The sequence below is a fragment of the Pseudomonas sp. JV241A genome (genome assembly GCF_900275665.1).
Classification (GTDB): domain Bacteria; phylum Pseudomonadota; class Gammaproteobacteria; order Pseudomonadales; family Pseudomonadaceae; genus Aquipseudomonas; species Aquipseudomonas wadenswilerensis.
The window spans coordinates 1-56,451 of the sequence record NZ_OPYO01000024.1 but is presented as its reverse complement, the minus strand read 5'-3'; the positions used below and the strand labels follow the sequence as shown (position 1 = coordinate 56,451).

The 56,451-nt window shown below is 62.4% G+C and carries 51 protein-coding genes and 1 rRNA gene (1 of these 52 only partly in view); 28 read left to right on the top strand and 24 right to left on the bottom strand.

Annotation, left to right across the window (positions count from 1 at the left end; all coding sequences use genetic code 11):
* From JV241A_RS15845 to gloB, 6 genes are all read right to left on the bottom strand, one after another.
* A protein-coding gene (locus tag JV241A_RS15845; protein WP_115087899.1) for an ABC transporter permease crosses the window boundary here: on the bottom strand, positions 1-718 show its 5' portion. The gene continues 302 nt to the left of window position 1, outside the view; the window shows 718 of its 1,020 coding nt (coding positions 1-718); it begins with the start codon at positions 716-718; the stop codon falls past the left edge of the window.
* A 1-nt stretch (position 719) separates the two neighbouring features.
* On the bottom strand, positions 720-1,793 hold the full coding sequence (locus tag JV241A_RS15840) for a microcin C ABC transporter permease YejB (RefSeq protein ID WP_134063464.1): 1,074 nt from the start codon (positions 1,791-1,793) through the stop codon (positions 720-722).
* A 1-nt stretch (position 1,794) separates the two neighbouring features.
* Positions 1,795-3,648, bottom strand: coding sequence for an extracellular solute-binding protein (locus JV241A_RS15835; protein ID WP_134063462.1), 1,854 nt, complete (start codon positions 3,646-3,648; stop codon positions 1,795-1,797).
* Complete coding sequence (locus JV241A_RS15830) at positions 3,645-5,477, bottom strand: extracellular solute-binding protein (RefSeq protein WP_205125915.1); 1,833 nt, start codon at positions 5,475-5,477, stop codon at positions 3,645-3,647. Before JV241A_RS15830 ends, JV241A_RS15835 begins: the two co-directional genes overlap by 4 nt.
* A 123-nt stretch (positions 5,478-5,600) precedes the next feature.
* The gene (locus JV241A_RS15825) at positions 5,601-7,022 is read right to left on the bottom strand and encodes a transglycosylase SLT domain-containing protein (RefSeq protein ID WP_115087896.1); all 1,422 of its coding nucleotides are present in this window, start codon (positions 7,020-7,022) and stop codon (positions 5,601-5,603) included.
* Between the two features lie 99 nt (positions 7,023-7,121).
* Positions 7,122-7,901 (bottom strand): hydroxyacylglutathione hydrolase, encoded by a 780-nt coding sequence (gene gloB, locus JV241A_RS15820; RefSeq protein ID WP_115087895.1) that lies wholly within the window; start codon positions 7,899-7,901, stop codon positions 7,122-7,124.
* Positions 7,902-7,980: 79 nt separating this feature from the next.
* Between gloB and JV241A_RS15815 the strand changes: the two genes are divergently transcribed.
* The 4 genes from JV241A_RS15815 (at position 7,981) to JV241A_RS15800 (ending at position 12,405) form a co-directional block, all read left to right on the top strand.
* The gene (locus tag JV241A_RS15815; protein ID WP_115087894.1) at positions 7,981-8,739 is read left to right on the top strand and encodes a methyltransferase domain-containing protein; all 759 of its coding nucleotides are present in this window, start codon (positions 7,981-7,983) and stop codon (positions 8,737-8,739) included.
* Positions 8,740-8,789: 50 nt separating this feature from the next.
* On the top strand, positions 8,790-9,236 hold the full coding sequence (rnhA, locus tag JV241A_RS15810; RefSeq protein WP_115087893.1) for a ribonuclease HI: 447 nt from the start codon (positions 8,790-8,792) through the stop codon (positions 9,234-9,236).
* 88 nt (positions 9,237-9,324) lie between these two features.
* Positions 9,325-10,071 carry a DNA polymerase III subunit epsilon gene (gene dnaQ, locus JV241A_RS15805; protein ID WP_275670887.1) on the top strand — a complete coding sequence of 249 codons (747 nt, stop codon included), beginning with the start codon at positions 9,325-9,327 and terminating at the stop codon, positions 10,069-10,071.
* Between the two features lie 78 nt (positions 10,072-10,149).
* Positions 10,150-12,405 (top strand): arginine/lysine/ornithine decarboxylase, encoded by a 2,256-nt coding sequence (locus JV241A_RS15800; RefSeq protein ID WP_134063458.1) that lies wholly within the window; start codon positions 10,150-10,152, stop codon positions 12,403-12,405.
* Positions 12,406-12,411: 6 nt separating this feature from the next.
* On the opposite strand, the gene JV241A_RS15795 is transcribed toward JV241A_RS15800, so the two are convergent.
* Positions 12,412-12,630: a hypothetical protein gene (locus tag JV241A_RS15795; protein WP_115087890.1), complete on the bottom strand. Its 219-nt coding sequence runs from the start codon at positions 12,628-12,630 to the stop codon at positions 12,412-12,414.
* A 150-nt stretch (positions 12,631-12,780) separates the two neighbouring features.
* Here JV241A_RS15795 and JV241A_RS15790 point away from each other — a divergent pair, with 150 nt between their 5' ends.
* Positions 12,781-13,335, top strand: a complete 555-nt coding sequence (locus JV241A_RS15790) for an NAD(P)H-dependent oxidoreductase (RefSeq protein WP_115087889.1) — start codon at positions 12,781-12,783, stop codon at positions 13,333-13,335.
* Between the two features lie 65 nt (positions 13,336-13,400).
* Here the strand turns inward: JV241A_RS15790 and phnX are convergent, their stop codons facing one another.
* Together phnX and JV241A_RS15780 are read right to left on the bottom strand one after the other, a co-directional pair.
* Positions 13,401-14,228: a phosphonoacetaldehyde hydrolase gene (gene phnX, locus JV241A_RS15785; RefSeq protein ID WP_134063456.1), complete on the bottom strand. Its 828-nt coding sequence runs from the start codon at positions 14,226-14,228 to the stop codon at positions 13,401-13,403.
* A gap of 56 nt (positions 14,229-14,284) precedes the next feature.
* A complete protein-coding gene (locus JV241A_RS15780; RefSeq protein WP_134063454.1) occupies positions 14,285-15,391 on the bottom strand; it encodes a 2-aminoethylphosphonate--pyruvate transaminase in 1,107 nt (368 codons plus the stop codon).
* Positions 15,392-15,503: 112 nt separating this feature from the next.
* Between JV241A_RS15780 and JV241A_RS15775 the strand changes: the two genes are divergently transcribed.
* The 7 genes from JV241A_RS15775 (at position 15,504) to JV241A_RS15745 (ending at position 23,142) form a co-directional block, all read left to right on the top strand.
* Positions 15,504-16,367: a LysR substrate-binding domain-containing protein gene (locus JV241A_RS15775; protein WP_134063452.1), complete on the top strand. Its 864-nt coding sequence runs from the start codon at positions 15,504-15,506 to the stop codon at positions 16,365-16,367.
* Positions 16,368-16,440: 73 nt separating this feature from the next.
* A complete protein-coding gene (locus tag JV241A_RS15770; protein WP_134063450.1) occupies positions 16,441-17,457 on the top strand; it encodes an AraC family transcriptional regulator in 1,017 nt (338 codons plus the stop codon).
* Positions 17,458-17,573: 116 nt separating this feature from the next.
* A complete protein-coding gene (locus JV241A_RS15765) occupies positions 17,574-19,226 on the top strand; it encodes an AMP-binding protein (protein WP_115087885.1) in 1,653 nt (550 codons plus the stop codon).
* Positions 19,227-19,238: 12 nt separating this feature from the next.
* Positions 19,239-20,006 carry an SDR family NAD(P)-dependent oxidoreductase gene (locus JV241A_RS15760; protein ID WP_134063448.1) on the top strand — a complete coding sequence of 256 codons (768 nt, stop codon included), beginning with the start codon at positions 19,239-19,241 and terminating at the stop codon, positions 20,004-20,006.
* A gap of 18 nt (positions 20,007-20,024) precedes the next feature.
* Positions 20,025-21,218 carry an acetyl-CoA C-acyltransferase gene (locus JV241A_RS15755; RefSeq protein ID WP_115087883.1) on the top strand — a complete coding sequence of 398 codons (1,194 nt, stop codon included), beginning with the start codon at positions 20,025-20,027 and terminating at the stop codon, positions 21,216-21,218.
* A gap of 8 nt (positions 21,219-21,226) precedes the next feature.
* Positions 21,227-22,354 carry an acyl-CoA dehydrogenase gene (locus JV241A_RS15750; RefSeq protein WP_115087882.1) on the top strand — a complete coding sequence of 376 codons (1,128 nt, stop codon included), beginning with the start codon at positions 21,227-21,229 and terminating at the stop codon, positions 22,352-22,354.
* 14 nt (positions 22,355-22,368) lie between these two features.
* Positions 22,369-23,142 (top strand): enoyl-CoA hydratase, encoded by a 774-nt coding sequence (locus JV241A_RS15745; protein ID WP_115087881.1) that lies wholly within the window; start codon positions 22,369-22,371, stop codon positions 23,140-23,142.
* A gap of 40 nt (positions 23,143-23,182) precedes the next feature.
* Here JV241A_RS15745 and JV241A_RS15740 read toward each other — a convergent pair whose 3' ends face one another.
* A complete protein-coding gene (locus JV241A_RS15740) occupies positions 23,183-27,694 on the bottom strand; it encodes a hypothetical protein (protein ID WP_134063446.1) in 4,512 nt (1,503 codons plus the stop codon).
* Positions 27,695-27,896: 202 nt separating this feature from the next.
* Between JV241A_RS15740 and JV241A_RS15735 the strand changes: the two genes are divergently transcribed.
* From JV241A_RS15735 to JV241A_RS15705, 7 genes are all read left to right on the top strand, one after another.
* Positions 27,897-29,417 carry an aldehyde dehydrogenase family protein gene (locus JV241A_RS15735; RefSeq protein WP_134063444.1) on the top strand — a complete coding sequence of 507 codons (1,521 nt, stop codon included), beginning with the start codon at positions 27,897-27,899 and terminating at the stop codon, positions 29,415-29,417.
* A gap of 110 nt (positions 29,418-29,527) precedes the next feature.
* Positions 29,528-29,599: a pyrroloquinoline quinone precursor peptide PqqA gene (pqqA, locus tag JV241A_RS15730; protein ID WP_009394664.1), complete on the top strand. Its 72-nt coding sequence runs from the start codon at positions 29,528-29,530 to the stop codon at positions 29,597-29,599.
* Positions 29,600-29,726: 127 nt separating this feature from the next.
* Positions 29,727-30,890, top strand: a complete 1,164-nt coding sequence (ercA, locus tag JV241A_RS15725; RefSeq protein ID WP_115087878.1) for an alcohol dehydrogenase-like regulatory protein ErcA — start codon at positions 29,727-29,729, stop codon at positions 30,888-30,890.
* Positions 30,874-32,541: a hybrid sensor histidine kinase/response regulator gene (locus JV241A_RS15720; RefSeq protein ID WP_115087877.1), complete on the top strand. Its 1,668-nt coding sequence runs from the start codon at positions 30,874-30,876 to the stop codon at positions 32,539-32,541. The genes ercA and JV241A_RS15720 overlap by 17 nt, the downstream gene beginning before the upstream one ends.
* A 283-nt stretch (positions 32,542-32,824) precedes the next feature.
* Entirely contained in the window at positions 32,825-33,229 is a 405-nt protein-coding gene (locus JV241A_RS15715) for a TraR/DksA C4-type zinc finger protein (RefSeq protein WP_115087876.1), read from the top strand.
* A 165-nt stretch (positions 33,230-33,394) separates the two neighbouring features.
* Positions 33,395-34,993 carry a methyl-accepting chemotaxis protein gene (locus tag JV241A_RS15710; protein WP_115087875.1) on the top strand — a complete coding sequence of 533 codons (1,599 nt, stop codon included), beginning with the start codon at positions 33,395-33,397 and terminating at the stop codon, positions 34,991-34,993.
* A gap of 115 nt (positions 34,994-35,108) precedes the next feature.
* A complete protein-coding gene (locus tag JV241A_RS15705; RefSeq protein ID WP_115087874.1) occupies positions 35,109-35,324 on the top strand; it encodes a hypothetical protein in 216 nt (71 codons plus the stop codon).
* Between the two features lie 13 nt (positions 35,325-35,337).
* Here JV241A_RS15705 and JV241A_RS15700 read toward each other — a convergent pair whose 3' ends face one another.
* Positions 35,338-35,547 carry a hypothetical protein gene (locus JV241A_RS15700; RefSeq protein WP_115087873.1) on the bottom strand — a complete coding sequence of 70 codons (210 nt, stop codon included), beginning with the start codon at positions 35,545-35,547 and terminating at the stop codon, positions 35,338-35,340.
* A gap of 319 nt (positions 35,548-35,866) precedes the next feature.
* On the opposite strand from JV241A_RS15700, the gene JV241A_RS15695 reads away from it, so the two are divergent.
* Positions 35,867-36,337 (top strand): hypothetical protein, encoded by a 471-nt coding sequence (locus JV241A_RS15695; protein WP_115087872.1) that lies wholly within the window; start codon positions 35,867-35,869, stop codon positions 36,335-36,337.
* Complete coding sequence (locus JV241A_RS15690; RefSeq protein WP_115087871.1) at positions 36,334-36,540, top strand: hypothetical protein; 207 nt, start codon at positions 36,334-36,336, stop codon at positions 36,538-36,540. Before JV241A_RS15695 ends, JV241A_RS15690 begins: the two co-directional genes overlap by 4 nt.
* 2 nt (positions 36,541-36,542) lie before the next feature.
* Here the strand turns inward: JV241A_RS15690 and JV241A_RS15685 are convergent, their stop codons facing one another.
* The 7 genes from JV241A_RS15685 to JV241A_RS15655 form a co-directional block, all read right to left on the bottom strand.
* Positions 36,543-36,908, bottom strand: a complete 366-nt coding sequence (locus tag JV241A_RS15685; RefSeq protein ID WP_115087870.1) for a Na+/H+ antiporter subunit G — start codon at positions 36,906-36,908, stop codon at positions 36,543-36,545.
* Positions 36,905-37,183: a K+/H+ antiporter subunit F gene (locus JV241A_RS15680; RefSeq protein ID WP_010224304.1), complete on the bottom strand. Its 279-nt coding sequence runs from the start codon at positions 37,181-37,183 to the stop codon at positions 36,905-36,907. Before JV241A_RS15680 ends, JV241A_RS15685 begins: the two co-directional genes overlap by 4 nt.
* Entirely contained in the window at positions 37,180-37,668 is a 489-nt protein-coding gene (locus JV241A_RS15675; RefSeq protein WP_134063442.1) for a Na+/H+ antiporter subunit E, read from the bottom strand. Before JV241A_RS15675 ends, JV241A_RS15680 begins: the two co-directional genes overlap by 4 nt.
* A complete protein-coding gene (locus JV241A_RS15670; RefSeq protein WP_134063440.1) occupies positions 37,665-39,350 on the bottom strand; it encodes a monovalent cation/H+ antiporter subunit D in 1,686 nt (561 codons plus the stop codon). The genes JV241A_RS15675 and JV241A_RS15670 overlap by 4 nt, the downstream gene beginning before the upstream one ends.
* Positions 39,347-39,691 (bottom strand): Na+/H+ antiporter subunit C, encoded by a 345-nt coding sequence (locus JV241A_RS15665; protein WP_010224297.1) that lies wholly within the window; start codon positions 39,689-39,691, stop codon positions 39,347-39,349. Before JV241A_RS15665 ends, JV241A_RS15670 begins: the two co-directional genes overlap by 4 nt.
* Positions 39,691-42,606, bottom strand: coding sequence for a monovalent cation/H+ antiporter subunit A (locus tag JV241A_RS15660; RefSeq protein ID WP_134063438.1), 2,916 nt, complete (start codon positions 42,604-42,606; stop codon positions 39,691-39,693). The genes JV241A_RS15665 and JV241A_RS15660 overlap by 1 nt, the downstream gene beginning before the upstream one ends.
* A gap of 149 nt (positions 42,607-42,755) precedes the next feature.
* Positions 42,756-43,703 carry a DMT family transporter gene (locus JV241A_RS15655; protein WP_115087866.1) on the bottom strand — a complete coding sequence of 316 codons (948 nt, stop codon included), beginning with the start codon at positions 43,701-43,703 and terminating at the stop codon, positions 42,756-42,758.
* A gap of 84 nt (positions 43,704-43,787) precedes the next feature.
* Between JV241A_RS15655 and JV241A_RS15650 the strand changes: the two genes are divergently transcribed.
* Positions 43,788-44,351 carry an XRE family transcriptional regulator gene (locus tag JV241A_RS15650; RefSeq protein ID WP_115087865.1) on the top strand — a complete coding sequence of 188 codons (564 nt, stop codon included), beginning with the start codon at positions 43,788-43,790 and terminating at the stop codon, positions 44,349-44,351.
* Between the two features lie 21 nt (positions 44,352-44,372).
* On the opposite strand, the gene JV241A_RS15645 is transcribed toward JV241A_RS15650, so the two are convergent.
* On the bottom strand, positions 44,373-44,930 hold the full coding sequence (locus tag JV241A_RS15645; RefSeq protein WP_134063436.1) for a cysteine hydrolase family protein: 558 nt from the start codon (positions 44,928-44,930) through the stop codon (positions 44,373-44,375).
* Positions 44,931-45,037: 107 nt separating this feature from the next.
* Here JV241A_RS15645 and JV241A_RS15640 point away from each other — a divergent pair, with 107 nt between their 5' ends.
* Positions 45,038-46,018: a GlxA family transcriptional regulator gene (locus JV241A_RS15640; protein WP_115087863.1), complete on the top strand. Its 981-nt coding sequence runs from the start codon at positions 45,038-45,040 to the stop codon at positions 46,016-46,018.
* A gap of 78 nt (positions 46,019-46,096) precedes the next feature.
* A complete protein-coding gene (locus JV241A_RS15635; RefSeq protein ID WP_134063434.1) occupies positions 46,097-47,521 on the top strand; it encodes an FAD/NAD(P)-binding protein in 1,425 nt (474 codons plus the stop codon).
* On the opposite strand, the gene soxR is transcribed toward JV241A_RS15635, so the two are convergent.
* Positions 47,518-47,982 carry a redox-sensitive transcriptional activator SoxR gene (soxR, locus tag JV241A_RS15630; RefSeq protein ID WP_134063432.1) on the bottom strand — a complete coding sequence of 155 codons (465 nt, stop codon included), beginning with the start codon at positions 47,980-47,982 and terminating at the stop codon, positions 47,518-47,520. The genes JV241A_RS15635 and soxR overlap by 4 nt on opposite strands.
* Positions 47,983-48,070: 88 nt before the next feature.
* Here soxR and JV241A_RS15625 point away from each other — a divergent pair, with 88 nt between their 5' ends.
* Positions 48,071-48,448 carry an antibiotic biosynthesis monooxygenase gene (locus JV241A_RS15625; RefSeq protein WP_115088493.1) on the top strand — a complete coding sequence of 126 codons (378 nt, stop codon included), beginning with the start codon at positions 48,071-48,073 and terminating at the stop codon, positions 48,446-48,448.
* Here the strand turns inward: JV241A_RS15625 and JV241A_RS15620 are convergent.
* Positions 48,431-49,201 carry an alpha/beta fold hydrolase gene (locus JV241A_RS15620; protein ID WP_115087860.1) on the bottom strand — a complete coding sequence of 257 codons (771 nt, stop codon included), beginning with the start codon at positions 49,199-49,201 and terminating at the stop codon, positions 48,431-48,433. The genes JV241A_RS15625 and JV241A_RS15620 overlap by 18 nt on opposite strands.
* Positions 49,188-50,297, bottom strand: a complete 1,110-nt coding sequence (locus tag JV241A_RS15615) for a DUF3182 family protein (RefSeq protein ID WP_177414886.1) — start codon at positions 50,295-50,297, stop codon at positions 49,188-49,190. The genes JV241A_RS15620 and JV241A_RS15615 overlap by 14 nt, the downstream gene beginning before the upstream one ends.
* A 343-nt stretch (positions 50,298-50,640) precedes the next feature.
* Here JV241A_RS15615 and JV241A_RS15610 point away from each other — a divergent pair, with 343 nt between their 5' ends.
* Together JV241A_RS15610 and JV241A_RS15605 are read left to right on the top strand one after the other, a co-directional pair.
* On the top strand, positions 50,641-51,801 hold the full coding sequence (locus JV241A_RS15610) for an aminotransferase class V-fold PLP-dependent enzyme (RefSeq protein WP_134063430.1): 1,161 nt from the start codon (positions 50,641-50,643) through the stop codon (positions 51,799-51,801).
* Between the two features lie 56 nt (positions 51,802-51,857).
* A complete protein-coding gene (locus JV241A_RS15605; protein WP_115087857.1) occupies positions 51,858-53,669 on the top strand; it encodes an aminopeptidase P family protein in 1,812 nt (603 codons plus the stop codon).
* Positions 53,670-53,732: 63 nt separating this feature from the next.
* On the opposite strand, the gene JV241A_RS15600 is transcribed toward JV241A_RS15605, so the two are convergent.
* Together JV241A_RS15600 and rhtA are read right to left on the bottom strand one after the other, a co-directional pair.
* A complete protein-coding gene (locus tag JV241A_RS15600) occupies positions 53,733-54,014 on the bottom strand; it encodes a hypothetical protein (RefSeq protein WP_115087856.1) in 282 nt (93 codons plus the stop codon).
* Between the two features lie 184 nt (positions 54,015-54,198).
* Entirely contained in the window at positions 54,199-55,086 is an 888-nt protein-coding gene (rhtA, locus tag JV241A_RS15595; protein ID WP_134063427.1) for a threonine/homoserine exporter RhtA, read from the bottom strand.
* A gap of 607 nt (positions 55,087-55,693) precedes the next feature.
* On the opposite strand from rhtA, the gene JV241A_RS15585 reads away from it, so the two are divergent.
* Positions 55,694-56,451: ribosomal RNA gene (locus JV241A_RS15585) — 16S ribosomal RNA — on the top strand; the annotation flags it as partial.

The following is a 56,451-nucleotide window of genomic DNA, read 5'->3' as shown; positions in this document are numbered from 1 at the left end:
CCCGCGCCGCACGCACGTATTCAAGGTTGCGTCCGCGCAGGAACTCGGCGCGTACCACATCCACCAGACTCATCCACGAGAACAGCAACATGATCCCCAGCAGCCACCAGAAGTTCGGTTGCACGAAACTGGCGAGGATGATCAACAGGTACAGCACCGGCAGTCCCGACCAGATTTCCAGGAAGCGCTGCCCGACCAGGTCCACCCAGCCGCCGTAAAAGCCCTGCAGGGCGCCGGCGATCACGCCGATGATCGAGCTGAGGATGGTCAGGGTCAGGGCAAACAGCACCGAGATACGGAAACCATAGATGACCCGTGCCAGCACGTCGCGGCCCTGGTCGTCGGTGCCCAGCCAGTTCTGCGCCGACGGCGGGGCAGGGGCCGGGACCTTGAGGTCGTAGTTGATGCTCTGGTAGCCGAACGGGATCGGCGCCCACAGCACGAAGCTGTCCTTGGCGGCGAGCAGCTCGCGGATGTACGGGCTCTTGTAGTTGGCTTCCAGCGGGAACTCGCCGCCGAACGTGGTTTCCGGGTAGCGCTTGAGCGCCGGGAAATACCATTCGCCGTCGTAGCGCACGGCCAGGGGCTTGTCGTTGGCGATCAGTTCGGCGCCCAGGCTCAGGCCGAACAGGATCAGGAACAGCCACAGCGACCACCAACCGCGGCGGTTGGCCTTGAAGCGCTCGAAGCGCCGGCGATTCAGAGGTGACAGGTTCATCTCAGTGCTCCCGGCTGTCGAAGTCGATGCGTGGGTCGACCAGGGTGTAGGTCAGGTCGCCGATCAGCTTCACCACCAGTCCGAGCAGGGTGAAGATGAACAGGGTGCCGAAGACCACCGGGTAGTCGCGGTTGATCGCCGCCTCGAAACTCATCAGGCCCAGGCCGTCGAGGGAGAAGATCACCTCGATCAGCAAGGAGCCGGTGAAGAAGATACCGATGAACGCTGAGGGAAAGCCGGCGATCACCAGCAGCATGGCATTGCGGAAGACATGACCGTAGAGCACGCGGTTGGGGCTCAGGCCCTTGGCCTTGGCGGTGACTACGTACTGCTTGTTGATTTCGTCGAGGAAGCTGTTCTTGGTCAGCAGGGTCATGGTTGCGAAGTTGCCGATCACCAGCGCGGTTACCGGCAGCACCAGGTGCCAGAAGTAGTCGAGCAACTTGCCGGTGGTGCTCAGCTCGTCGAAGTTGTTCGAGGTCAGGCCGCGCAACGGGAACCAGTCCAGGTAGCTGCCGCCGGCGAACAGCACGATCAGCAGGATGGCGAACAGGAAAGCGGGGATGGCGTAGCCGATGATGATCGCCGAGCTGGTCCAGACATCGAAGTGGCTGCCGTGACGGGTGGCCTTGGCGATTCCCAGGGGGATCGACACCAGGTACATGATCAGCGTGCTCCATAGCCCCAGGGAGATCGACACCGGCATCTTTTCGATGATCAGGTCGATGACCTTGGCATCGCGAAAGAAGCTGTCGCCAAAATCCAGCCGGGCGTAGTTCTTGATCATGATCCACAAGCGTTCCGGCGCCGACTTGTCGAAGCCGTACATCTGCTCGATTTCCTTGATCAGTGCCGGGTCCAGGCCCTGGGCGCCGCGGTAGTTGGAGCCGGCCACGGAGACTTCGGCGCCGCCACCGGCGATACGGCTGGTGGCGCCCTCGAAGCCTTCGAGCTTGGCGATCATCTGTTCCACCGGGCCGCCGGGGGCGGCCTGGATGATGATGAAGTTGATGATCAGGATGCCCAGCAGGGTCGGGATGATCAGCAGCAAACGGCGAAAGATATAGGCCAGCATGCTATTGCGCCCCTTCGGCCGGTTGCGCATCGGGTGCCGGGTTCAGCGGCACCACCGGCTCGACATCCGGCTTGATCCACCAGGTGTTGATGCCGATGTCGTACTTGGGCGAAACCTTGGGGTGGCCAATGTGGTTCCAGTAGGCCACGCGCCAGGTCTTGATGTGCCAGTTGGGGATCACGTAGTAGCCCCATTGCAGCACCCGGTCCAGGGCCCGTGAGTGCTCGATCAGGCTTTGCCGCGAGTCGGCGTTGATCAACTGCTCGACCAGGGTGTCGATGGCCGGGTCTTTCAGGCCGATGAAGTTGCGGCTGCCGGGATTGTCGGCGGCGGCGCTTTGCCAGAACTCGCGTTGCTCGTTGCCCGGGGAGTTGGACTGCGGGTAGCCGCCGACGATCATGTCGAAATCCCGCGAGCGCAGGCGGTTGATGTACTGGGAGACGTCCACGCGGCGAATGACCAGGTCGATGCCCAGGTCCGCCAGGTTGCGCTTGAACGGCAGCAGGATGCGTTCGAACTCGGTCTGCGCCAGGAGAAATTCAATGGACACCGGCTTGCCCTGGGCGTCGACCATCTTGTCGTCGACAATGCGCCAGCCAGCCTCCTGCAGCAGCTTGTAGGCCTTGCGCTGCTGTTCGCGGATCATGCCGCTGCCATCGGTAACCGGGTTGGCAAAGGCCCGGGTGAACACCGGGTCGGGGATCTTGCCGCGCAGCGGTTCGAGAATCTTCAGCTCGGCGGCGTCGGGCAGGTCGCGGGCGGCCATGTCGGAGTTCTCGAAGTAGCTGCGGGTGCGGGTGTAGGCACCGTTGAACAGCTGCTTGTTGGTCCATTCGAAGTCCAGCAGCAGGCTCAGTGCTTCACGTACCCGTACATCCTGGAACAGCGGGCGGCGAATGTTGTAGATAAAGCCCTGCATGCCGGTCGGGTTGCCGTTGGGCAACTCTTCGAGGATCAGGCGCTTCTGCCGCACTGCCGGCACGTCATAGGCGGTGGCCCAGCTCTTCGCTGCGGTTTCCAGGCGGTAGTCGAACTGGCCGGCCTTGAGCGCTTCGAGGGTGACTGCGCTGTCGCGGTAGTAGTCGGTGGTCATCTCGTCGAAGTTGTAGAAACCACGGTTGACCGCCAGGTCCTTGCCCCAGTAGTCCTTGACCCGCTCGTAGCGGATCGAGCGCCCCGGCTTGACCTCGGCGACCTTGTACGGGCCGCTGCCCAGGGGGATTTCCAGGTTGCCCTTGGTGAACTCGCGGCTTTCCCAGAAGTGCTTGGGCAATACCGGCAACTGGCCGAGGATCAGCGGCAGTTCGCGGTTGTTGCTGTGCTTGAACTTGAACAACACCCGCTGCGGGTCTTCGGCGATCACTTCGGCGACATCGGCGTAGTAGCCGCGGTACAGCGGTGCGCCGTGCTTGATCAGGGTGTTGAAGGTGAACACCACGTCTTCGGCGTGCATCGGGTGGCCGTCATGAAAACGCGCTTCGGGGCGCAGGTAGAAGCGCACCCAGCTGTTGTCCGGGGCTTTTTCGATCTTGCCGGCGACCAGGCCGTACTCGGTGAAAGGTTCATCCAGGCTCTGGGTCATCAGGGTGTCGTAGATCAGGCCGATGTCGTCGGCGGCTACGCCCTTGTTGATGAACGGGTTGAGGCTGTCGAAACCGCCGAAGCCGGCCTGGCGAAAGGTGCCGCCCTTGGGCGCGTCGGGGTTGACGTAGTCGAAGTGCTTGAAGCTGGCCGGGTATTTCGGCGCTTCGTCGTAGAGGGTCAAGGCGTGTTGCGGTGCAGCCAGTGCCTGGCCGCCAAGGCAGGCCAGCAGCAGTGCGCAGGCCTTCAGGCGCAGGCGGGACATTGGCATCATTGGGCTTTCTCCGAAGGCTTGATCCACCAGCTATTGAGCCCCAGGGTGTAGGGCGGCGTGGCCACAAAGGCAAAGCGATTGCGGTAGGCCAGGCGGTGGTTGTCGAGATACCAGTTGGGAATCATGTAGTACTGCCACAGCAGCACCCGGTCCAGGGCGCGCGCCGCAGCCACTTGGTCTTCGCGACTCTGGGCGGCCAGCAGGGTGTCGAGCAGGTGATCGACCACCGGGTCTTTCACGCCAGCATAGTTCTTGCTGCCCTTGGTCGAGGCCTGGCTTGAGTGAAAGTACAGCCATTGTTCAAGGCCCGGGCTCAGGGTCTGGTTCAGGGTCATCAGAATCATGTCGAAATCGAACTGGTCCAGGCGTTGTTTGTACTGGGCCCGGTCTACGGTGCGCAAGCGCGCTTCGATGCCGATACTGGCGAGATTTTCGACATAAGGTTGCAGGATCCGTTCAAGGTTCGGATTGACCAGCAACAGCTCCAGCTTCAAGGGTTGCCCGGCGCTGTTGAGCAGGCGCGGCCCTGTGAGCTTCCAGCCGGCCTGGCCGAGCAGGTCGAGGGCCTGGCGCAGGGTCTGGCGGTTGATGCCACGCCCGTCGGTGTGGCTGACCTTGTACGGCTCGGTGAACAGCGCTGTGGGCAGTTGCTTGCGGTAAGGGGCCAGCAGCAGCCACTCCTTGCCCACCGGCAGGCCGCTGGCAGCGAACTCGCTGTTGGGGTAGTAGCTGCTGGCGCGTTGGTAGGCGCTGCTGAACAGGGCGCGGTTGGTCCATTCGAAGTCGAGCATCAACCCCAGTGCCTGACGCACCCGCGCATCGCTGAAGGTCGCCCGGCGGCTGTTCATGAACAGGCCCTGGGTCTGGGTCGGGATCTTGTGCGGGATCTGCGCCTTGATCACATCGCCGCGACGTACCGCCGGGAAGTTGTAGCCGTTGGCCCAGTTCTTCGCCTGGTGCTCGATGTAAATGTCGAACTCGCCGGCCTTGAAGGCTTCGAAGGCCACCGCGCTGTCGCGATAGAACTCGTACTCGACGCGGTCGACGTTGTACTTGCCGCGGTTGACCGCCAGGTCCTTGCCCCAGTAGTTCTTTACCCGCTCGAACACCAGGCGCCGCCCCGGCTGCACCTGGGTGATGCGGTACGGGCCGCTGCCCAGCGGCGGCTCGAAGGTGGTGGCCTTGAAGTCGCGGCCTTTCCAGTAATGCGCCGGCAGCACCGGCATCTCGCCCAGGCGCAGGATCAGCAGCGGATTGCCGGCGCGCTTGAAGACGAAGCGGATGCGTCGCGGGTTGAGGATGTCGACGCGCTGTACTTCCTGCAGGTTGGTCCGGTAGATCGGGTGACCTTCCTTGAGCAGGGTGCGATAGGAGAACGCCACGTCGGCGGCGGTGATCGGCTTGCCATCGTGAAAATGCGCCTCGGGGCGCAGGTTGAACACCACCCAGCTACGGTCGTCGCTGTATTCGACGGAGCCTGCGATCAGGCCATAGCTGGACGTGGCCTCATCGCCGGACGGGTCGTACTGGCCGGTGCCGACCATCAGGGTTTCGTTCAGCTCGCTCACCCCGTACTGCAGGAAGTTCGGCGTGGTGACCGGGCTTGAGCCCTTGAAGGTATAGGGGTTGAGGGTGTCGAAGGTGCCAAATGCCATGGCCCGCAAGGTGCCGCCCTTGGGCGCTTGCGGATTGACCCAGTCGAAGTGGGTGAATTTGGCTGGATACTTGAGCGTGCCGAACTGGGCGTAACCGTGGCTTTCGCTGATTGTCGCGCCCGCGGGAAAGCTCAAGGCCAGGCTGAGTGACAGCAACAGGAGGGGACGTATCAAGTCGAGATCCGATCCAGGCGGCTTGGGCTTTATTCCAGCTACAGTAACAGCTTGTATCGACTGGAAAAAGAGTGCCGCGTGGGGCGGGGCAGGCGGCTCCGGTCACTGACCGGAGCGCGGACCTCAATGGTTGAGGTAGACGGTCAGGGTCTGGCCCGGCTTGAGGGCGTGGCCGCTGCGTGGATTCCAGCGCTTGAGGTGCTGCATCTCGACGTTGAAGCGCTTGGCCACCAGGTACAGCGAGTCGCCTTTGCGCACCTTGTACTGGGTGGATTTCTTCTGGTTCTTCGCGCCAACCGGCTGGGCGTTCTGCATCACCAGGGTCTGGCCGGCCTTGAGGTTCTTGCCGGAGAGCTTGTTCCAGCGTTGCAGGTCCTTGACGCTGACCTTGTTGGCCTTGGCGATGCTGGCCAGGTTGTCGCCACGCTTGACCCGGTAACGGCTGTTGCGGATCGTGGTGGTGCGCGGCGCAGCCTCGGCCAGGGCGGCTTCGAATACGGCTTTTTTCGGCTGCAGGCTGAGCAGCTCTTCAGGCTTCATGTTCGACAGCGAGGCGGTCAGCAGTTGCGCCTTGGCGGTCGGCACCAGCAGCTGCTGCGGGCCGTCGACGGTCATGCGCTTCTTGAACGCCGGGTTGAGCTGGAACAGTTCGTCTTCGTCGATCTCGGCCAGGGCGGCGACTCGCGACAGGTCGAGGCGATCCTTGATCGCCACGGCCTCGAAGTAGGGTTCGTTGGCAATCGGGTTGAGGTTGACGCCATAGGCCTGCGGTGTCATCACCACCTGCGACAGGGCCAGCAGCTTGGGTACGTAGTCGCGGGTTTCCTTCGGCAGCGGCAGGTTCCAGTAGTCGGTTGGCAGGCCGAGCTTCTCATTGCGCTCGATGGCGCGGCTGACCGTGCCTTCACCGGCGTTGTAGGCCGCCAGGGCCAGCAGCCAGTCACCGTTGAACATGTCGTGCAGACGGTTCAGGTAGTCCAGCGCGGCGTTGGTCGAGGCGGTGATGTCGCGACGGCCATCGTAGAAGCGGGTCTGGCGCAGGTTGAAGTAACGCCCGGTGGAGGGGATGAACTGCCACAGGCCTACCGCATGGGCCCGCGAATAGGCCATGGGGTTGTAGGCGCTCTCGATCGCCGGCAGCAGGGCCAGCTCCAGCGGCATGTTGCGCTCTTCGAGGCGTTCGACGATGTAGTGGATGTACAGGCTGCCACGGTCGCCGGCGTTCTCGAGGAACGAGGGGTTGCTGGCGAACCACAGGCGCTGCTGTTCGATACGCGGGTTGACCGCAACGCCGTCCTGCAGCACAAAGCCCTGGCGCATGCGTTCCCAGACGTCCTGAGGCGCCTGCTCGACCGGCTTGACCGGTACGATCAGCGGTTTCTGCTTGGCCCGTGCCTGGTAGTTGTGCGCGCGAACGCTGTCGGATTCGTCGACTTGACGGGTGCTCTGGCAGCCCACGAGAGTGGCGGCCAGGGCTAGCGCACTGGCTTGGGCCAGGCGCGTCAGGGCGACGGAATTGAAGGTTCTGCGGCTATTGGACGACATTGGCTGGGACGAAGTTCCGGGCAAAAATGTCGGGCGATTCTAGAAAGCGGCCCCCCAACGGTCAACCTTTCAGAACTTTCCGTCACCAGCAGGGGCTGTTTAGAACCTATCTTTCCAAGCACGTAACCCAGCAAAAACAGCACTTGGCGTGGGGTTTATCGGGCCATTCCGTTCGTCTAGTTTTTCTTTAACGGATGTTTCGGTGGTCCGCAGGAAAGGGTTTGTCAGCTTTTCCAGGTCCAGGGTTGACGGCAACGTGATGCGATCCTGCGCCCTTAACTGGGTAACGTCGGCAAAGCGTTGGGCAATGTGCGGGTTGCCAGGCTCCACGGCCTGGGCAAAGCGCAGGTTGCTGAGGGTGTACTCGTGAGTGCAATACACCAGGGTCTCGCCAGGCAGGGCGGCCAGGCGTTGCAGGGAGTGGTGCATCTGCTCCGGCGTGCCTTCGAAGAGGCGCCCGCAACCGGCGGCGAACAGGGTATCGCCACAGAACAGCACGGGCGTGGCCGTCTGCTGGCAATAATAGGCAATGTGTCCCAGGGTGTGTCCAGGCACGGCGATGATCTGGAAATCCAGACCCAGAACGCGCACGCTGGCGTTGTCGTCGAGGGCCTGGTCGCGGCCGGGGATGCGCTCGTGGGCAGGGCCGTACACGGTGGCGCCGGTTTGCGCCTTGAGCTGCTCGACGCCACCGACATGGTCGTGATGGTGATGGGTAACGAGGATGTCGCTCAGTTGCCAGCCGGGATGGCGTTCAAGCCAGCCCAGTACCGGTGCTGCATCGCCCGGATCGACCACCGCGCAACGCTGGTTGGCAGAATCTTGTAACAACCAGATGTAGTTATCGTTGAAAGCGGGCAGGGCATCGATCTGTATCATGGTGCGATTCGCCAAACGGTGGACATGGGTGCATCTTAGTAGCTATGCGCGCTGTCGAGAACCTTCAAGGGAGACTGCAATGACCGATCAAGCCTTCGCCCAGGCCGATCCGCAGTGGCTGGAGCTGATCAGCCTGGCCCGCGACTGGTTCGCCGGCCCCCTCGGGCAACTTATGCTCAAGGAGGAGCAACGCCTGCTCGAGGAAGAACTGGGGCGTTACTTCGGTGGTTACCTGGTGCACTACGGCCCCTGCGCCGAAGCGCCGCCCAAGGCCCCGCAGGTGCAGCGCAACGTGCGCTTGGGCGCGCCGCTGCCCGGGGTCGAGATTGTCTGCGAAGAACAGGCCTGGCCACTGAGCGAGCATGCCGCCGATGTCGTGGTGCTGCAGCATGGCCTGGACTTCAGCCTGTCACCCCATGGCCTGCTGCGTGAAGCCGCGAGCAGCGTGCGCCCGGGCGGCCATCTGCTGATCGTCGGTATCAACCCCTGGAGCAGTTGGGGCGTGCGCCGGGTGTTTGCCCATGATGCCCTGCGCAAGGCGCGCTGCATTTCCCCGTCGCGGGTTGGCGACTGGCTCAACCTGCTGGGCTTCGCGCTGGAGAAACGCCGCTTCGGGTGCTATCGTCCGCCGCTCGCATCCCCCGCCTGGCAACAGCGCCTGGCCGGTTGGGAGCGGATCGCCGGTGGCTGGCAGAGTGCCGGTGGCGGTGTCTACCTGCTGGTGGCGCGCAAGATGGTGGTCGGCTTGCGGCCCCTGCGCCTGGAGCGCCGTGAGCCGATGGGCAAGCTGCTGCCGCTGCCGATGGCCAAGGTCAACCGGCGCCATTCCGAACCCTGAGCTCCGGGCCCCAAGGGCACGGGGTCAAATCATTGATGAAAAGGCTGTAAATGAGCGATAGCGTCGAGATCTTCACCGATGGTGCCTGCAAGGGTAACCCTGGCCCGGGCGGCTGGGGCGTGCTGATGGTATGCAAGGGCGTCGAAAAGGAACTGTGGGGCGGCGAACGCGAGACCACCAACAACCGCATGGAACTGATGGCGGCGATCAAGGGCCTGGAAGCACTCAAGCGCGAGTGCGAAGTGCTGCTGGTCACCGACTCCCAGTACGTGATGAAAGGCATCAACGAATGGATGGTCAACTGGAAGAAGCGCGGCTGGAAAACAGCCGCCAAGGAACCGGTAAAGAATGCCGACCTCTGGCAGTTGCTCGATGAGCAGGTTGGCCGTCACAAGGTGACCTGGAAATGGGTACGCGGGCACATTGGCCACCATGGCAACGAGCGCGCCGACCAGTTGGCCAACCGTGGTGTTGACGAGGTCCGTGGCCTGCGCTGAGCACACCGGCCGCCACTCCTCCTTGAGCTGAGGTAGAATGGCCGGCTTTTCACCAGACTGTACGCGGCAGGAGACCATCGGCGTGGAGATTCAGAACAACAGGTCGGTCGTCCTCGACACCGAAACCACCGGTATGCCGGTGACTGACGGACACCGGGTCATCGAGATCGGGTGTGTCGAGCTGATGGGGCGGCGCCTGACCGGACGGCACTTCCACGTCTATTTGCAGCCGGACCGCGAAAGTGACGAGGGGGCCATCGGCGTCCACGGTATCACCGACTCCTTCCTGCTCGACAAGCCGCGATTCGCCGAAGTCGCCGATGAGTTCTTCGAGTTCATCCAGGGCGCCCAGCTGATCATCCACAACGCGGCGTTCGACGTTGGCTTCATCAACAACGAATTCGCCTTGCTCGGCCAGCACGACCGCGCCGACATCTCCCAGCACTGCACCATCCTCGACACCCTGATGATGGCCCGCTCGCGCCATCCGGGACAGCGCAACAGCCTCGACGCGCTGTGCAAACGTTATGGCGTCGACAACTCCGGCCGTGAGCTGCACGGCGCACTGCTCGACTCCGAACTGTTGGCCGACGTCTACCTGAGCATGACCGGTGGCCAGACCAGCCTGTCGCTTGCCGGGCATGGTGCCGATGGTGAGGAAGAGGGTGACGACAACCGCGGCAGCGAGATCCGCCGCCTGCCCGCCAGCCGCCAGCCAGGGCGGATCATTCGCGCCACCGAGCAGGAGCTTGAACTGCACATGGCGCGTCTGGAGGCCATTGCCAAGTCAGCCGGTGGCCCGGCGCTGTGGCAGCAGCTGTCCGAAGCAAACTGAGGCAATTTGCCGCGCAGGGGCGCTGGCGACCTTCTACCCTGAGGTGACAAAGCTGTTACCCGGAGGAAGCGCCCGCCCATGTACAAGGACCTCAAGTTCCCCGTCCTGATCGTGCATCGCGATATCAAGGCCGATACGGTCGCAGGCGAGCGTGTTCGCGGTATTGCCCAGGAGCTGGCCCAGGACGGCTTCACCATCCTGCCGGCCGTCGATTACGCCGAAGGCCGCCTGGTCGCCGCGACCCATCATGGCCTGGCGTGCATGCTGATTGCCGCCGAAGGTGCTGGCGAAAATACCCACCTTTTACAGAACATGGTCGAGCTGATTCGCCTGGCCAGGGTGCGCGCACCGCACTTGCCGATCTTCGCCCTGGGCGAGCAGGTGACCCTGGAGAATGCTCCCGCCGATGTCATCAGTGAGCTTAACCAGCTGCGCGGCATCCTCTACCTGTTTGAAGACACCGTGCCGTTTCTCGCCCGCCAGGTGGCGCGGGCTGCGCACAGTTATCTGGATGGCCTGCTGCCGCCGTTTTTCAAAGCGCTGGTGCAGCACACCGCGCAATCGAACTACTCATGGCACACTCCCGGCCATGGCGGTGGCGTGGCCTATCGCAAAAGCCCGGTCGGCCAGGCCTTTCACCAGTTCTTCGGGGAGAACACCCTGCGCTCGGACCTGTCGGTGTCGGTCCCTGAGTTGGGCTCGCTGCTCGACCACACCGGGCCCCTGGCAGCTGCCGAGGCGCGGGCGGCAAAGAACTTCGGCGCCGACCATACTTTCTTCGTGATCAACGGCACTTCGACCGCCAACAAGATCGTCTGGCACTCGATGGTCGGCCGTGATGACCTGGTGCTGGTGGACCGCAACTGCCACAAGTCGGTGGTCCACGCGATCATCATGACCGGGGCCATCCCCTTGTACCTGTGCCCCGAACGCAACGAGCTGGGCATCATCGGGCCGATCCCGCTGAGTGAGTTCAGCCCGGTATCGATCCAGGCCAAGATCCAGGCCAATCCTTTGGCCCGGGGTCGCCCGCCCAAGGTCAAGCTGGCGGTGGTAACCAATTCCACCTACGACGGGCTGTGCTACAACGCCGAGCTGATCAAGCAGGAACTGGGCAACAGTGTCGAGGTGTTGCACTTCGATGAGGCCTGGTATGCCTATGCGGCGTTTCACGAGTTCTTCCGCGGGCGCTACGCCATGGGCACTTCGCGCAGCGCCGACAGCCCGCTGGTGTTCAGCACGCATTCGACCCACAAGCTGCTGGCGGCCTTCAGCCAGGCTTCGATGATCCATGTGCAGGACGGCGGTGCCCGGCAGCTGGACCGCGATCGCTTCAACGAAGCCTTCATGATGCACATTTCCACGTCGCCGCAGTACAGCATCCTCGCCTCGCTGGATGTGTCGTCGGCGATGATGGAAGGCCCGGCCGGGCGCTCCTTGCTGCAGGAAATGTTCGATGAGGCGCTGAGCTTTCGCCGGGCCATGGCCAACCTGCGTGAGCACATGGCTGCGGATGACTGGTGGTTCAGCATCTGGCAGCCACCGCTGGGTGAGGGTGCAAGGCAGGTCAAGACCGAAGACTGGCTGCTGCAGCCCCAGGCCGACTGGCATGGTTTTGGCGATGTCAGTGACGACTACGTGCTGCTCGACCCGATCAAGGTCACCCTGGTGATGCCGGGCCTCAGCGCCGGCGGTGCCTTGAGCGAGCACGGGATTCCGGCCGCGGTGGTCAGCAAGTTTCTCTGGGAGCGCGGCCTGGTGGTGGAGAAGACCGGGCTTTACACCTTCCTGGTGCTGTTCTCGATGGGCATCACCAAGGGCAAATGGAGCACGCTGCTGACCGAGCTGCTCGAGTTCAAGCGTAACTACGATGCCAATACCGATTTACTCGAAAGCCTGTCCTGTGTCGCCGGTCTCGATCCTGTGCGCTACCAAGGGTTGGGGCTGCGGGATTTGTGTGACCAACTGCATGCCTGTTACCGCAGTAATGCCACTGCCAAGCAGCTCAAACGGCTGTTCACGCGCTTGCCTGAAGTGGTGATGAAACCCGCCGATGCCTATGACCGGATGGTGCGCGGGGAGGTCGAAGCGGTACCGATCGAGCAGTTGCTCGGGCGAATCGCTGCCGTGATGCTGGTGCCCTATCCGCCGGGAATTCCGTTGATCATGCCGGGGGAGCGCTTTACCGAGGCGACGCGTTCTATCATCGACTACCTGGCTTTTGCCGCCGCCTTTGACAGCGGTTTTCCCGGGTTTGTCGCGGATGTGCATGGGCTGCAGCATGAAACCACAGCGCAGGGGCGGGTCTATACCGTCGATTGCATCAAGGTGTGAGCAGGGTCAGGGAATACGGATGATTTCCACACCACTCTGTACCAGCTCGAAGCGATCTTCACCCAGGTGGTTGACCCGGTCGCCGATTGCCAGCCTATAGGTAGTAATCGGCAGGGGTGCGCCACTACCGTCGGCCTGCAGGGTGGCTTCCTGGAACTCATGAACGGGATAGATGCGGCCCTCTGCGTCCCGTGCATGAAACTGTCCGACCAGTACTGCTGTCATTTACCGTGCAACCTCTGAAGAAATAAGGATCTGTCAGGCATAGACCACTGTTTTGCCTGGTAAGTTTTGCCCGCCTGGAAAAAAACTTCAGGGCCGCACGGGATCATCTATACCTACAACTCCCTTTGTTCTCCACGTCAGGAAATTGCCATGAGCCAGGTGTACTCAGTCGCCGTCGTCGTCGGCAGCTTGCGCAAGGAATCCCTCAACCGCAAGGTCGCCCGTGCGCTGGCGGAGCTCGCGCCGTCCAACCTCAAGCTGCACAACGTCGAAATCGGCGAGCTGGCCTTGTACAACGAAGATATCGACGCCAATCCGCCACAGGCCTACAAGACCTTCCGCGAGCAGATTCGCAGCAGTGATGCGGTGCTGTTCGTGACCCCGGAGTACAACCGCTCGGTGCCGGGGGTATTGAAAAATGCGATTGATGTGGGCTCGCGGCCTTATGGCCAGAGCGCCTGGAGTGGCAAGCCGGGGGCGGTGATCAGCGTGTCGCCGGGGGCGGTGGGCGGCTTTGGCGCCAACCATCACCTGCGCCAGTCGCTGGTGTTCCTCGATGTGCCGTGCATGCAGCAGCCGGAAGCGTACATCAGCGGGGCAGGGACGCTGTTCGATGAGCACGGCAAGCTGTCGGAGAAGACCCGGCCATTCCTGCAGACCTTTATCGACAAGTTTGCCGTGTGGGTCGAGCGTCACCAGAAGTGAGGCAGCTAATCGCGGGGCAAGCCCGCTCCTACCTGTAGGAGCGGGCTTGCCCCGCGATGGTGGGGTTACACCGCCTGCGGCATCTCGCCTCGCGCCAGGCGCTTGTTGATGTCGGCAATCACTTGCGGCAACTCGTTGATGGTGTCGATCAGGTAGTGCGGGCGCGAGCCTTCGAACAGCGCATGAATGCGCTTGCGCTCGCTGTCGAGCGTCTCCAAGGCCAGGGCGCGGTAACCTTCGTAGGTCAGGCCCAGGGCGTTGCCCGAACACACCAGCGCCACCGTCCACATGCCGGCACGACGGCCTTCGAGGATGCCCGGCACAGTGTCATCGACCTTGACGCAGGCGGCGACATCATCGATCCCCAGGGCAATCACATTGGCCAGGGCCTGGGCCGGCCATGGGCGGCCGTTCGGAGTTTCGTCGGTAGCCACCACATGATCGGCCACGTAGCCGTTCTGCGCGGCCAGCTCCACTACCTTGTCCATCACCACTTTCGGGTAGCCCGAGCACGAGCCGATCTTCAGGCCATCTTTGCGCAGCCCGGTCAGGGTCTCGAGGGCGCCTGGGATCAGCGCCGAGTGCACGGCAATCTTCTCGATCTGCAGGGGCATGAAGCGTTCGTAGAGGGCGGTGACGTCAGCATCGGTCGGCGTGCGGCCGAACACCTTGCGGTAGCGCTCGGCGATCTGTGGCTGGTCGCACAGGGTGCGGATGTGGTCCCACTTGCCCATGCCCATCGGGCCGCGGGCTTCTTCGATGGACACCTCGACATCGAATTCGGCGAAGGCCTCGACGAAGATCTGGGTCGGGGCGAAGGAGCCAAAGTCGACCACGGTGCCGGCCCAGTCGAGGATCGCGGCTTGCAGGTGTGTCGGGTTGCTGTAGTTCATGTTCAGGGTTCCTTGAGCGGGTGGTTTCGCTGATCAGGTAGAAAGAATTCGAGGTGTCAGATGTCCAGCACTTCCATTTCCCGCAGGACCTCGGCGATGGCGTTGACCGCAGCCTGCATGCCGTCCGGGCCAACGCAACCGATGCAGCCGACGCGGAAGGTTTCGACCTGGGTCAACTTGCCCGGGTAGAGGATGAAGCCCTTGGCCTTGACCCGCTCGTAAAAGTCCTTGAACTGGTAGCGCGGATCGTTCGGGGCATGAAAGGTGACGATGATCGGCGCCTGGATCTCGGCTGGCAGGAAGCTGTGCAAACCGATGGCGGCCATGCCGTCGAGCAGGGTCTTGCAGTTGCTGGCGTAACGCCGATGACGCGCGGGCAGGCCGCCTTCTTCGTTGTATTGCAACAAGGCTTCGTGCAGCGCCGCCACCACGTGGGTCGGCGGGGTGAAGCGCCATTGGCCGGTTTTGGCCATGTAGGCATGTTGGTCCTGCAGGTCCATGGCCAGCGACGGTGAGTTGCCTGCGGCGGTGGCCAGCGACTGTTTGTTGGCAAACACGAAGCCCATGCCGGGTACGCCTTCCAGGCATTTGCCTGAGGCGGCGATCAGGGCATCGAACGGCACTTGGCGGGCATCGATCGGCAAGGCGCCGAACGAACTCATGGCATCGATGATCAGGCGCTTGCCGTGGCCGGCGATAACCCGGGCGATCTCAGGCAGCGGGTTGAGAATGCCGGTACTGGTTTCGCAATGAATCAACGCCACGTGGGTGATGCTGCTATCGGCGGCCAGCAGGCGATCGACGTCAGCAGCGGTAGTGGGCTCGTCTTCGGCGGTTTCGAAAGTGCTGTAGGCGCGCCCCAGCACCTTGCAGATCTTCGCCAGGCGCTGGCCATAGGCGCCATTGATCAGCACCAGGACCTTGCCGTCGCGAGGCACCAGGGTGCCGATGGCGGCTTCAACGGCAAAGGTGCCGCTGCCTTGCAGGGGCACGCAGTGGTGGCTGTCGGCACCGTTGACGATGGCCAGCAGTTGCTCGCAGAGGCTTGCGGTCAGCTGGTTGAAATCGCGGTCCCAGGAGCCCCAGTCGACCATCATCGCTTGGCGGGTACGGGCCGAGGTGGTCAGGGGGCCGGGGGTCAGCAGGATAGGGGCGTTACTCATTCCGGTAATCCTCACAAGCGGTGGGCTGAATCTACGGGGCCTAAGTTGCAATTCCGTGCGCTATCAATCAAATTGTTTGTTGTTATGCCAGCCATAAGTCAGGCCGATAGATATGAACCTGTTCCAGCTCCGCGCCTTCGATGCAGTGGCCCGTGAGGGCAGCTTTACCCGCGCCGCCAACCGCCTGTTCATCAGCCAGCCGGCGGTGACCGGGCATATCAAGGCGTTGGAGGAGCATTACCAGATCACCCTGCTGCGCCGCACCGCCCGGCGGGTAGAACTGACCGAGGAGGGCATACGCCTGGCGGCCATCACCCGCGCCATGTTCGGTCTGGTCGAAGAAGCGCAGGTGATGCTTGAGGCCAACCGGCAGTTGCTCACCGGGCGTCTGGAAGTGGCCGCTGACGGCCCGCACCGGGTCATGCCGATGCTGGCGCAACTGCGTGCGGCTTACCCGGGCATCACCGTCAACCTGCGCCTGGGCAACGCCCAGGAAACCCTGGCGGCGCTGCTCTGCGAGCATGCCGACGTGGCGGTCCTGACCGAAGTCGAACCGCGCAAGGGCCTGTACCTGCAAAGCCTCGGTGATTCACGGATCTGCGCTTTGCTACCGGCCGGGCACGTTTGGGCGGGCAGTACAGGTGAGCTGCAGTTGAGGGAACTGGACGCACAGATCATGGTGCTGCGCGAACCCAGCTCGATCACCCGCCGCACGTTCGATCAGGCCTGCAGTGAGGCCGGTGTTCAGCCGCGGGTGCTGCTGGAGCTCGACAGCCGCGAAGCAGTGACTGAAGCCGTGGCGGCCGAGCTTGGCATTGGCATCGTATCTTCGATGGAAATCAGCCATGACCCGCGGGTGGTGGCGCGGCCCATTGCCGGAGCGGGGCTGGTCAACCAGCACATGATCGGCTGCCTGGAACGGCGTCGCGAACTGCGTCTGATCCAGGCGTTTCTCAGCCTGGCGCCGGTGGTATGAGGAGGTGCTGGCATTTTCCGGGCGGGCCTCTAAGATGGCGGTCAAACAAGACGGGCAAGGCGAAAGACTGCTGATGGCGGAGAAAGACACCATCTCCATGCAACTGGTGCGTGAAGCGCTGCTGGAAAGTTGCGCGCCGGGTGCGCCGAGCCAGGCCTTGCTCAATCGCGTCGGTATCGACCCGGCGCAGTTGGACCAGGCCCAGGCGCGGGTACCGGCCAGCGCCTATGCGCAGCTTTGGCGTTTGCTGGCCCGGCGTTGCCACGATGAATTTTTTTGCATGGACCCACGCGGCCTGCGCACGGGTAGCCTGGCCTTTCTCTGTCGCTCATCTATGGCTCAGCCGACCCTGGGTGCAGGGCTCGAGACCGCCCTGACTTTTCTCGGGCTGATGCTCGAGCATCTGCAGCCGGTGCTGGTGCGCCAGCAGAGCCTCGCGGAAATTGTCATCGGCGAGCCGCAGGATGCGCCGCGCAGGCCCTTTACCTACTTCACCTTCTGGATGATCGTGCATGGCGTGGCCTGCTGGCTGGCCGGGCGGCGCATTCCGATCCTGGCCATCGAGCTGCGCTGTGCCGAGCCGCCGTTCTGCGACGACTACCGGGTGATGTTCTCGGAAAACCTGCAGTTCGGCCGTCCACGCACGCGGATGATCTTCGCCGCCGATTGCCTGGACCTGCCACTCAAGCGCACGCCGGAAGAGCTCCAACGCTTTCTGGCCGAGGCACCGGCCAACATTCTGGTCAAGTACCGCGACCCGGACAGCCTGGCCCGGCGTATCAAGGCAACGCTGCGTCGGTTGCCAGCCGGGGAGTGGCCGGAAACCGAAGCGCTGGCCCAGCAACTATGCATATCGGCCTCGACCCTGCGCCGGCGCCTGGCCGAAGAGGGCACGACCTACCAAGCCCTCAAGGACAGCGTGCGCAAAGAGCTGGCGATCACCTGGCTGGCAGAAGCCGAGGTCGGTTTCGCCGAGATTGCCGCGCGCTTGGGTTTCGCCGACACCAGCTCGTTCTACAAAGCCTTTCGCAAGTGGACCGGCTCCAACCCCGGTCATTACCGCAGCCTGATCCTGCCCCACGACATCTGACTGGCCAAACCAGTCATCCAGATTGACAGCTTTGACCATTGTCCCGGCAGGTGTCTGGCGCGACTATCTTCAGATCAATCGTTTTATTCCAACAATAAAAAACGAGGAGTCTGGCGATGCGTGATTACCGTGCCGCGGCGCAAGGATTCAACTACCCGCATACCGCTGCGGCTGCCCTGCAAGGCAGCCTTGAAGCGCTCAACGCCTGCGTCGAGTGCTGCGACCGGCATGTCGGCGGCAATCGTATTGCACTGAACTGCGAAGGCCGCGAGGGTAGCAGCGCCCAGTACAGCTTCGAGCAACTGCAGCAATCTGCCGCGCGCCTGGCCAATGTGCTCAGGGCTCAGGGTGTAGGCGCCGGCGACCGGGTTGCCGGCTTGATGCCGCGTACGGTCGAGTTGCTGATCACCGTGTTGGCCACCTGGCGCCTGGGCGCAGTCTACCAGCCGCTGTTCACCGCTTTTGGCCCCAAGGCTATCGAACACCGGCTGGAACAGTCCGGGGCCAAGGTGGTGGTCACCGAGCCGCTCAATCGCAGCAAGCTCGACGAGGTCCATGACTGCCCGACAATCATCTGTGTTGGTGCCGCCAACGACGCCAGCGATATCGACTTTCACATGGCGCTGGCAGCAGCCGATGATCATTGCGAGCCGGTGCTGCTGGGGGGCGACGCACCGTTCCTGCTGATGTTCACTTCCGGCACTACCGGCCCGGCCAAGCCGCTGGAAGTGCCGCTGCGGGCCATCGTCGCCTTTCAGGGCTACATGCGCGATGCCATCGACCTGCGCCCTGAAGACAACTTCTGGAACCTTGCTGATCCTGGCTGGGCCTACGGGCTTTACTACGCCGTGACCGGGCCGCTGGCCCTGGGCCATGCCACTACCTTTTTCGATGGACCGTTCAGCGTCGAAAGTACCTGTCGGGTCATCAACAAGTACGCGATCAGCAACCTGGCGGGCTCGCCCACCGCCTATCGCCTGTTGATCGCTGCCGGCAGCGAATTCAGCGCGCCGATCAAGGGCCGCCTGCGGGTGGTCAGCAGTGCCGGCGAGCCGCTCAACCCGGAAGTGATCCGCTGGTTTGCCGACGAGCTGGGAGTGACCATCCACGACCATTACGGGCAGACCGAACTGGGCATGGTGCTGTGCAACCACCACGGCCTGGAGCACCCGGTGCACCTGGGGGCGGCCGGCTTTGCCATTCCCGGCCACCGTATCGTGGTGCTGGATGAGCAGCACAATGAACTGCCAGCCGGGCAGCCGGGCATTCTCGCCGTGGACCGCGAGCAGTCGCCGCTGTGCTGGTTTGCTGGCTACCACGGTTTGCCGACCAAAGCCTTCGTCGGCAGGTACTACCTGAGCGGTGACACCGTGGAGCTCAACCCCGATGGCAGTATCAGCTTCGTTGGCCGCAGTGATGATGTGATCACCACCTCCGGCTACCGGGTCGGGCCGTTCGATGTCGAGAGCGCTCTGATCGAACACCCGGCGGTGATCGAGGCCGCCGTGGTTGGCAAACCGGACCCGGAGCGTACCGAACTGATCAAGGCGTTCGTGGTGCTGGCAAGCGCTCAGCAACCCAGCGAAGAACTGGCCGAGGCACTAAAGCAGCACGTCCGCCAGCGCCTGTATGCCCACGCCTATCCACGGGAAATCGAATTCGTCAGCGAGCTGCCCAAGACCCCGAGCGGCAAGCTGCAGCGTTTCATCCTGCGCAACCAGGAAATAGCCAAACAACAAGCCGCGCTGGCTTCGACTGCCAGCGCCTGAGGAACGACCATCATGCAGATTGCCAACAAGAACTTCATCGTCAGCGGCGCAGCTTCCGGGCTGGGCGCCGCTACCGCACAGATGCTCATCGAGGCTGGAGCCCAGGTGATGCTGGTCGACCTCAATGCCGAGGCGGTCGCTGCCAAGGCCCAGGCGCTGGGTAGCAAGGCGCACTTTGCGGTTGCCGATATCAGTCAGGAGAGCGCCGCCAAGGCCGCGGTCGATGCCGCCGTTGCCGCGTTCGGCAGTCTCCATGGCCTGATCAACTGCGCCGGTATCGTCGGCGCCGAAAAGGTCCTGGGCAAGAATGGCCCCCATGGCCTGGACAGCTTCAGCCGGGTGATCAACGTCAACCTGATCGGCAGCTTCAACCTGCTGCGCCTGGCCGCTGCAGCCATGGCCGAAGGTGAAGCGGGCGCTGATGGTGAGCGTGGGGTGATCATCAACACCGCCTCGATTGCCGCCTACGACGGCCAGATCGGTCAGGCCGCCTACGCCGCCTCCAAGGGCGCGATCGCCAGCCTGACCTTGCCTGCGGCCCGTGAACTGGCGCGCTTCGGCATCCGTGTGATGACCATCGCACCGGGCATTTTCGAAACCCCGATGATGGCCGGCATGACCCAGGAAGTGCGCGATTCTCTGGCGGCCGGAGTACCGTTCCCGCCACGCCTGGGCCGCCCGCAGGAATACGCTGCGCTGGCCCGCCACATCATTGAAAACAGCATGCTCAACGGTGAGGTGATCCGTCTTGACGGCGCCTTGCGCATGGCTGCCAAGTAATTTTCGGAGTAGACAATCATGACACTCGCCAATGATCCGATCGTAATCGTCAGCGCCGTGCGCACGCCCATGGGCGGCCTGCAGGGCGACCTGAAAAGCCTGACCGCGCCGCAACTGGGTGCTGCGGCCATCCGCGCCGCTGTCGAGCGTGCCGGGGTAGCGCCTGACAGCGTCGAACAGGTGCTGTTCGGCTGCGTACTGCCGGCAGGCCTGGGCCAGGCGCCAGCGCGCCAGGCGGCCCTGGGCGCCGGTTTGAACAAGGGCACCACCTGCACCACCCTGAACAAGATGTGCGGCTCGGGCATGCAGGCGGCGATCATGGCCCACGACCTGCTGCTGGCCGGCAGCGCTGATGTGGTTGTGGCTGGCGGCATGGAAAGCATGTCCAACGCCCCGTACCTGCTGGACAAGGCCCGTAGCGGCTACCGCATGGGCCACGGCAGGATCATCGACCACATGTTCTTCGACGGCCTCGAAGACGCCTACGACAAGGGCCGCCTGATGGGCACCTTTGCCGAGGACTGCGCCGAGAACAATGGTTTTACCCGTGAGCAGCAGGATGACTTCGCCATTGCCTCGCTGACCCGCGCGCAGCAGGCGATCAAGGATGGCAGTTTTGCCAGCGAGATCGTCCCGGTCGAAGTGACCGAGGGCAAGACCCAGCGCCTGGTCAGCGACGACGAGCAGCCGCCCAAGGCTCGCCTGGACAAGATCCCTCAGCTCAAGCCGGCCTTCCGCGACGGCGGCACGGTGACCGCGGCCAACTCCAGCTCGATCTCCGATGGTGCTGCAGCGCTGGTGCTGATGCGCCGTTCCCAGGCCGAGCAGCAAGGTTTGAAGCCGTTGGCGGTGATCCATGGGCACGCGGCGTTCGCCGATGCCCCGGCGCTGTTCCCCACCGCACCGATCGGCGCCATCGACAAGCTGATCAAGCGCACTGGCTGGAGCCTGGCCGAGGTCGATCTGTTCGAAATCAACGAAGCCTTTGCCGTGGTCACCCTGGCGGCGATGAAGCACCTGGACCTGCCGCACGACAAGGTCAACGTCCATGGTGGCGCTTGCGCCCTGGGCCATCCGATCGGCGCGTCGGGCGCGCGCATCCTCGTCACCCTGCTGGCGGCCCTGCGCCAGAAAGGCCTGCATCGTGGCATTGCAGCGATCTGCATCGGCGGCGGTGAAGCCACGGCCATGGCCGTCGAGTGTCTGTACTGAGGTGCACCATGCTAATCAATGACGAACAACAGCAAATCAGCGACGCCGTCCGCCAGTTCGCCCAGGAGCGCCTACGGCCCTTTGCCGAACAATGGGACCGCGAACATCGCTTCCCTAAAGAGGCAATCGAGGAGATGGCCGGGCTGGGCCTGTTCGGCATGCTGGTGCCGGAGCAGTGGGGCGGTAGCGACACCGGTTACGTGGCCTACGCCATGGCTCTGGAAGAAATCGCCGCCGGCGATGGTGCCTGCTCGACCATCATGAGCGTGCACAACTCGGTGGGCTGCGTGCCCATCCTCAAGTTTGGCAACGACCAGCAGAAGCAGCAGTTCCTCACACCGCTGGCCAGCGGCGCCATGCTCGGCGCCTTTGCCCTGACCGAGCCGCAAGCCGGTTCCGATGCCAGCAGCCTGAAGACCCGCGCCCGGCGTGACGGCGATCATTACGTGCTGAACGGCTGCAAGCAGTTCATCACCTCCGGGCAGAACGCTGGCGTGGTCATCGTGTTTGCAGTCACCGACCCCGAGGCCGGCAAGCGCGGCATCAGCGCCTTCATCGTGCCCACCGATTCAGCGGGTTACCAGGTGGCGCGGGTTGAAGACAAACTCGGCCAGCACGCCTCCGACACCTGCCAGATCGTCTTTGACGACGTGCGCGTGCCGGTAGCCAACCGCCTGGGCGAGGAGGGCGAAGGCTACAAGATTGCCCTGGCCAACCTCGAAGGCGGCCGGATCGGTATTGCCTCGCAATCGGTGGGCATGGCCCGCGCCGCCTTCGAGGTGGCCCGTGACTATGCCCGCGAGCGCGAAAGCTTCGGCAAGCCGTTGATCGAACATCAGGCCGTGGCCTTCCGCCTGGCCGACATGGCTACCCGTGTTGCCGTGGCCCGGCAGATGGTCCTGCATGCTGCGGCGCTGCGCGATGCCGGGCGTCCGGCCCTGGTCGAAGCGTCAATGGCCAAGCTGTTCGCCTCGGAAATGGCCGAAAAGGTCTGTTCGGACGCCTTGCAGACCCTCGGCGGTTATGGCTATCTGAGCGACTTTCCGCTGGAGCGCATCTACCGCGATGTGCGGGTCTGCCAGATCTATGAAGGCACCAGCGATATTCAGCGCATGGTCATTGCGCGCAATCTTTGAAGGGAGCAGCTTGCATGTCATTTGAAACCATTCTGTTGGACATCCACGGCAAGGTCGGCCTGGTCACCCTCAACCGCCCCCAGGCGCTCAATGCCCTGAACGCGCAGATTGTCGGCGAGATCAACCAGGCCCTGGACCAGCTCGAAGCCGACCCGAACATCGGTTGCGTGGTGCTGACCGGCTCCGCCAAGGCGTTCGCGGCTGGCGCCGACATCAAGGAAATGGCCGACCTGCGCTACCCGCAGATCTACGTCGATGACCTGTTCAGCGACGCTGATCGCATCGCCAACCGGCGCAAGCCGATCATCGCTGCGGTGTCCGGCTTTGCCCTGGGCGGCGGTTGTGAGCTGGCGATGATGTGCGACTTCATCCTTGCTGCCGATAACGCCAAGTTTGGCCAGCCGGAAATCAACCTCGGTGTGCTGCCGGGCATGGGCGGCACCCAGCGCCTGACCCGTGCGGTGGGCAAGGCCAAGGCCATGGAACTGTGCCTGAGCGGCCGCCTGATGGGCGCCGAGGAAGCCGAGCGCGCTGGCCTGGTGGCGCGCGTGGTACCGCAAGCCGAGCTGCTGGAAGAGGCGCTGAAGGTGGCGGCGACCATCGCCAGCAAGTCGATCCCGATGACCATGATGGTCAAGGAAAGCGTCAACCGCGCGTTTGAGGTCAACCTGGCCGAGGGCGTACGCTTCGAGCGCCGGGTGTTCCATGCGGCCTTCGCCACCGAAGACCAGAAGGAAGGAATGGCCGCCTTTATCGCCAAGCGTGAGGCGCAGTTCAAGGATCGTTGAAATGGATCGGGCGCTGCTGCCAGCGCCCGATTTTCTCCCGTCACTCCTTGAAAAACCATTGCCGAGCCGCCGCCAGGCTTATCGGCCCGCGGTGCACCACCTTGTTGCCTTCGACGAACTGCCCGCGGTCATAGCGCTGACTGGCAAGCTTCAGGTGTGCGGCCTTGAAGTCGTCGACCGGGGTGTTCTCGGCCGCGTAGTGAAAGTGCGCATACCACAAGGGTTTGTTGGCGTGCAGCACCACGTACTCATCCAGGTACTCCTGCGCCCAATCCCGGGTACTGGCCAGCGACTTGCGCTTGACCAGGCGTTTGAGTTTCACCTGGCCCTTGCCCAGCAAGTACTCCAGCTCGCGCATGCTCGGTGCTTGCGCCAGGGCAGCCTCTATCCTCAGTTGCTCGCCGGTATGCAACAGTTCGTCAGCGACTTCATCCAGCCGCTTGATCTGCAGGGCTGCGTCCGTATTGCCCGCCGCCTGATCGGTCTGGTTGTTCCGCGTCAGCGCCCGTTCGATGGCCTGGCGCTGCGCGGTCAGTGCAAGCCGTCGGCGATCGGCTATTTCCTCGATTTCGATTGGCAGGTAGGTGCTTCTGCCCTGGTTTTTCAGGCGCTGGATATCTTGCCTGGCCAGAGCGGTAAGACGCATGCCTTCACGCAGCAGGGCACCCAGCTCGGCGTCTGCGACCTGTGGAGGTAGCGCTTGCTCGAGGGATAGGGGCTCCCAGGTACCGGTAAGCGGATCTTCACGGTAGGACGCACGGATACTGTCGTCCTGTGGGTTGTGGATGTCGACGATACCTTCACTGTCGCGTCGCTGCTGTCCTAGCAGCACGCCCTCATCGCGGGTTTCGATCAGCCCTGGCACTTGCCGGTGCAACTGACGCAGGCTGCTGCGCTCAAGCAGCGGTTGCGGGTACTCGTCAAGGTCGGCGCGGGTCTCCTTGAGCATCAACGCCAGGTCGGTTTCGAGCCTGGACACCAGGCTGTCGGCGGCCTGCTGACCGGGCAGCAGGTTTTTCAGATTGCCCAGTTGGCGCAGCGCCGTGCTGAAATGGCGCTGGATGTTGTCCAGTACGCGGGCATGAACCTCTGCCTGCTCACGGCTCAAGGCCTGCAGGTTCATGCGCTGCAGCATGCCCTGCTCGAGGTTGCGCCAGCTGTGTTCCAGCCAGTAATCGCTTTCGCTGGCATCCTCGCTTGCCTCCACCAGCCTCAAGCGGTTGCTCATCACCTCGCTGCGCAGGGTGTACCAGTACAACCGCGATGCGGGGCGGGTGGCAGGTTCGTTGAGGCTCAGTTCCATCATCTGGATAGTGGGTTGACGGATGCTGGACAGCTTGTGCAGTTGCTCGCGGGTAGCGCTCAGGGTTTCGCTATGGCTGATCAGTTTGCCGAGCAAAAGCTCGATCTGGTCGAGCAGATCGACCTGCATTGAATGTTCGCTTGAGCCTGGCTCAGGCAAGACTCCGTCGGTTTCCCTGACCGACTGGACAAAGCGCTGGCGCAACGGTTTGTACAGTTTGCCCAGGGTCGAAAGCATGGACAGCTGGCAACGTGCTCGTTCAAACAGGGTTTTTGCCTGCAGTGTCTTGTACTGGTTGAGGGGGCGTTTTTCATTGCGTTCACGCAGCGTCTCTCGGTGTCGCTCGAAGTCCTGGGACAACGTTTCCATCTTGGCCAGATAGCCTTGCAGAATGCGCGGGTCGGTGTCGTCGGTGAGCTGCCGGGCAAATGCCTGCAGACGTTGTTGGCTGGCCAGTGCCTCGGCTTGCTGCGTGCGTAATGTCTGATCCAGGTTGTCGATCGACTGCTCCAGGTCAGCAGGCTTGAGGCGATTGCGCAGAGGCTGCCCGCCGCGCAGGCGCAAGCGCAGATCGAGTGTCCAGCGCAGGGCCTCATCTCTTCTCAGCCAGGGCCCGGCGATAATGCGCGGTTGGTCGATGGCGGCATCGAATTGCACTGGGTAGGCGCGGGCGCCCTGGGCGAAATAGAGTTGTTCGTTGTGCAGGTACAAGCCCTGCAGCGCCCCGTCCTGGATGGGGGAGCCGAGCATGGAGGGTGACAGCGGGCTGGCCAGGCTTTCCAGGTGGGTGCTTTGCTGGGCTGTGAGGCGGTGGTCCGGGCGCGCCCAACTGAAGGTCAGCTCGGCCTGCGGTTCGGCTAGCGCCGGGGTGACTGGCGGTTTTGCCGGCACAAGTGCGTGGCTGGGCCGCCTGCGCACCGCTGGCCTGATGCCCAGCCGGCGGGTGGCGTGCACGAACAGGACCATGGCGATGTTGATCAGCAGGTCGGCGAACGCCTGGCGATGTTCACCGGGACTGTTTTGTACATCGCTCACCAGCAGGCGCTTGGCGCTGTCGAGGACCTGAATCATCCAGGCGACCTTGGCCACACTGCCATCGAACAAGGGCAGCAAGGTGTTGAACATCAGCCAACCCAGTTGCTTCCAGGCGTCCCAGCGCGATTGTGCGGTGCTGGTCGAGTGGCGCTTGGCCCGGTCGACCAGCTCCTGGGCGCTGGCCTGGTAGATCAGGTCGTGCACGGCACCTTTGGCCAGGGCCACACCCAGGCGGGCAGGCGCAGGCGTCTGCAGCGGTTCGAACTCGGCGCCAGGGACGAAGCGGTGAATGTGCGGCTCACGCAGGCCGCCCTTGGCATAAATCGGACGCGTATGTTCAGGCAGACGGTCGAGCAAGTCATCCTGCAACGGACCGGTGCTGGCGAACGCGTCGAACAGGGCGATCCGGTCGTGAAACTCCAGCAGCGGGTCAGTATGCAATGGGCGATACAGCACGCAAGGGCCTTGCCTGACATCGCCAGGTTCGATCAGCCAGGCATTGAGTAGCGTATCGGCAGCAGCGCCGCTTGCGCGCAGCAGGGTCAGGGGCCTGAGTACGAAGGCCCCGGGCAAGGCGTGGGCGAACAGCGCGTCCACCGCCTGGCAGGCCGGCAGGCTGATGCGCTTGTCGCGCAGATGCAGCTCCAGCGCCAGCAGCGGCAACTGCGTCTTCAGCTGCGTACCGAACAGTGTCCGCCGCGCCTGCACCTGGTCGGGGTCGTCGAGCAATTGCCGTTGCAAGGTTTGTGGATACTGCCCGCCGATGTCCAGTTCACTCACCAGGGTGCGCACATAGGCTTCATTCATCCAGTCGGGCAGGTGGGCACCGCTGAGTAACTGCAGGCTCACAGTGCCTGCGGCCAGCACACCGAGGTTGTCGATGGCCAGCTGTGCGAGGGAAAAATTGACGACCTTGACGACGCCATCGGTGATCAGGCTGCCTTGCCCGGGGATGGCGCTGGCGATGACTTGATGATTGCTGATCATTACGTCGCTGGCATTGAATCCCGCACCGGGGTGATCGTGCTCGATCCTCGCGTCCAGGGCCTTGCAGGCGAAGACCTCGGCGGTGTCGATGTCATCACGCCAGGTTTTGCCGGCGGCCTCTGTGTGTGATTGAGCGTGGTTGATCAACAAGGTGCTGTAGCGGATGGCCAGCTCGCTGTCGAGTAGCCATGCCGGCAGCAGGAAGGCGATCTGGTTCTGTCGCTCAAGCTCCTGGGCGGTACACAGGTCCAGCATCGAGGTCGAGCGATCAATGATGGCGTTGAGCGCTGCCGCCTGCTCAGGCGTTCTCGATGCCAAGGCGATGACTTCGATCAAGCGCAAATGTTGTTTGAGAAAGCCGGCGGCCTGGGCTTCGAAGGCCGATGTTGCCGGTTGGCTGAACTGAGCTTGTGGAGCCGTGGATAGCAACGACCTGGGCCAGTTCATAGCTAGCATGTCGAGAAAACCCTGGGTTGACTCGAAGGGCGCCAGCGCACCCACCAGGGTAAACAGGATGGCCACTTGGGCTTTTGGTGGATCGGGAAAATCTTCGATCAGCAAGGCACTGGACAGGTCGGCATCGATAACCTGTGCTGGCGTCAGGTCAACCGTCACCTGCCGGACGCTCAAGCCTTGCAGATTGGCGAACCGGCTGCGTTGCCACGGTGTCGGAAAGGCCGCAACGATGCCGGCGGTGGCCGCTTGAGCCAGGGTTAGCTTGCCGGCGTTGACACTGACATCGATCGCATTCTTCATCAGCCTTTGCAGGTAGCTGGCGTACCAGCTCCAGGGCGTTTCACCGCGCTCGTCACTCAAGCTCCAGAAATCAACCAGCGCCTGCAGGAAGGCTTCAACGATCAAGGGGCCACAATCGTTAATCAGCAGTTCAAGGGTATGCAGGTCGACATTGAGTTGTACATCCTGGCCCTGTTGCGGGTAGCGGCTGAGATAGTCCTCGCCGTCATTCAGGTTCAAGGTGCTGCCCAGGCGGTATCGCTCGATCAGGACTTGAGGCAACTGGCGGATATGAACTTGAGCTTCGGTGTGGCTGATCAGATAGAGCGTCAGCGGATTGTGTTGCAGTGGCAGTCGTCGTTGGCCCCAGTGCTCAAGCAGGATCTGGCCGGCGATTTCGAGCAGGGCGGGACGCTTGACGAAGCGCTTGGCGACCGCGCAGCTCAAGGTCGCCTGTTCGGCAATGGACTGATGGGGCGAAGGGGCGGTCATCTGGCGAGGCTTCCAAAACAGGGGGAAGCGCCATATGACGCCCGCACGCGCCTGAGCAGGCGGTAGCCGGTTACCACCCAGGCGTACTACCAATTGACGAGACGGCACCTGCCAAGGGCCGATTCGCGCCTGCCGTGCGGCTGCTTACCATCGAGCCAGCTGCCTGTCATGCCGACAGGCCCGCAGCGCACATGAGGCCCCCATGATCTACGCACCCCCTGGCACAGCTGATGCCCTGATCAGCTTCAAGGCCGTTTACGGCAACTACATCGGCGGCGAATTCGTGGCCCCGCTGACAGGCCAGTACTTCAGCAACAGCTCGCCGGTCAATGGCCAGGCGATTGCCGAGTTCCCGCGCTCCGGCGCGGCCGACATCGACCTGGCGCTGGATGCCGCCCATGGCGTAGCCGATGCCTGGGGGCGCACGTCCGTGCAGGAGCGCTCGCGAATCCTGTTGAAGATCGCCGATCGCATCGAACAGCACCTTGAAGTGCTGGCCCTGAGTGAAACCTGGGACAACGGCAAGGCCATCCGCGAAACCCTGAATGCCGACGTGCCACTGGCTGCCGATCACTTTCGTTACTTCGCCGGCTGCATCCGCGCCCAGGAAGGCAGTGCCGCCGAGATCAACGAGCACACCGCCGCTTATCACTTCCATGAGCCGCTCGGCGTGGTCGGGCAGATCATCCCCTGGAACTTCCCGTTGCTGATGGCCGCCTGGAAACTCGCCCCGGCCCTGGCCGCGGGCAACTGCGTGGTGCTCAAGCCGGCCGAGCAGACGCCGCTGTCGATTACCGTGTTTGCTGAACTGATCGGTGATCTGTTGCCCGCTGGCGTGCTCAACATCGTCCACGGCTTTGGCCGCGAAGCCGGTGAAGCCCTGGCCACCAGCAAGCGTATCGCCAAGATTGCCTTTACCGGCTCTACCCCGGTGGGCTCGCACATCATGAAATGCGCTGCCGAGAACATCATCCCCTCGACGGTGGAACTGGGCGGCAAGTCGCCGAACATCTTCTTCGAAGACATCATGCAGGCCGAGCCCGCGTTCATCGAAAAAGCCGCCGAAGGCCTGGTGCTGGCGTTCTTCAATCAGGGCGAAGTGTGCACCTGCCCATCGCGGGCATTGATCCAGGAGTCGATCTACGAGCCGTTCATGGCCCAGGTCATGAAGAAGATCCAGCAGATTAAACGCGGTAACCCGCTGGACACCGAAACCATGGTCGGTGCCCAGGCCTCCGAGCAGCAATACGACAAGATCCTTTCCTACCTGCAGATCGCCCGCGAAGAGGGCGCCCAGGTACTCACTGGCGGCGATTGCGAACGCTTGAGCGGTGATCTTGCCAGTGGCTATTACATCCAGCCGACCCTGCTCAAGGGCCACAACCAGATGCGCGTGTTCCAGGAAGAAATCTTCGGCCCGGTGGTCGGCGTGACCACGTTCAAGGACGAGGCCGAAGCCCTGGCGATTGCCAACGACACCGAGTTCGGCCTTGGCGCCGGAGTCTGGACCCGTGACATCAACCGCGCCTACCGCATGGGCCGCGGCATTCAGGCCGGGCGGGTGTGGACCAACTGCTACCACCTGTACCCGGCCCACGCCGCGTTCGGTGGCTACAAAAAATCCGGGGTCGGCCGCGAGACCCACAAGATGATGCTCGACCACTACCAGCAGACCAAGAACCTGCTGGTGAGTTACGACGTCAACCCGCTGGGGTTCTTCTAAAGGCCCGGATAACCTGAAAGAAACGGTTCCAAAGTAGCATTCGACCGGCACCGGCAACGGTGTATTAATAGAAGCACCGCAATCCTGTGGTGCCAGAAGAGGATGGACCTATGTGGAAAAAGCCTGCGTTCACTGATCTGCGTATCGGTTTTGAAGTGACCATGTACTTCGCCAATCGCTGATCCCTCTTGCGCCGGTCGCTGCTTGCAGCGGTCGGCGCTTCTGTTTCTGCCCGCCGATGGTCTGATTGCAATCGAAGGGGGATGCTTTAGGCTGGCGCTATTACTACAACAAGAATAGAAGCGTCCCATGAGCCCGAAACTGAGCCAGTTGCGCAAGTTCGTCTCCCCGGAAATCATCTTCGGCGCCGGTTGTCGTCACCATGTCGCCAATTACGCCAAGACCTTTGGCGCGCGCAAGGTCCTGCTGGTCAGCGACCCAGGGGTGATCGCCGCCGGCTGGGTGGCTGATATCGAAGCCAGCCTGCAAGAACAGGCCATTGATTACTGCCTGTACACCGAGGTTTCGCCCAACCCTCGGGTTGAAGAGGTCATGGCCGGCGCCGAGCGATACCGTAGCGAACAGTGCGATGTGATCGTCGCGGTCGGTGGCGGCAGCCCCATGGATTGCGCCAAGGGTATCGGCATCGTGGTTGCCCATGGTCGGCACATTCTCGAGTTCGAAGGGGTCGACACCATCCGCGTGCCGAGCCCGCCGTTGATCCTGATCCCGACCACCGCCGGTACCTCCGCCGACGTTTCCCAGTTCGTGATCATCTCCAACCAACAGGAACGCATGAAGTTTTCCATCGTCAGCAAGGCGGTGGTGCCGGATGTGTCGCTGATCGACCCGGAAACTACCCTGAGCATGGACCCGTTCCTCTCCGCCTGTACCGGCATCGACGCGCTGGTGCATGCCATCGAGGCGTTCGTCTCGACCGGCCACGGGCCGCTGACCGACCCCCACGCGCTGGAAGCCATGCGCCTGATCAACGGCAACCTGGTGCAGATGATCGCCAACCCCGCCGACATCGCCCTGCGCGAGAAGATCATGCTCGGCAGCATGCAGGCCGGGCTGGCGTTCTCCAACGCGATTCTTGGTGCGGTGCATGCCATGTCCCATAGCCTGGGCGGCTTTCTCGATTTGCCTCACGGGCTGTGTAATGCGGTGCTGGTCGAGCATGTGGTGGCGTTCAACTACAGCGCCGCACCGGAGCGCTTCAAGGTCATCGCGCAAACCCTCGGTATCGATTGCCGAGGCCTGAGTCACAAGCAGGTCAGCCAGCGCCTGGTCGAGCACCTGATTGCGCTCAAGCATGCCGTGGGCTTTCACGAAACCCTTGGCCTGCATGGCGTCGGCATGACCGACATCCCGTTTTTGTCCCAGCACGCCATGGATGATCCGTGCATCCTGACCAACCCGCGCAGCTCCAGCCAGCGTGATGTCGAGGTGGTGTATGGCGAGGCCCTCTGAACCGGCGGGCGATGCTCTGGCCGGGCTGCTGGGGCTGAGCAACCACACCGTACGCAAGAGCCACTACCCGGAACTGGCGGTGCGCCTTGAAGAGCTGGAGGCCGAGCGCAATCGCTACAAGTGGCTGTTCGAGCATGCGGTGCACGGCATCTTCCAGGCCAGTCTTGAAGATGGCATGCGTGCGGCCAATCCGGCGCTGGCGCGCATGCTGGGTTATGCCGATGCACAGGCACTGGTGTTGTCGCGCAACGACCTGGCCAGCCACTTGTTCGCTGGCGGCCAGGATGAATTGCTGGCCATCGCCCAGGTGCTGCAGCGCGAGCAGGCACTGATCGGCTATGAAACCCGGCTGCGCCGGCGTGACGGCAGCCATATCGACGTGCTGATGAACCTGTTGCTGCGTCCGGACGAAGACGGCGTGGTCGAAGGTTTTGTCGCCGATATCACCGAGCGCAAGCTGGCCCAGGAGCGCCTGCAGCAACTCAATGACCAGCTTGAGCAGCGGGTCGCCGAGCGCACCAACGAACTGATCGAAGCCCGTGACGCCGCCCAGGCCGCCAATCGTAGCAAGGACAAGTACCTGGCAGCGGCCAGCCACGACCTGCTGCAGCCGCTCAACGCGGCGCGGCTATTGATCTCCACCCTGCGCGAGCGCCAGATGCCCGCGGGTGAACAGCAACTGGTGGAGCGTGCACACCAGGCCCTGGAGGGCGCCGAGGACCTGCTCACCGACCTGCTGGATATCTCCCGGCTCGACCAGGCGGCGATCAAGCCGGACCTGGACCTGTACCGCCTGGACGAGGTGCTGGCGCCACTGGCTTCCGAGTTTCAACCGGTGGCTGAAGCGGCCGGGCTCAGTTTGCGTGTGCGCGGTGGTCGGCTCGCCGTGCGTACCGACTTGCGCCTGGTCACGCGAATCCTGCGCAACTTTCTCAGCAATGCCTGCCGCTACACCGAGCATGGGCGCATCCTGCTCGGCGCGCGGCGGCGTGGCGATTACCTGCGCCTGGAAGTCTGGGACAGTGGGCGTGGCATCGCCGCCGACCGTCTGGACTCGATCTTTCTCGAGTTCAACCAACTGGATGTCGGCCGCGCTGCCGAGCGCAAAGGGGTAGGGCTGGGGCTGGCAATTGTCGAGCGGATCGCGCGCATACTCGATTACCCGGTCAAGGTGCGCTCATGGCCGGGGCGCGGCTCGGTGTTCAGCATCGATGTGCCGCTGTCGGGAGAACTGCCGAATGAGCTGCCAGCGTCGACGCTTTCGCAGCCCAGTGTGGGGGATCCGCTGCCTGGGCGGCGGCTGCTGGTGTTGGACAATGAACTCAGCATTCAGCACAGCATGGCAGCCTTGCTTGAGCAGTGGGGGTGCGAGGTGCGCACGGCCAGTGATTACGCCGAGGCCCTGGCGGTGCTCAAGGGGCGGGCACCGGAACTGATCCTGGCCGACTTCCACCTGGATCACGGGGTGACCGGGTGCGAGGTGGTGCGTGACTTGCGCAAACATTTCGGCCAGCCCATCCATGCCGTGATGATTACCGCCGATCGCAGTGAGCAAAGCCGCCGGGCCATGCAACGCCTGGGTACACCATTGCTGAACAAGCCAGTGAAACCGGGCAAGTTGCGTGCGGTGCTGAGTCAATTGCTCGGTTAAGGGGATCTTTGTTACAAGGTTTTTGTCGGAGAATGACCGTTTGTCCCTGGGAAAGCGCCTGCGCTGCGGTTTTTTTGTTATAAACCAGCGCCGGGGGAGAGCCTTTAGCACCTTTTCGGTCAAAACCACTGTCATTTCTGTTGCCCAGTGTGAATCTCGGCCTTAGACTGCCGCCCCCTGTAAATTGAGTGCCGGATGGTGCTTGAAGAATTCCGCTCCTGGCGAGCTATTCGCCAGGAGCACCCGATTCGCCTTAATGCACGTATTTTTTATAGAGAAATCAATGACAAAGGAAAAGTTGCTGGCCATGCCGGCCGATGACTACATGAACGCTGAGCAATTGGCTTTCTTCACCGAGCTGCTGCAGACGATGAAGGTCGAGATCCATGAGCGCATCGAACAAAGTCGTGTAACCATCGAAAGCCTGGACACGCCTGCCGATCCTGCCGACGCCGCCTCGGTCGAAGAAGAGCGCCAGTGGCTGGTCAACACCATCGACCGTGACCAGCGCCTGCTGCCGCAACTGGAAATGGCCCTGGGCCGGATCGCCGACGAGAGCTTCGGCTGGTGTGACGACAGCGGCGAGCCGATCGGCCTCAAGCGCCTGCTGATCAGCCCGACCACCAAGTACTGCATCGAGGCGCAAGAGCGTCAAGAGCAGATCGACAAGCACCAGCGCCAGGCCTGACCTGCGCAGGTCTCAGACAAAACCCCCGGGGAGCGATCTCCGGGGGTTTTGTTTTTCTTGCCCTGTATCAAGGGCGGCGGTCTTACATCCAAGGAAGCATGGCTAATGGCAAGATAGTGGCGTTTAATTGTTGCACAACAAGACGTGCTGCGATGGAGCCAAAACATGATGCGAGAAGGATCTCTGCCTGGCGCCGTGATTGAAGGGCAAACTGCGTCGTCCAGCGTCGCGCCCTGGTCAGACACGGTGTTGCAGAGCCTGGTACTGGCGGGGTTGCTGGCGGCCATGGCTTTTGCCGGGCTTTCGTTTTACATCGGCCTGCCTCTGGCCTTGCTGGCGCTGTGGTTACCACGCCTGCGCAAGGCCACGGTTGCCCCGCAGGTGACCAGTGATCCGCTGGCCGAGCTGACTCGCGACCTGTCACGAACCACCAGCCACAACGCCTTGTCGGCAGCCGGCGTGGCGTTCTCGGTGCAGCAACTGGCAGACAAGCTGCAATCGCAACTGAGCGCGGCAGCACAGATCGTCAGCAGCGCCGAAGTAATGATCGGCACCGAGAAGGCTACCTCGCAGTTGAGCCAGCAAGCCCTGGTGGCTGCCCGCAGCGCCCATGAAAGCAGCGCCGCCGGCCGTACGGTGCTGGCGGAGTCGATCCAGCGCATGCACCACCTGAGTTCGCGGGCTACGGCCAGTCGCGAATTGATCGAGGCTCTGCACCAGCGCAGCGAGGATATTGCCCGGGTCACTCTGGTAATCCAGACCATCGCCAGCCAGACCAACCTGCTGGCCCTCAACGCTGCGATCGAGGCAGCCAGGGCCGGTGATCACGGTCGAGGTTTTGCCGTGGTTGCCGATGAGGTGCGTGGCCTTGCCGGGCGCACCGCCAGCGCCACTGAGGAGGTCGGCCAGATGGTTGCCGACATCCAGCACCGTACGGCGCAGGTGGTCGAGCAGATCCGCGAGCTGTCGGATGACCTGCACAGCGGCGTGGATCAGGTCGAGCATACCGGGGAACAGCTGGACAGCATTGCCGGGCTGGCCGCCGGGGTCGAGCAGCAGATTGGCGAGATTGCCGAGGGCACCGAAACCAATCGGTTGCAACTGGACAGCCTGTTCGAGGCGGTGGCCCGGATGCGCAGCGACCTGCAGGTCAGCGACCAGCAAACCCAGCGCCTGGCCCAGGCAGCCGTGCAGCTGGAAGGGCAGGCCGAAAGCATCAGCGAGCGCCTGGCCGAGGTCGGCCTGGATGACTATCACCAGCGCGTTTATGACCTGGCCCGCCAAGGCGCACAGCAGATCGCCGAACAGTTCGAGCACGATATCGCCCAAGGTCGTATCAGCCTTGAAGACTTGTTCGACCGCCATTACCAGCAACTGCCAGGCACTTCACCGGTACGTTTCCGCACGCGCTTCGACCAGTACACCGACCAGGTCCTGCCAGCGATCCAGGAGCCGCTGCTCAAGCCTCATGAAGGCCTGGTGTTCGCCATTGCCTGCACCCAGCAAGGCTATGTGCCTACTCACAACAATGCCTTCAATCAGCCGTTGACCGGGGACCCGGTGGTGGACACCGCGCACAACCGCAGCAAGCGCAAGTTTGATGATCGCACCGGCATTCGTTGCGGTAGTCATCAACAGGCGGTCTTGTTGCAAACCTATACCCGCGACACCGGCGAGCTGATGCACGACTTGTCGGTGCCGATCCAGGTGCAGGGACGGCATTGGGGTGGTTTGCGCCTGGGCTATCGGCCGCAAGCGGATTAACGGGGCTTTGTTACCGCCGATGTAAAACAGCTATGCCGGGGATAGCTTTTTCTGCAGGCACGCAGGTTCTATCATGCTCACATCGTTAGGTTGCTAATAAATTCCGGAGGGAATGATGAATAGCCAAGTCGATGTTGCGGTGATGATCGGCAGCGGCGTGCCTGCGTCGCTTCAGGCATTGGGCAAGCGCGTGTGCTGGGTAGTGCTGGTTAATGGCGAGCGACGTGGCACTGCTTTTGCCAGCCGCACTGAGGCCCAGGAGTGTCGTGCAGCCTGGCTGGAGCAGTTGCGGGACACCGACCGGCCCGGCGCTGCGCGTCAGGCCGGTTGAACCTGGGCCTGAGTCAGTTTTCCAGGTGACGGGCCAGGGCACAGGCTTCGGTATGCTCACGGCGAAAGCCCCTGACCCGCCCGGTGGCCTGTTCGGTGATATGAAAGAACCCGATACCGGCCGGTATTACGACAAAGCGCGGTGGCCTGTTGAACGATTGAGCAGCATATTCTATGTAGGAAACGCCTTTAGGCTCTCGACGGAATTCGGTGTTTTCGTGCATATTCGCTTCCCTGTGTGTTGTGGATGATTTCCAGGAGCCCGTCCTGCTGAAGGGCTTGATCTCATCTATCGCACTTTTGTTGCGATAGTGCTGTCAGAAAAAGCGTCTCCGTTTAAGGAAATTAGCTGAAAATTGGCAAACTGGCTTAAGCCTGCAGTAATGGGTAACCATTCCTGCGCGTTGCTTTGCCAGTCTGCACAGACTTTTCAAGCACCAATCCACTAGTCTTTCAGACTTCGAATTGAAGTACCGTTGCCTTGCGGGCGCCTTGTTGCCTGCCGGGGGAGCGGCGTGTAATCGGTATTTGAGGAATTCTTCATTGGCAGTCAGCAATCTGGATACACATGCCCTGTTTGTGCTGGGCGACCTCAGGGCGAAACTGGTCAAACAGTTTCAAACGCGTTTTGTTTATGTCACTGAACAGAGCGCGGAAGGCCTGTACATGGCCGAGATCGATACTGAAACCGCATTGGTGGTGGATGACAAACAGCGACTGGAGCTCAAGGTCGGCGATCATTTTCGTGCCGCCGTATTGCCCAGCCGTGAAGGTGGCAAGCTGGAAATCCGCTTTCGTGAGATCAAGCTGACCGTGTATGGCCTGGGTGACTATGCCTTTGTTTCTGTTCCTGAAGGCGAAGGTATCGTCTTTAAAGAAGGGCAGAGCGTGGTGCTGGTGTTTGCCGCGAAAGAGCAGCTGCAGGAAGGCCTGAGCAAGACTCTCAAAGCCGTGACTCGCAAGGTTGCCAAGTGGCAGAAGGGTGAGCTGACCACCTTCAAGGCCAGCGAGTGAGTGAGCCCGTCGAACGCTCCAGTCGTGCCGACTTTCATGTTCGGCACCAGGCGCAAGCACGGGCCCTGGCCGAGCAGTGGCTATTGCAACGCCCACAGATGCAGGCCGCCTGGTTTGACTGGGTCGCAACCCAGCTTTATCAATTGAGCCCGCCCGAGTATGCGGCCATGGTCCGCCGTGAGCTGCAACAACTCACGGGTTGATCTCAGTTGCCGCGATCGCGCCCGCTGCTGACTTCTTCAGGTACTTCATCACCGGCCATGCGCTTGCGAAACAGCGCCGCGCGGGCCAGCAGCAGGGTGGTGACCGGTACGGTGATCGACAGCAGGATCGGAATCAGCCAGGCGTGCAGTACCGGTGACTCCTTGAGTATCGAGAAGTACAGGATCGAGGCCAGTGCCACGCACCAGGCGCCCAGGGTCGAGGCCAGTGCTGGCGGATGCATGCGCTGAAAAAAGTCCTTCAGGCGAATCAGGCCGACGGCGCCGCTCAGGGCGAACAGGCTGCTCAGCAGCAGCAACACGGCGACCAGCACCTCTACCCAGAACGGCAGTTCATTGGCATTGATCATTCGATTACCTCGCCACGCAGGAGGAATTTGGCCAGGGCGAAGGAGCCGACAAAGCCGAACAGCGCGATCAGTAGCGCCCCCTCGAAGTAGGTGTCACTGGCATAGCGGATGCCCAGTACCAGCATCATCAGCATGGCCAGGATATACAGGTAGTCCAGCGCCAATACCCGGTCCTGGGCCGAAGGGCCACGGAACAGACGTACCAGGGTCAGGGCCATGGCCAGGGCGAAGATGAACAGGCTGGCGAGAATGGCATTGGCAAGCAGGCCAGTCATTCGAAGATCTCCATCAGCGGGCGTTCATAGGTGTGTTTGAAGTGCTCGATGAACCGGGTCTCATCGTCCAGATCGAACACGTGCAGCAAGAGGATGCTGCGGTCCAGGGCCAACTCCGACCAGATGGTGCCAGGGATCACCGTGGTGATCATCGACAGTGCGGCGAGGCCGTGGGCATCACGCAGCTCCAGGGGGATATGCACGAACTGCGAGCGCGGCGGACGGCGCTTGGCCGACCATACGCCGCGGGCAACTTGCAGGTTGGACACCAGCACGTCGGCGCCGACCCGCAGGATCAGGCGCGCGATGGTGCCCGGGTGGCGGATGCGGATCGGAAGGGGGCGCAGCGGCGCCATCAGCAGCGGCGCAACGAAGCCCAGCAGGGCGCCCAGCAGCAGATTGCCGGGGCTGACCGACAGGTTCAGCACCAGCCACAGCAACCACAGCGACAGAGACAGTAGTGGGGCGGGGAACAAGCGCTTCATGGCTGCACCTCGGTACTCGCAGCCAGGGTGGTTGGTCCAGGGATGGGGCGGGTGCCGAGCACGGCGCTGACGTATTGCTCAGGGTCCTGCAGGCTGGCAGCGGTGTCCTGGGTGTAACGCAGCAATGGCTCGGCACGCAGGCTGAGCACGACGCACAAGCCCAGCAGTGCCACGATGGGTATGCATTCATAACGGCGCAGCAGCGGCGATGGGCGTTCCTGTGGTGTCCAGAAGCGCTGGATGCCAACGCGGGTCAGGGCAATCAGCGAGGCCATGCCGGACAACACCAGCAACGCCACCAATATCCAGCCCTCGACGCTCAGCGGCTGCTCCGGCGTTACGCCCAGGCCTTGCGGGTTGAACAGCGCACTGATCAGGCTGAGTTTACCGATAAAGCCCGACAGCGGCGGCATGCCGATGATCAGCAGGGCGCAGGCGATGAAGCTCAAGCCCAGGAAGGCCATGGTCCAGGGGATCACCTGGCCGATCACTGCCTTTTGCTCGTCATCGAGGTTGATGCCTTTGGGGGGATGCAGCGTTTCTACCGGCGAAGGCAGGCCGTCGCCGTCATCGTCCAGGGGGATCTCGTTGGCCGAGCGCGAACGTTCGATCAGTTCGGCCAGCAGGAACAGCGCACACAGTGCCAGGGTCGAGCTGACCAGGTAGAACAGCGCCGCGGCGGTCAGGGTTGCCTGGCCGAAGCCGATCGCCGCCAGCAGGGTGCCGGCCGAGACCAGGATGCTCAGGCTGGCCATGCGCTCCAGGCGCTGCGCCGCCAGTATCGACACCGCTGCGCAACCCAGGGTGGCCAGGCCGCCATAGATCAACCAATCGCCTCCAAAGAACGCCGAAGCACCGGCCTGGCCGGAGAACAGCAACGTCCACAGGCGCAGCACGGTGTAGAAGCCGACCTTGGTCATGATCGCGAACAGCGCGGCCACCGGTGCGCTGGCCGAGGAGTAGGCCGGCACCAGCCAGAAGTTCAATGGCCAGATCCCGGCCTTGGCCAGGAATGCCGTGGCCAGGATCGCCGCGCCGGCGTGCAGCAGGCCGCGATCGGCCTCCGGTACCAACGGGATTTTCAGGGCCAGGTCAGCCATGTTCAGGGTGCCGGTCACGCCGTAGAGCATCGCCGCGCCAATCAGGAACAATGACGAGGCCAGCAGGTTGATGGCGATGTAGTGCAAGCCGGCCTTGACCCGTGCGCGCCCCGAGCCATGCAGGATCAGGCCGTAGGAGGCAGCCAGCAGCACTTCAAAGAACACGAACAGGTTGAACAGGTCGGCGGTGAGAAACGCGCCATACAGGCCCATCAACTGGATCTGGAACAGGGCGTGGAAGCTGGCGCCGGCGCGGTCCCAACGGGCCATGGCGAACACCAGGGCGCTGACCCCGACGATGCCGGTCAGCACCAGCATCAAGGCTGAAAGGCGGTCGACCACCAGCACGATACCGAATGGCGCCGGCCAGTTGCCGGGCAGGTATACGCCAATCGAGCTGGCTTGCCCCTGGCACTGCACCCATAGCAGCAGGGTGATGGCGATGCCCAGCCCGAGCAGGCTGGAGATCAGGTTGATACGCGCCTTGAGCGGCCGGCGTTTTTCCCCGAGCAGCAGCATCAGCGCTGCGGTCAGCAGCGGCAGCAGGATGGGTGCGACGATCAGTTGGTTCATCGAACTCATTCGTTAGGCTCCCGGCCATCGACATGGTCGGTTCCGGTCAGGCCGCGGGAGGCCAGCAGCACCACCAGGAACAGCGCGGTCATGGCGAAGCTGATGACGATCGCGGTGAGCACCAGGGCCTGAGGCAGCGGATCGGTGTAGTTGAGCAGGTCCTGGGGCACGCCGTCCTTGATGATCGGCTCCTTGCCGATGAACAGGCTGCCCATGCTGAAGATGAACAGGTTGACCCCGTACGACAGCAGGCACAGGCCCATCACCACCTGGAAGGTCCGTGGCCGCAGGATCAGCCAGACCCCGGAGGCGGCGAGCACACCGATGGCGATTGCAATGACTTCTTCCATCAGGCGGCTCCTGCTTGAGTGGGTTTCTGTTGGCTGCCCGGGCGATGACCGCGCACCGACTGGTGAGCCAGCGCGGTGAGGATCAGCAGGGTCGAACCGACCACCACGGTGAACACGCCGATATCGAAGAACAGCGCACTGGCCAGGTGAGTGTCACCCAGCAATGGCAAGTGCAGGTGCGCGGTGTGAGTGGTCAGGAACGGGTAGCCCAGCAACATCGCCCCGACGCCGGTCAGGGTGGCGCACAGCAGGCCAGTGCCCATCCAGCGCAGCGGCCGCAAACTCATCTGCGCCTCGACCCACTGGGTCCCGGCCACCATGTACTGAAGAATGAACGCCACCGACATCACCAGGCCGGCAACGAAGCCGCCACCTGGCTGGTTGTGGCCGCGCATGAACAGGTACATCGATACCACCAGGGCGATCGGCAGCAGCAGGCGCACCAGCGCCGCCGGCACCATCATGAAGCCCAGCGCGGTGTCGGCCGCGTGGCGCGGGTTGACCAGGTCGGTGACTACGTCAGGTGCCAGCAGGCGCTGCTGGGCCGGCAGCTGCATGCTCTCCTTGGGCGGACGGAAGCGCCGCAGCAGGGCAAACACCGCCAGGGCCACAGCCACCAGCACGGTGATCTCGCCCAGGGTATCGAAGCCGCGGAAGTCCACCAGCATGACGTTGACCACGTTGCTGCCGCCACCTTCAGGCAAGGCCCGGCTCAGGTAGAACGAGGAGATGTCGTTGGGGGTCGGGCGGGTCAGCATGGCATAGGACAGCAGCGCCATGCCGCCACCCACGCCGACCGCCAGCAGCAGGTCGCGCAGGCGGCGCAGGCGGGCGCGTTCCTGGGTGCCCGGCAGCGGCGAGACGCCCTCGATCCGCCGTGGCAGCCAACGCAGACCGAGCAAAATCAGTACCGTAGTGACCACCTCGACCACCAGTTGGGTCAGGGCCAGGTCCGGCGCCGAGAACCAGACGAAGGTGATGCAGGTCATCAGGCCGCAAACACTTACCATGGTCAGGGCCGCCAGCCGGTGATACTTGGCCTGCCAGGCAGCGCCCAGGGCGCAGGCAATGGCGATCAGCCAGAGCATGACGAACACCCCGGAACCGGGAATCTTCGGCCGGTCCCCCCAGGTCAGGCCACTGTGCAGCATCGGCAGCAGGCCGGCCAGCAGGGCGATCAGCACCAGCATGAACAACTGCTTCTGCAGGCGGCGGGTGGTGAATATCCGCTCGAAACGCCGGGCGGTGCGCATGATCAGCACCTGGCCGTGTTCGAACAGGCGCTTGCCATTGAATCGCTCGATCAGCGGCGGCGACGGGAAACGCCCGAGCTTGAGCTGATTGCGCAACAGCAGATAGAGCACGATGCCACCGCTCATGGCGATCAGGCTCATGATCAGCGGGGCGTTCCAGCCGTGCCAGATCGCCAGGCTGTACTCGGGCAGGGTGCCACCCACCACCGGCAGTGCGGCGGCGGCCAGCAGCGGGCCGACCGATTGCGCCGGGAAGATGCCGACCACCAGGCAGGTCATTACCAGCAACTCGACCGGTGCGCGCATCCAGCGCGGCGGTTCGTGAGGCGTATGCGGCAGGTCGGTGGCCGGCGGGCCGAAGAACACATCGACGGTAAAGCGCAACGCATAGGCGACGCTGAAGGTACCGGCAATGGTGGCAATGACCGGCAAGGCCGCTTCGACCCAGGCGGTGGAGCTGATGAACACGGTTTCGGCGAAGAACATCTCTTTGGACAGGAAGCCGTTCATCAACGGTACCCCGGCCATCGAGGCGCTGGCCACCATGGCCAGGGTTGCGGTGAAGGGTATGAGCCGGAACAGACCGCTGAGACGGCGAATGTCACGGGTGCCGCTTTCGTGGTCGATGATCCCCGCGGCCATGAACAGCGAGGCCTTGAAGGTAGCGTGGTTGAGGATGTGAAAGACTGCCGCGACCGCTGCCAGCGGGCTGTTCAGGCCCAGCAGCAGGGTAATCAGGCCCAGGTGGCTGATGGTCGAGTAGGCCAGCAGGCCCTTGAGGTCGTTCTGGAACATCGCCGCGAAGGCACCGAGCACCAGGGTGGCGGCGCCGGCGCCGCTGACGATCCAGAACCATTCTTCAGTGCCGGAGAGCGATGGCCATAGTCGCGCCAGCAGGAACACCCCGGCCTTGACCATGGTCGCCGAGTGCAGGTAAGCCGAAACCGGAGTAGGCGCCGCCATGGCATGGGGCAGCCAGAAGTGGAAAGGGAACTGCGCGCTTTTGCTCAACGCGCCAAGCAGGATCAGGGGTAACAGGACGGGATACAGGGCATGGTTGCGAATCTGCTCACCGGCAGCGAGGACCTTGTCCAGGTCGTAGCTGCCGACCACATGGCCGAGCAGCAATACCCCCGCCAGCAGGCATAGCCCACCCGCTCCGGTAACCATCAGGGCCATGTAGGCACCGCGTCGGGCATCGGCGCGGTGGTGCCAGTAGCCGATCAGCAGGAACGAGAACAGGCTGGTCAGTTCCCAGAAGAACACTATCTGGATCAGGTTGCCGGAGATCACCAGGCCGAGCATGGCGCCCATGAACGCCAGGAAGAAGGCAAAGAAGCGCGGCACCGGGTCTTGCGGGGACATGTAGTAGCGCGCATACAGCGACACCAGGGTGCCGATGCCCAGCACCAGTAAGGAGAACAGCCAGGCGAAGCCGTCCATGCGCAGGACCAGGTTCAGGCCCAGGCTCGGCAGCCACAGGAATTCTTCACGGATCACGCCGCCATGGGCGATCTGCGGGTACATCAAAGCGACCTGAACGGTGCCCACCAGGGCGACCAGTCCGGCCAGCAGCGATTCGCTGTTGCGTGCGTTGTGCGGCAAGACAGCCGCCAGGCAGCTGCCGACAAACGGCAGAAGCAGTAGCACTATCAAGGACATAGATTTCTAATCTGCAGGAGTTTGTAAGAGATCATACGTGGCGACTGGTCGATCACCAACCCGCAAGCTGTCGCAGAATCCTACAAGAGCGCTGTATAAATCCTTTTTTTTATAACAGTTTTTTTCAAAGGACAGACGGCATTTGCCGATCAGAGGCCCGCTTCACGTTCTTCGGCGTCAACCTCCAGCGACGTCTGCTCTTCACTACGGCGGCGAAACTTCAGTTCGCTGACCACCACGGCGATGACGATCAGCAAACCGCCGAGCAAGGCCACGCCCGGCAGGCGTTCGCCAGCGATGCGCCCGACGATGCCGGCCCATACCGGCTCACCGGCGTAGATCAGGGTGGCGCGGGTCGGCGAGACCGATTTCTGTGCCCAGTTCATCGCCACCTGGATCACCGCGCTCATCGCCCCCAGGCCCACGGCACTGAACAGCAACAGCCAGGAAAAGTCCGGCAGGCGCTCCTGGGTCGGTACCACCATCATGAACGACAGCGCCGAAGCGGTGGCCAGTTGCACCACCGTGACCCGACGCACATCGACCTGACCGGCATAGCGACTGATCAGGATGATTTCCGCAGCGATGGCCACGGCACTGACCAGGGTGGCGATTTCGCCGGGGCTGAACTGCAGCGAACCACCGCCAGGGCCGGCCAGCAGCATCAGGCCGGCGAATGCCAGGCCAATGCCCAGGCTTGGCATCAGGCCCGGGCGGCGGCCCAGTACCAGCCATTGCAGCAAGGGCACGAAGGGCACGTACAAAGCGGTGATGAACGCCGACTGGCTGCTGCTGATGGTTTGCAGGCCAACGGTCTGCAGGCCGTAGCCGAGCATGATCGACACGCCGATCAACACCCCGGCCTTGAGCTCCGTGGCGGTCAGGCCGGGCAACGAACGGGCCGAGACCAGGCCGACAAACAGCGCTGCGGCGGCAAAGCGCAGGCCGACGAAAAACATCGGCCCGCTGACCGTCATCACGTTGTGCACCAGCAAAAAGGTGCCGCCCCAGAGCACGGTAATAAACACCAGCACCAGTTCGGCCTTGCTCAGCCGGAAGGAAACGGAAGGGCGTTCAGCAGCGTTCGTTGGGGTCATGGCCTTGCACACGGAAGAGGGTCGACGCACAATTGCGGTGAAAGTGGGCAGTATACTGCGCAACCCCTATTGATGAGCAATATAGTGCACAAAGATTCCAGTCAACGCGCGTCGGTGCTTCAGCACGTCAGCCAGAACATTCGCCACCTGCGTCATGCCGCCGAGCTGAGCCAGAGTGCCCTGGCGGAAAGGTCCGGGGTCAGCCGGCGGATGCTGGTGGCCATCGAGGCCGGCGAAAAGAATGTCAGCCTGACCACCCTCGACCGGATCGCCGAAGCCCTGGAGGTTGCCTTCAGTGACCTGATCAAGGCGCCGGACAACCGCGACCCGAGCCGGATCAACGAGCTGGCCTGGACCGGTGTGCATCCCGGCAGCAAGGCCGTGCTGCTGGCCAGTTCCGCTGCCACCCGCGAGGTGGAGCTGTGGGAGTGGCGCCTCGAACCCGGCGAGGTCTACCCCTGCGAGGCTGATGCCGATGGCTGGAGCGAGCAGTTGTTCGTATTCGAAGGTTGCCTGAGCCTGGAGGTCGAGGGGCAAAAACACCTGCTCAATGCCGGCGAGTTCTTCTCCTTTGCCAGCAACCGCCGCTACGCCTACCGCAATGACGGCGAAGTGGCGACCCGCTTCGTGCGCAATGTGGTGATCTGAGCACGAGGCAGGTCACTGCCTTCAGCGGCTGGCGTCGGTCAAGTATTCCTGGGTGGAAATCACCTGGGCGTAAGCGAAGGCCAGCGACGCCATATAGGCCGCATGCACCTGCGCCGCCGGTACCGTGACGCCGTTGAATTCCAGGGCGCGGGTGGCGCAGGCGTCGTGAACCACGGTGACGCCATAACCGTAATCGGCGGCAGCGCGGCTGACGGCATCGATGCACATGTGGCTCATGCTGCCGATAACCGTGACGTTGCTGATTTGCCCGTCATCCAGCAGATGCTTGAGCTCGGTTCCCAAAAACGCATTGACCTTGTGCTTGAGCACCACTGGCTCACCTGCGCGGTTAGCCGCCTTGGGGTGAATCTGCGCACCCTCGGAGCCAGGGGTGAAGAACGGTGCATCACTGGATTCGAACTCGTGGCGCACATGTACCACCAGGTCGCCGCGGGTGCGGGCGGCGTCAAGGATGCTGGCGGCGTTGTCAGCCGCCGCATCGGCACCGTCCAGGGTCCATTTGCCGCCGGGGAAGTAATCGTTCTGGATGTCGATGACGATCAGTGCCTGTTTGCTCATCTCAAAAGCCTCATGCTGGGGAGTGGTTGTGGCGTGGTGATAGTTATAGGCTTGAGCGATGCGCTTGCGGATTGGCGCGAACGACAAATTGGCGGGAAAAACTGACAATGGCAACGGCGCAGGACACTCTGGAAATTGGCGTGCTGGTCTATCCCGGCGCGCAACTGGCCGCAGTCCATGGCCTGACCGACCTGTTTGCCGTGGCCAATCGCCTGCGCCATGAGCTGGGGGCGTTGGAGCGGCCACAGTTGCGCGTTTGCCATTGGAGCGAGACGCCTGATCGGCAATTGCAGGTAACGTTCGACACGCACCCCGGCACGGGTCATCAAGTGCGCGCCATGATTATCCCGCCGAGCCTGACCCAGGCCCCTTCGCCCGAATTGCTGGAACGCTACCGCGCCAACCTGCGCCAATGGCATGGTGACGGTGCGTTGCTGGTGTCGGTCTGCGTCGGGGTGTTCTTCATCGCCGCCAGCGGCCTGCTCGATGGGCGCCCGGCGACCACTCACTGGAATTTCGCGCAATCACTGGCCGAGCGTTTTCCGCAGGTTCAGGTCGAAGCCAACCTGCCGCTGCTCGACGACGGCGACATCATTACCTCGGCCGGGTTGATGGCCTGGACCGATCTGGGGCTCAAGCTGGTCGAGCGTTACCTGGGCGAGACGCTGGCGGCGGAGACCGCGCGGTTTCTCGCGGTCGAACGGGTCAGCGGCGGGCAACAGCCCGGCAGCGTCTTCAGCCCACGGCTGGACCATGGCGACGAGGCGGTGCTGAAGGTTCAGCACTGGCTGCAGGGCAGCGGTGCGCGTGACGTTTCGCTGACGGCCATGGCCGATTGCGCCGGCCTTGAGCAGCGTACTTTCCTGCGTCGCTTTCGCAGTGCCACCGGTCTCAAACCCACCGAATACTGCCAGCAGGTCAGAGTGGGGCGGGCCTGCCGGATGCTTGAGTTCACCAACCGCAGCATCGATCAGATTGCCTGGGGTGTCGGTTACCAGGACCCAGGTGCCTTTCGCAAGGTGTTCTTCAAGGTGACCGGGCTTGCCCCCAGCGACTACCGGCGACGCCTCGCGACCCGGGCGGGCTGATCCTACTTTGGTACCGGTCGGGCTGCGCTTTGCGCGTCTTGCTGCTTATTATCCGTAGCAAACAAGACGGAGAACGCCATGAGTGCCCCTGAACAACCCGAGAACCCGGCGGCTGATGTGCTGATCATTGGCGGTGGCTTGAGCGGTGCCCTGCTGGCAGCGCAGCTGTTGCGTCAACCGGGGCAACGCCGCCTGCTGATCGTCGAGCCGCGCAGCGACCTAGGCCGTGGTGAAGCCTATAGCGCCACGCACCTGGGGCATACCCTCAATGGCAACGCGGCACGGATGAGTGTCGACCCGGACAATGCCGACGACCTGACCACGTGGCTGGGCCAGCATATTGCAGCGGGTGGTTGGCCAGAATCAGCCGGGCAGCAGGTGCCCGTTGCCGAGCTGTTTCCGCCACGCGGGCTGTTTGGCGTGTATGCGCGCCAGCGTTTGGCCGAAGCGCAGGCGGTGGGTGCGCGACAGGGCTCCTGCCTTGAGCATGTCCAGGACCAGGCCGTTGATCTGGCGGTGGACGATCAGGGCGTCGATGTCAGCCTGGCGGATGGCCGTACTTTACGCGCAACCAGGGCTGTTCTGGCCACCGGCATGTTTGCCGCTGCGCGTACCGCCCAGGTCAGCGACAATGCGCTGAACACGGCATCAGTCGACCCTTGGAACATACCGGCCATGCAGGCGATCGATGCGCACGGCCGGGTGCTCATCATCGGTTCCGGGCTGACCATGGTCGATGCCGTGGTGTCGTTGCAGGCAGCCGGGCATCGCGGGCCGATCGAGGTGTTTTCCCGCCACGGCCTGCTGCCGCAGGTGCGCCGTCAACCGCCCGCGTGGGAAAATTTCCTGGCGGCTGACCTGTCACTGTGCAGTCCGTTGCAACTGCTGCGGGCCTTGCGTGCGCAATGCCAGGCGGCCGGGCAGCAGGACATCGACTGGCAGGCGCCGCTGGATACCGTGCGCGTGCATATCGCCAGGCTCTGGAGCCAGGCCAGCGAGCGTCACAAGCGCCAATTCGTGCGTCATCTCCGGCCCTGGTGGGAAAGCCATCATCATCGTTCGCCGCCGCAGGGTGCGGCGTTGCTGGCGCGACTGGTCGAACAAGGGCGATTGCGCATTCATGCGGCGTCGTTGCAGGGTGTGGAAACCAGCGCCGACGGGCAGCCAGTGGTAAGGCTGCGCTTTCGCGGGCAAACGCAGGTCGAGCGGATCAGCGCTGCCGCCCTGATCAATTCCACCGGTATTGAGTACGATTGGCGCCGGGTTGCCCGGCCTTTGCCGCAGAACCTGCTGCAACGCCGGCTGATCCAGCCAGGGCCCCTGGCACTGGGCATCGCCGCGGATGCGCAGGGAGCCGTGCAGGATGCCGAGGGCCGCTACAGTCGGCGCCTGTTTGCCATGGGCCCACCCTTGCGTGGTCTGTGGTGGGAAAGTACGGCAGTGACCGATGTCGCTTTGCAGGCCAAGGCACTGGCTCAACGCCTGGTTGGGTATGGCGACTAGTCGTGGTATTCGGGGCCGGGCTCGAGCAATTGCGGGCCCGGGCCCTGCTCGCCGAGTTGATCATCACAGTTGCGCAGCGGGCAGCTTTGCAGCGACATGCAACCACAACCGATACAGCTGTCGAGCTGGTCACGCAACACCAAGAGTTTATCGATGCGCCGGGTCAGGTCCTGGCGCCATTGCTCTGATAGCCGTTGCCAGTCCTTCACGCTGGGTGCACGACCTACCGGTAGCGTCTGCAGCGCGGCATGAATGGTTGCCAGGGGAATCCCCAGGCGTTGCGCCATCTTGATCACTGCCACCCGCCGCAGGGTGTCGCGTGGGTAGCGGCGCTGGTTGCCGGCGCTGCGGGTGCTGTGGATCAAACCCTTGCTCTCGTAGAAGTGCAGCGCGGTCACGGCTACGCCGCTGCGCGCCGCCAACTGACCCACGCTGAGTACGCTCTGAGCTGAATCGGGCATGACACAATATCTCTTGACCTCTAGTTAACTTGAGGTTTTACCCTGCCAGCCATCACACCGCAAGTGCAATGGCAGAGGGAGCATGTTCATGCTGGTTTCAGACAACAGCCTGTGTTTTACCCAGATGATCGAGTTCGAAGTCGCGCCAGCCCGGCAACGCGCGCTGGCCCAGGCGCTGGTGGCGCGCAGCGAGCACCTGGCCGAGCAGCACAATGGTCTGGTCGCAGCCAGCATCCAGGCCAGCGACGATGGCAGTCGGGTCCTGCAGTATTTGCAATGGCAATCGCGGGCGGCCTGGGAGGCGGCTGTCAGCAGCTTCGAGCAGGAGCCGTTCCTGCAGCTGATTCGTCAGCATCAGGCCAGGGGCGTGAACTTCAACACCTTCCAGACGCTCAGCAGCCTGGCCCGGACGGCGGAGCACGGGCTGCACTGCCAGTTGCCGATGACCTCAGGAATACCAGGGTGAATGGTGCGGGTAGCGGTCAAGCCGTGCGCCGATGACCATTTCACTGATCCAGGCACTGAGAATGGAGCTGTAGGCTTTCTGGCAGCGGTCACTGGACAGCGCATGATCGGCGCCGTCAACGATCCTGTGGGTCAGCGAATGGGCGCTGACGAAAGCCGAGCGATAGCTCATCAAGGTACTGTGCGGCACGAAGTCATCCTGCTCCGACTCCACCAGCAGCACGTCACCGGCAAACTCGGCGCAGGCGCCCAGTGCCCGGTTGTCCCCCGGGCCGAGGGGGCGTTGACGGTAGTCGGTCAGGCGTTGACGGTCGAGCGCTTGCTTGGGCAGGTTCCATTCATCGTCCCAGTACAGCGCCGGCACTCGTAACGCCAGCCATTTGACCGGTCGCAACGCTGTCAGCAGCGTCGCCAGGTAGCCGCCGTAGCTGCTGCCGATCAGGGCAATGGCGCTGGTGTCGACCGCCGGGTGACTGACCAGCCGGTCGTAGGCGGCGACCAGGTCGGCCAGGTTCTGCTCGCGGGTAACGCTCAGGCGCTGGCTTTCGGTCTTCTCGTGGCCACGCAGGTCGAAGGTCATGCATACGCATCCCAGGCCGGTGATCTGCTTGGCCCTGGCCAGGTCACGCTGCTGGCTCCCACCCCAGCCATGAACAAAGAGGATTCCGGGAACCTTGGCACCGGGGCTGACAATGGTCCCGGCAATACTTTCGCCATCAACCGGAATCTCGATCCCTTCGCTATGGATGGTCATAGTCGCGAATCCGTGCGTATTTGCAGACTCGTCCGATTTCACTGTCGTCCCCCTGATAAAAAATCGTGGCATCGGCGGGCAGCTCAGGCGCGTCGAAGGCTTCGTGGGTGGAGGCGCGCACGCGCCTCAAAGCCGGGTCGTCGGCGAAAGCTTGCAATGCCAGTACCTCGGCACTGCTGGCGCCGCCGATGCGCCAGGATTGTTCGAGCACGCCGCTGCGCAGCTTGCCCTGGCTGTTCAGGCCGCGGGCGACGTCATAGTTGCGCCGTGAGGCGATAAAGCCGGGGAAGGCTTGCAGCGCTGCCTGCTCGTAGGTTCTTGCCTGGGTGATGGCCAGGCGAAGCTGATCTTCGAGTTCCAACTGCAGCAATACGTCGTAGTCCCCGCGCACCAGCACCAGATCGGAACCGCCGTAGATCTCCTCGCCCTGGTGGTCACGGGTCAGTTGCTGGGTGCCGTAGTAGCTGCACAATATTCCCGCCACCAGGACCTGGCCGACGCTGAAGGTCTGCACCTCGCTCAGGTTCTCTTCCAGGGTCAGGCCCCAGAGCGCGAGTTCCTGTTCGTCCATGGTGCCAAGCGCTTGCTCCAGTCCTTTGATGCTGTCGATCACCGTTTGCCCACGGCCCGCAGTTGCGCGTACGGGCTTGAGGCGCAGCGGTCCCTCTCGCAGCAGCAGCCCGGCGGCACGAATCGCATCCTCCAGGCTGAAAACGCTATAGCCTCGCAACAGCGCATCGCTGGCCAGGCGGGCGAAGTCATCGGTCCAGCCCAGCGGAAAGCGCGCATCGGCGGGCAGCGGATGGGAGATGGCCTTGGTCGCCATGTACGGCTGGCTGACCAAGCCGCCAAACAGGTCGGTGTGCGCCGCGATACCCATTGCCCGGTAGCGCTCGGCGCCGATCAGGGTTTCGGTGGGCAGGTAATAGAAATTCTCCTTCGCCGTTGGTGGCTGGGCAGGCGTAACCACCTCGGTGTGGAACAACTTCGCCAGCCGTTGGGCGAGCTTCAGGTGCACGCTGTGTTCGTGCTCGGGTGTGCTTTGACGTGTGTCCAGCAGCACCACGCCTTGCTTGCGGTCGGTCGATCGGAGCATGGGCAGATCCTCTGCGTGGTTCAGGAGGCTTTCTTGAGTGCGTCGATCAGTTCGTGCTTGCGCATTTTCGAGTGGCCAACGATGCCTTTGCTGCGGGCGTCCCTGGCGTTGCTTCCTTGTGGCATGGCGTTTTCTCCCGGGTAGGACTGTACTGATTGTGAAGTCCGTAAGCGGTAGAAGTTCAGTAGGGCTGATTAGTGGATGGTATTTTGGTTATATAAATATGTAAATTGATAATTTATAGTTCTATTGGTGGCTGGTGCAATATGGCGTGGCACTTTACCTACATGGATTTAGGAAGCGCCTACTTTGCAAGGCGACGACAACCAGAGAGCCTGCTGTCATGAACAATCTTCCGCTGTATTTCGACTACGCCGCCACGACACCGGTCGACGAGCGAGTTATCCAGGCCATGGTCAAGTGTCTGGGCGCCTCGGGTAATTTCGGCAACCCGGCGTCAAGCTCCCACTGTTACGGGCAGAGCGCCCGGGCAGCCGTGGAGCGGGCGCGGGGCCAGGTCGCCGGGCTTGTCGGCGCCCGAGCCGAACAGATCATCTGGACGTCGGGGGCCACCGAGTCGAACAACCTGGCGCTCAAAGGCCTCGCCCAGGGGCGCCAGGGTGGTCACATCATCACCAGCCAGATCGAACACAAGGCAGTGCTCGACACGGCTCGCCAGCTTGAACACAACGGCTTCACCCTGACCTTGCTGGCGCCCGACGACCAAGGGCTGATCACCCCCGAGGCGCTACGCAGTGCCCTGCGTGAAGACACCTTCCTGGTTTCGCTGATGCTGGTGAACAATGAACTGGGGACCGTCAACGATATCCCGGCGTTGGCTGAGGTGGTTGGCCAGCATGGCGCACTGCTGCACGTGGATGCGGCCCAGGGTGCGGGCAAATTACCGATCGACCTGGGCCGCTGGGCGGTCGACCTGATGTCCTTTTCCGCGCACAAAGTTTATGGTCCAAAAGGCATCGGCGCCTTGTATGTCGGCGAGCGCGCCAAACCGCTGTTGCAGGCGCAGATCCATGGCGGTGGCCATGAGGGCGGTTTGCGCTCCGGCACCCTGGCCACCCACCAGATCGTTGGCATGGGCGAGGCGTTTGCCGTGGCCCAGGCGCTGCTCGTGGAAGAAACTGCACGCATCCGCCAACTGCAACAGCGGTTGCTGGATCAATTGCTGCAGTTGCCGGGAGTGCGCCTCAATGGCAGTGCCGGGCAGCGAATCGCGCACACGCTCAGCCTCACGTTCAACGCCGATCACCCCGACTTTTCCCAGCTTGCGCAGTCGCTGGCATTTTCTTCCACTTCCGCATGCAACTCCGCGGCCAATGCTGCTTCTCACGTGCTGCTGGCGCTTGGACTTGAGCCGCAAGCCGCGAGGCAGACCATTCGCCTGAGCCTGGGTCGCTATACCAAGGCGCAGGATATCGACCAGGCGGTGCGGGCAATAAAGACCTCGTTACAGTCGCAACCTTTCTGGGCGGTTGCCCATGGCTGAAGGCTGTTCCATTATCTGCGCCAAGAACAATGGATGCCGTGGTAGCAGGAGTCAGCATGAACACTCAGTCTTCAACGCAGGGAGCGGTGAATACGCGCCTGGCACGTATTCGTGAAGTGATGCAACGTGAGGGCGTCGACGCCTTGTTGGTCCCGTCGGCCGATCCTCACCTTTCCGAGTATCTGCCGGGGTACTGGCAGGCCAGGCAATGGTTGTCCGGTTTTCACGGGTCGGTCGGTACCTTGATCGTTACCGCCGATTTCGCCGGCCTCTGGGCTGACAGCCGCTACTGGGAGCAGGCGGAAAAGGAACTGGCAGGCAGCACCATTGAGCTGGTGAAGCTGCAGCCGGGCAAGCCCGGTCCGCTGGACTGGCTGGCCGATCAGGCCCCGCAAGGTGGGGTGGTGGCCGTGGATGGAGCAGTAATGGCTCTGGCCTCGGCACGTCAGCTAGGCGAGCGCCTCAAGGCTCGCAACGTTCGATTGCTGACTGAGAAGGATCTTCTGGCTCAGGTATGGGACGACCGGCCGCCACTACCGAACAACCCGGTGTATCAGCATCTGCCGCCCGAGGCCACGGTCAGCCGCGCGCAGAAACTGGCCAACTTGCGCCAGACGCTGCGCGCCCGCGGTGCCGACTGGCATTTCATCGCCACCCTGGACGACATTGCCTGGTTGTTCAACCTGCGCGGTAGCGACGTTTCCTATAATCCGGTGTTCGTATCCTTTGCCTTGATCTGCCAGGATCAAGCCACGTTGTTCATGGACTTGAACAAGATCGATGCCCATTTGCGCAGTGTGCTCGAAGTCGATGGCATCACGTTACGTGATTATGCAGAGGTCGCCCAGGCGCTGGCGGCTATTCCAGCTGGCCAGACATTGCTGGTTGATCCTGCTCGGGTGACGAGTGGCCTGCTGGCGAATACCGACAGGGATGTGCGCCTGATTGAAGGACTGAACCCGACTACGCTGTCGAAATCGCAAAAAAGCAAAGCTGATCTTGGGCACATTCGCAAGGCCATGGAGCAGGATGGTGCGGCGCTGTGCGAGTTTTTTGCCTGGTTGGAAGCTGCGCAAGAGCGAGCCGAGTCAATCACCGAACTGACCGTTGACGAGCAGCTGAGTGCCGCGCGTGCGCGTCGTCCAGGTTTTGTCTCGCTGAGTTTTTCGACCATCGCTGCCTTCAACGCCAATGGCGCCATGCCGCATTACCGCGCCACGGAGGAGTCTCATGCCCGTATCGAAGGTGATGGCTTGCTGCTGATCGACTCTGGTGGTCAATACCTGGGGGGCACCACCGACATTACCCGCATGGTCCCCATTGGTAACCCCACTACTGCTCAGAAGCAGGACTGCACGCGAGTGCTCAAAGGGGTTATTGCCTTGTCGCGGGCACGCTTTCCGCGGGGCATCCCGTCGCCATTGCTCGATGCCATTGCCCGGGCGCCCATCTGGGCGGACCAGGTCGACTATGGTCATGGTACCGGGCACGGGGTCGGTTACTTCATGAACGTGCATGAAGGACCGCAGGTGATTGCCTACCAAGCGGCGGCGGCACCTCAGACAGCCATGCAGGAGGGGATGATTACGTCGATCGAGCCGGGTACCTATCGCCCGGGCGAGTGGGGGGTACGTATCGAGAACCTGGTGTTCAATCGCGAGGTGGGCACGAGCGCGTTTGGCGATTTTCTCGAGTTTGAAACCCTGACCCTGTGCCCGATCGATACCCGTTGCCTGCTGCCTGAACGGCTGACCAGCGAAGAGCGCGACTGGCTCAATGGTTATCATGCCCAGGTCAGGGAGCGCCTGGCGCCGCTGCTGGAAGGCGCTGGGCTGGAATGGTTGCAGGGGCGAACCGCAGCCATTTGAACCCGGTATTCGAACAGCAGCAAAAAAGGGCGGCCGTTGGGTCGCCCTTTTTGGTGGGATGCATTACTTGCAGATGACGATCATGCTGCGGCTGGTGTAGCCGGCCGGATTGAGGCCGAAGGGGTAGTCACCAGGCTCGGCGTCGGCATCCCCCGAGCGGGCAATCACTTTGTAACCCTTGCTGCCACATGAGGCCGCAGCCTTGGTGTAGCAATTGTCCCAGGAAGATGAAAGGCCGGAGCAATTGATATGCAGGCCCTTCTTGCCGCGTTTGACTTCAGTCTTCGCCGTCGCCGCACATCCAGCGATGGCCAAAATGGCTAGGATGAGCAAAATTCGTTTCATTCCTGTCCTTAATGCGTACCGGGTCTGTCGCCCGTGTCTAATTTCCTTTGCGTCTTCCCGATGCTTGTTCGCGTCCCTGTCTTGTCAATTAGATATCTTCAAGGTTGACGTTGGGTTACAGCTTAAAGATGGCGGATGCCCGGCACAATGACCAGTGTCTATTTAAATGCAAATATTTCTCAAATCAGTCGGCAGCAACCAATGCCGGGCTTTCCTTGCGCAGCGACAGGGTGGCACCCGCTGAAGCGGTGATGATTGCAGCGATAGCCAGCCATTGCGCCACCGTCAGTACTTCACCCAGGAACAGCAAACCTGAAAGTGCACCGAACGCAGGTTCGATACTCATCAGTGTGCCAAAGGTGCGTGCAGGCATGCGTGTGAGTGCCACCATTTCCAGGCTGTAGGGCAGGGCAGTGGAGAGTATGGCCACGCCCAGTGCGATAGGCAGCAGTGCGGGAGTAAGCAGTGCGCTGCCAGCATGGACAATGCCTATTGGCGCTACGAACAGGGCAGCGATCATCACCCCCAGGGCGGCGGTCTGGATACCGTTCTCGGCGCCGGCTTTCTGCCCATATAGAATGTACAGCGCCCAGCACACGCCGGCACCTAGTGCATAGCCGGCACCTACCAGGTCGATGCTGGCGCTGGTCTGGCCAATCGGAATCAGCAGCAGCAAGCCAATGACCGCAAGGCCGATCCAGAGAAAATCCACGGCCCGTCGCGAGGCATACAGGGCAACTGCCAGCGGTCCGGTGAACTCCAGGGCTACGGCAATCCCCAAGGGCACGGTCTGCAGCGACATATAGAAGAGGAAGTTCATCCCGCCCAGGGCCATGCCGTAGATGATCACGGTGCGAAGCGTGCTGGCGCTGAGCTTGGCGCGCCAGGGGCGCAGCAGCAACAGCATGATGATGCTGGCGAAGATCAGTCGCAGGGTGGTGGTGCCTTGCGCGCCCACGACAGGGAACATGCTCTTGGCCAGGGAGGCACCGGACTGGATTGAGGCCATGGCGATCAGCAGCAAGCCAATAGGGAAGAGGGTGGCGGCCAGGCTGCGGGGGTGGCTGTTCATTGCGGGAGGGCATTCCTTATATAAGAAGAAGCACGAGCAGCCTATGATGCGCAAAGGCCAAAAAATGAGCAATATACTGCGCATTATTCTTTTATTGGGGGTTTTTTAAATTAACCCTTGACGCCCGATTTAATCTCTCTATAATTCGCCCCACTTCCGGCGCAGTCGGAACTGAAAACTCCTTGAGTTTCAAAGAGTTAGCAGTTCCAGGGTCATCCGGAAGGGCTTCGATCGAAAGATCGACAGCGGTGAAAAAGGCAGTTGACAGCGGTTTGAAACGCTGTAGAATTCGCCTCCCGCTGACGAGAGATCGCAGCGAGTCAAGTGGTTGAAGTTGAAAGAGAAATTCTGAAAAACTTCAAAATAAACGCTTGACAGGCTCTGAGGAAAGCGTAGAATGCGCGCCTCGGTTGAGACGAAAAGCTCTTAACCAACCGCTCTTTAACAACTGAATCAAGCAATTCGTGTGGGTGCTTGTGAGCTCAGACTGATAGTCAAAAAGATTATCAGCATCACAAGTGGCTACACGAAAATCGAAAGATTTGAAAGTAAGTCATTTGAGATTGCTGAGCCAAGTTTAGGGTTTTCTCAAAACCCAAGCAGTATTGAACTGAAGAGTTTGATCATGGCTCAGATTGAACGCTGGCGGCAGGCCTAACACATGCAAGTCGAGCGGATGAGAAGAGCTTGCTCTTCGATTCAGCGGCGGACGGGTGAGTAATACCTAGGAATCTGCCTGGTAGTGGGGGACAACGTTTCGAAAGGAACGCTAATACCGCATACGCCCTACGGGGGAAAGCAGGGGACCTTCGGGCCTTGCGCTATCAGATGAGCCTAGGTCGGATTAGCTAGTTGGTGAGGTAATGGCTCACCAAGGCGACGATCCGTAACTGGTCTGAGAGGATGATCAGTCACACTGGAACTGAGACACGGTCCAGACTCCTACGGGAGGCAGCAGTGGGGAATATTGGACAATGGGCGAAAGCCTGATCCAGCCATGCCGCGTGTGTGAAGAAGGTCTTCGGATTGTAAAGCACTTTAAGTTGGGAGGAAGGGTACTTACCTAATACGTGAGTATTTTGACGTTACCGACAGAATAAGCACCGGCTAACTCTGTGCCAGCAGCCGCGGTAATACAGAGGGTGCAAGCGTTAATCGGAATTACTGGGCGTAAAGCGCGCGTAGGTGGTTCGTTAAGTTGGATGTGAAATCCCCGGGCTCAACCTGGGAACTGCATCCAAAACTGGCGAGCTAGAGTAGGGCAGAGGGTGGTGGAATTTCCTGTGTAGCGGTGAAATGCGTAGATATAGGAAGGAACACCAGTGGCGAAGGCGACCACCTGGGCTCATACTGACACTGAGGTGC

Excerpts from the sequence above, each read along its gene's own strand:
- JV241A_RS15840 (WP_134063464.1), bottom strand. The coding sequence starts at position 1,793 with ATGCTGGCCTATATCTTTCGCCGTTTGCTGCTGATCATCCCGACCCTG.
- JV241A_RS15835 (WP_134063462.1), bottom strand. The coding sequence starts at position 3,648 with ATGATGCCAATGTCCCGCCTGCGCCTGAAGGCCTGCGCACTGCTGCTG.
- JV241A_RS15825 (WP_115087896.1), bottom strand. The coding sequence starts at position 7,022 with ATGTCGTCCAATAGCCGCAGAACCTTCAATTCCGTCGCCCTGACGCGC.
- gloB (WP_115087895.1), bottom strand. The coding sequence starts at position 7,901 with ATGATACAGATCGATGCCCTGCCCGCTTTCAACGATAACTACATCTGG.
- JV241A_RS15815 (WP_115087894.1), top strand. The coding sequence starts at position 7,981 with ATGACCGATCAAGCCTTCGCCCAGGCCGATCCGCAGTGGCTGGAGCTG.
- rnhA (WP_115087893.1), top strand. The coding sequence starts at position 8,790 with ATGAGCGATAGCGTCGAGATCTTCACCGATGGTGCCTGCAAGGGTAAC.
- JV241A_RS15800 (WP_134063458.1), top strand. The coding sequence starts at position 10,150 with ATGTACAAGGACCTCAAGTTCCCCGTCCTGATCGTGCATCGCGATATC.
- JV241A_RS15795 (WP_115087890.1), bottom strand. The coding sequence starts at position 12,630 with ATGACAGCAGTACTGGTCGGACAGTTTCATGCACGGGACGCAGAGGGC.
- JV241A_RS15790 (WP_115087889.1), top strand. The coding sequence starts at position 12,781 with ATGAGCCAGGTGTACTCAGTCGCCGTCGTCGTCGGCAGCTTGCGCAAG.
- phnX (WP_134063456.1), bottom strand. The coding sequence starts at position 14,228 with ATGAACTACAGCAACCCGACACACCTGCAAGCCGCGATCCTCGACTGG.
- JV241A_RS15780 (WP_134063454.1), bottom strand. The coding sequence starts at position 15,391 with ATGAGTAACGCCCCTATCCTGCTGACCCCCGGCCCCCTGACCACCTCG.
- JV241A_RS15775 (WP_134063452.1), top strand. The coding sequence starts at position 15,504 with ATGAACCTGTTCCAGCTCCGCGCCTTCGATGCAGTGGCCCGTGAGGGC.
- JV241A_RS15770 (WP_134063450.1), top strand. The coding sequence starts at position 16,441 with ATGGCGGAGAAAGACACCATCTCCATGCAACTGGTGCGTGAAGCGCTG.
- JV241A_RS15765 (WP_115087885.1), top strand. The coding sequence starts at position 17,574 with ATGCGTGATTACCGTGCCGCGGCGCAAGGATTCAACTACCCGCATACC.
- JV241A_RS15760 (WP_134063448.1), top strand. The coding sequence starts at position 19,239 with ATGCAGATTGCCAACAAGAACTTCATCGTCAGCGGCGCAGCTTCCGGG.
- JV241A_RS15755 (WP_115087883.1), top strand. The coding sequence starts at position 20,025 with ATGACACTCGCCAATGATCCGATCGTAATCGTCAGCGCCGTGCGCACG.
- JV241A_RS15750 (WP_115087882.1), top strand. The coding sequence starts at position 21,227 with ATGCTAATCAATGACGAACAACAGCAAATCAGCGACGCCGTCCGCCAG.
- JV241A_RS15745 (WP_115087881.1), top strand. The coding sequence starts at position 22,369 with ATGTCATTTGAAACCATTCTGTTGGACATCCACGGCAAGGTCGGCCTG.
- JV241A_RS15740 (WP_134063446.1), bottom strand. The coding sequence starts at position 27,694 with ATGACCGCCCCTTCGCCCCATCAGTCCATTGCCGAACAGGCGACCTTG.
- JV241A_RS15735 (WP_134063444.1), top strand. The coding sequence starts at position 27,897 with ATGATCTACGCACCCCCTGGCACAGCTGATGCCCTGATCAGCTTCAAG.
- ercA (WP_115087878.1), top strand. The coding sequence starts at position 29,727 with ATGAGCCCGAAACTGAGCCAGTTGCGCAAGTTCGTCTCCCCGGAAATC.
- JV241A_RS15720 (WP_115087877.1), top strand. The coding sequence starts at position 30,874 with ATGGCGAGGCCCTCTGAACCGGCGGGCGATGCTCTGGCCGGGCTGCTG.
- JV241A_RS15715 (WP_115087876.1), top strand. The coding sequence starts at position 32,825 with ATGACAAAGGAAAAGTTGCTGGCCATGCCGGCCGATGACTACATGAAC.
- JV241A_RS15710 (WP_115087875.1), top strand. The coding sequence starts at position 33,395 with ATGATGCGAGAAGGATCTCTGCCTGGCGCCGTGATTGAAGGGCAAACT.
- JV241A_RS15705 (WP_115087874.1), top strand. The coding sequence starts at position 35,109 with ATGAATAGCCAAGTCGATGTTGCGGTGATGATCGGCAGCGGCGTGCCT.
- JV241A_RS15700 (WP_115087873.1), bottom strand. The coding sequence starts at position 35,547 with ATGCACGAAAACACCGAATTCCGTCGAGAGCCTAAAGGCGTTTCCTAC.
- JV241A_RS15685 (WP_115087870.1), bottom strand. The coding sequence starts at position 36,908 with ATGATCAATGCCAATGAACTGCCGTTCTGGGTAGAGGTGCTGGTCGCC.
- JV241A_RS15680 (WP_010224304.1), bottom strand. The coding sequence starts at position 37,183 with ATGACTGGCCTGCTTGCCAATGCCATTCTCGCCAGCCTGTTCATCTTC.
- JV241A_RS15675 (WP_134063442.1), bottom strand. The coding sequence starts at position 37,668 with ATGAAGCGCTTGTTCCCCGCCCCACTACTGTCTCTGTCGCTGTGGTTG.
- JV241A_RS15670 (WP_134063440.1), bottom strand. The coding sequence starts at position 39,350 with ATGAGTTCGATGAACCAACTGATCGTCGCACCCATCCTGCTGCCGCTG.
- JV241A_RS15665 (WP_010224297.1), bottom strand. The coding sequence starts at position 39,691 with ATGGAAGAAGTCATTGCAATCGCCATCGGTGTGCTCGCCGCCTCCGGG.
- JV241A_RS15660 (WP_134063438.1), bottom strand. The coding sequence starts at position 42,606 with ATGTCCTTGATAGTGCTACTGCTTCTGCCGTTTGTCGGCAGCTGCCTG.
- JV241A_RS15655 (WP_115087866.1), bottom strand. The coding sequence starts at position 43,703 with ATGACCCCAACGAACGCTGCTGAACGCCCTTCCGTTTCCTTCCGGCTG.
- JV241A_RS15645 (WP_134063436.1), bottom strand. The coding sequence starts at position 44,930 with ATGAGCAAACAGGCACTGATCGTCATCGACATCCAGAACGATTACTTC.
- JV241A_RS15640 (WP_115087863.1), top strand. The coding sequence starts at position 45,038 with ATGGCAACGGCGCAGGACACTCTGGAAATTGGCGTGCTGGTCTATCCC.
- JV241A_RS15635 (WP_134063434.1), top strand. The coding sequence starts at position 46,097 with ATGAGTGCCCCTGAACAACCCGAGAACCCGGCGGCTGATGTGCTGATC.
- soxR (WP_134063432.1), bottom strand. The coding sequence starts at position 47,982 with ATGCCCGATTCAGCTCAGAGCGTACTCAGCGTGGGTCAGTTGGCGGCG.
- JV241A_RS15625 (WP_115088493.1), top strand. The coding sequence starts at position 48,071 with ATGCTGGTTTCAGACAACAGCCTGTGTTTTACCCAGATGATCGAGTTC.
- JV241A_RS15620 (WP_115087860.1), bottom strand. The coding sequence starts at position 49,201 with ATGACCATCCATAGCGAAGGGATCGAGATTCCGGTTGATGGCGAAAGT.
- JV241A_RS15615 (WP_177414886.1), bottom strand. The coding sequence starts at position 50,297 with ATGCTCCGATCGACCGACCGCAAGCAAGGCGTGGTGCTGCTGGACACA.
- JV241A_RS15610 (WP_134063430.1), top strand. The coding sequence starts at position 50,641 with ATGAACAATCTTCCGCTGTATTTCGACTACGCCGCCACGACACCGGTC.
- JV241A_RS15605 (WP_115087857.1), top strand. The coding sequence starts at position 51,858 with ATGAACACTCAGTCTTCAACGCAGGGAGCGGTGAATACGCGCCTGGCA.
- JV241A_RS15600 (WP_115087856.1), bottom strand. The coding sequence starts at position 54,014 with ATGAAACGAATTTTGCTCATCCTAGCCATTTTGGCCATCGCTGGATGT.
- rhtA (WP_134063427.1), bottom strand. The coding sequence starts at position 55,086 with ATGAACAGCCACCCCCGCAGCCTGGCCGCCACCCTCTTCCCTATTGGC.